55 protein-coding genes (2 of these 55 cut by a window edge) are annotated in these 57,671 nt (G+C 38.3%); 46 read left to right on the top strand and 9 right to left on the bottom strand.

The genetic code is table 11. The features are described 5' to 3' along the window. The 11 genes from BMSHG_RS07480 to BMSHG_RS07430 all read left to right on the top strand — a co-directional run. On the top strand, positions 1 to 271 hold the end of the coding sequence (locus tag BMSHG_RS07480; protein WP_019153818.1) for an acyl-CoA reductase. 920 nt of this gene lie to the left of the window's left edge; 271 of the gene's 1,191 nt are visible here — the last part of the coding sequence; its start codon lies beyond the left edge, outside the window; it ends in the stop codon at positions 269 to 271. Next, complete coding sequence (locus tag BMSHG_RS07475) at positions 268 to 990, top strand: cytidylyltransferase domain-containing protein (RefSeq protein WP_019153817.1); 723 nt, start codon at positions 268 to 270, stop codon at positions 988 to 990. The genes BMSHG_RS07480 and BMSHG_RS07475 overlap by 4 nt, the downstream gene beginning before the upstream one ends. Beyond that, positions 990 to 1,973, top strand: coding sequence for a UDP-2,4-diacetamido-2,4,6-trideoxy-beta-L-altropyranose hydrolase (pseG, locus tag BMSHG_RS07470; RefSeq protein WP_019153816.1), 984 nt, complete (start codon positions 990 to 992; stop codon positions 1,971 to 1,973). The genes BMSHG_RS07475 and pseG overlap by 1 nt, the downstream gene beginning before the upstream one ends. Then, positions 1,970 to 3,016 (top strand): pseudaminic acid synthase, encoded by a 1,047-nt coding sequence (gene pseI / locus BMSHG_RS07465; RefSeq protein WP_019153815.1) that lies wholly within the window; start codon positions 1,970 to 1,972, stop codon positions 3,014 to 3,016. Before pseG ends, pseI begins: the two co-directional genes overlap by 4 nt. Further along, positions 3,013 to 4,359 (top strand): DUF4910 domain-containing protein, encoded by a 1,347-nt coding sequence (locus BMSHG_RS07460; protein ID WP_019153814.1) that lies wholly within the window; start codon positions 3,013 to 3,015, stop codon positions 4,357 to 4,359. Before pseI ends, BMSHG_RS07460 begins: the two co-directional genes overlap by 4 nt. Next, positions 4,356 to 5,159 (top strand): formyltransferase family protein, encoded by an 804-nt coding sequence (locus BMSHG_RS07455; protein ID WP_019153813.1) that lies wholly within the window; start codon positions 4,356 to 4,358, stop codon positions 5,157 to 5,159. The genes BMSHG_RS07460 and BMSHG_RS07455 overlap by 4 nt, the downstream gene beginning before the upstream one ends. 6 nt (positions 5,160 to 5,165) lie before the next feature. After that, positions 5,166 to 6,311: a UDP-4-amino-4,6-dideoxy-N-acetyl-beta-L-altrosamine transaminase gene (gene pseC, locus BMSHG_RS07450; RefSeq protein WP_019153812.1), complete on the top strand. Its 1,146-nt coding sequence runs from the start codon at positions 5,166 to 5,168 to the stop codon at positions 6,309 to 6,311. A 129-nt stretch (positions 6,312 to 6,440) separates the two neighbouring features. Further along, positions 6,441 to 6,830 carry a flagellar protein FlaG gene (locus BMSHG_RS07445; RefSeq protein ID WP_019153811.1) on the top strand — a complete coding sequence of 130 codons (390 nt, stop codon included), beginning with the start codon at positions 6,441 to 6,443 and terminating at the stop codon, positions 6,828 to 6,830. A 14-nt stretch (positions 6,831 to 6,844) separates the two neighbouring features. Continuing rightward, entirely contained in the window at positions 6,845 to 8,380 is a 1,536-nt protein-coding gene (locus BMSHG_RS07440) for a flagellar hook-associated protein 2 (RefSeq protein ID WP_019153810.1), read from the top strand. A 33-nt stretch (positions 8,381 to 8,413) separates the two neighbouring features. Then, positions 8,414 to 8,812 (top strand): flagellar export chaperone FliS, encoded by a 399-nt coding sequence (gene fliS / locus BMSHG_RS07435; RefSeq protein WP_019153809.1) that lies wholly within the window; start codon positions 8,414 to 8,416, stop codon positions 8,810 to 8,812. Next, the gene (locus BMSHG_RS07430) at positions 8,812 to 9,165 is read left to right on the top strand and encodes a hypothetical protein (RefSeq protein WP_019153808.1); all 354 of its coding nucleotides are present in this window, start codon (positions 8,812 to 8,814) and stop codon (positions 9,163 to 9,165) included. The genes fliS and BMSHG_RS07430 overlap by 1 nt, the downstream gene beginning before the upstream one ends. A 43-nt stretch (positions 9,166 to 9,208) precedes the next feature. On the opposite strand, the gene BMSHG_RS07425 is transcribed toward BMSHG_RS07430, so the two are convergent. Continuing rightward, on the bottom strand, positions 9,209 to 10,021 hold the full coding sequence (locus BMSHG_RS07425) for a flagellin (protein WP_019153807.1): 813 nt from the start codon (positions 10,019 to 10,021) through the stop codon (positions 9,209 to 9,211). Between the two features lie 139 nt (positions 10,022 to 10,160). Between BMSHG_RS07425 and BMSHG_RS07420 the strand changes: the two genes are divergently transcribed. Further along, a complete protein-coding gene (locus BMSHG_RS07420; protein WP_148346888.1) occupies positions 10,161 to 10,514 on the top strand; it encodes a flagellar export chaperone FliS in 354 nt (117 codons plus the stop codon). Between the two features lie 23 nt (positions 10,515 to 10,537). Here the strand turns inward: BMSHG_RS07420 and BMSHG_RS07415 are convergent, their stop codons facing one another. Next, the gene (locus BMSHG_RS07415; protein ID WP_019153805.1) at positions 10,538 to 10,723 is read right to left on the bottom strand and encodes a hypothetical protein; all 186 of its coding nucleotides are present in this window, start codon (positions 10,721 to 10,723) and stop codon (positions 10,538 to 10,540) included. 271 nt (positions 10,724 to 10,994) lie between these two features. On the opposite strand from BMSHG_RS07415, the gene BMSHG_RS07410 reads away from it, so the two are divergent. From BMSHG_RS07410 to BMSHG_RS07375, 8 genes are all read left to right on the top strand, one after another. Then, on the top strand, positions 10,995 to 11,195 hold the full coding sequence (locus BMSHG_RS07410) for a YjfB family protein (RefSeq protein ID WP_019153804.1): 201 nt from the start codon (positions 10,995 to 10,997) through the stop codon (positions 11,193 to 11,195). Between the two features lie 183 nt (positions 11,196 to 11,378). After that, positions 11,379 to 13,352, top strand: coding sequence for a hypothetical protein (locus tag BMSHG_RS07405; RefSeq protein WP_148346886.1), 1,974 nt, complete (start codon positions 11,379 to 11,381; stop codon positions 13,350 to 13,352). Beyond that, a complete protein-coding gene (locus tag BMSHG_RS07400; RefSeq protein ID WP_019153802.1) occupies positions 13,349 to 13,642 on the top strand; it encodes an EscU/YscU/HrcU family type III secretion system export apparatus switch protein in 294 nt (97 codons plus the stop codon). Before BMSHG_RS07405 ends, BMSHG_RS07400 begins: the two co-directional genes overlap by 4 nt. Positions 13,643 to 13,806: 164 nt before the next feature. Continuing rightward, complete coding sequence (locus BMSHG_RS07395) at positions 13,807 to 14,244, top strand: YaaR family protein (protein WP_019153801.1); 438 nt, start codon at positions 13,807 to 13,809, stop codon at positions 14,242 to 14,244. A gap of 251 nt (positions 14,245 to 14,495) precedes the next feature. Continuing rightward, complete coding sequence (gene hpf, locus BMSHG_RS07390; protein WP_019153800.1) at positions 14,496 to 15,050, top strand: ribosome hibernation-promoting factor, HPF/YfiA family; 555 nt, start codon at positions 14,496 to 14,498, stop codon at positions 15,048 to 15,050. A 725-nt stretch (positions 15,051 to 15,775) separates the two neighbouring features. Beyond that, a complete protein-coding gene (locus tag BMSHG_RS07385; protein ID WP_019153799.1) occupies positions 15,776 to 17,386 on the top strand; it encodes a gamma-glutamyltransferase family protein in 1,611 nt (536 codons plus the stop codon). A 65-nt stretch (positions 17,387 to 17,451) separates the two neighbouring features. Beyond that, on the top strand, positions 17,452 to 18,030 hold the full coding sequence (locus BMSHG_RS07380) for a chromate transporter (protein WP_019153798.1): 579 nt from the start codon (positions 17,452 to 17,454) through the stop codon (positions 18,028 to 18,030). Then, positions 18,027 to 18,557, top strand: coding sequence for a chromate transporter (locus BMSHG_RS07375; protein ID WP_019153797.1), 531 nt, complete (start codon positions 18,027 to 18,029; stop codon positions 18,555 to 18,557). The genes BMSHG_RS07380 and BMSHG_RS07375 overlap by 4 nt, the downstream gene beginning before the upstream one ends. A gap of 431 nt (positions 18,558 to 18,988) precedes the next feature. Here BMSHG_RS07375 and BMSHG_RS07370 read toward each other — a convergent pair whose 3' ends face one another. The 3 genes from BMSHG_RS07370 to BMSHG_RS07355 all read right to left on the bottom strand — a co-directional run bounded on the left by BMSHG_RS07370 (position 18,989) and on the right by BMSHG_RS07355 (position 22,633). Next, complete coding sequence (locus BMSHG_RS07370) at positions 18,989 to 19,228, bottom strand: hypothetical protein (protein WP_019153796.1); 240 nt, start codon at positions 19,226 to 19,228, stop codon at positions 18,989 to 18,991. 762 nt (positions 19,229 to 19,990) lie between these two features. Then, positions 19,991 to 21,652, bottom strand: coding sequence for a methyl-accepting chemotaxis protein (locus BMSHG_RS07360; RefSeq protein ID WP_019153794.1), 1,662 nt, complete (start codon positions 21,650 to 21,652; stop codon positions 19,991 to 19,993). 12 nt (positions 21,653 to 21,664) lie between these two features. Next, positions 21,665 to 22,633, bottom strand: a complete 969-nt coding sequence (locus BMSHG_RS07355; protein ID WP_019153793.1) for a BMP family lipoprotein — start codon at positions 22,631 to 22,633, stop codon at positions 21,665 to 21,667. Positions 22,634 to 22,759: 126 nt separating this feature from the next. Here BMSHG_RS07355 and BMSHG_RS07350 point away from each other — a divergent pair, with 126 nt between their 5' ends. From BMSHG_RS07350 to BMSHG_RS07300, 10 genes are all read left to right on the top strand, one after another. Continuing rightward, positions 22,760 to 23,848, top strand: coding sequence for a YecA family protein (locus tag BMSHG_RS07350; RefSeq protein ID WP_019153792.1), 1,089 nt, complete (start codon positions 22,760 to 22,762; stop codon positions 23,846 to 23,848). 372 nt (positions 23,849 to 24,220) lie between these two features. Next, positions 24,221 to 26,734: a preprotein translocase subunit SecA gene (gene secA, locus BMSHG_RS07340; RefSeq protein ID WP_019153790.1), complete on the top strand. Its 2,514-nt coding sequence runs from the start codon at positions 24,221 to 24,223 to the stop codon at positions 26,732 to 26,734. A 187-nt stretch (positions 26,735 to 26,921) separates the two neighbouring features. Continuing rightward, positions 26,922 to 28,026 (top strand): peptide chain release factor 2 gene (gene prfB / locus BMSHG_RS07335; protein WP_148346884.1). Its coding sequence is split into 2 segments (ribosomal slippage): positions 26,922 to 26,993 and positions 26,995 to 28,026, totalling 1,104 coding nucleotides; the frame shifts between segments, so codons are not numbered across the junction. Between the two features lie 598 nt (positions 28,027 to 28,624). Further along, positions 28,625 to 29,485: a YitT family protein gene (locus BMSHG_RS07330; protein ID WP_019153788.1), complete on the top strand. Its 861-nt coding sequence runs from the start codon at positions 28,625 to 28,627 to the stop codon at positions 29,483 to 29,485. Positions 29,486 to 29,536: 51 nt separating this feature from the next. Further along, a complete protein-coding gene (gene cccB / locus BMSHG_RS07325) occupies positions 29,537 to 29,866 on the top strand; it encodes a cytochrome c551 (RefSeq protein WP_019153787.1) in 330 nt (109 codons plus the stop codon). 180 nt (positions 29,867 to 30,046) lie between these two features. Next, on the top strand, positions 30,047 to 30,472 hold the full coding sequence (locus tag BMSHG_RS07320) for a c-type cytochrome (protein WP_019153786.1): 426 nt from the start codon (positions 30,047 to 30,049) through the stop codon (positions 30,470 to 30,472). Positions 30,473 to 30,775: 303 nt separating this feature from the next. After that, positions 30,776 to 31,462, top strand: coding sequence for a cell division ATP-binding protein FtsE (gene ftsE / locus BMSHG_RS07315; protein ID WP_019153785.1), 687 nt, complete (start codon positions 30,776 to 30,778; stop codon positions 31,460 to 31,462). Further along, positions 31,452 to 32,345: a permease-like cell division protein FtsX gene (gene ftsX, locus BMSHG_RS07310; RefSeq protein ID WP_019153784.1), complete on the top strand. Its 894-nt coding sequence runs from the start codon at positions 31,452 to 31,454 to the stop codon at positions 32,343 to 32,345. Before ftsE ends, ftsX begins: the two co-directional genes overlap by 11 nt. A gap of 186 nt (positions 32,346 to 32,531) precedes the next feature. Beyond that, positions 32,532 to 33,806 carry a murein hydrolase activator EnvC family protein gene (locus BMSHG_RS07305; protein ID WP_019153783.1) on the top strand — a complete coding sequence of 425 codons (1,275 nt, stop codon included), beginning with the start codon at positions 32,532 to 32,534 and terminating at the stop codon, positions 33,804 to 33,806. A 476-nt stretch (positions 33,807 to 34,282) separates the two neighbouring features. After that, positions 34,283 to 35,719, top strand: a complete 1,437-nt coding sequence (locus BMSHG_RS07300; RefSeq protein ID WP_019153782.1) for a S41 family peptidase — start codon at positions 34,283 to 34,285, stop codon at positions 35,717 to 35,719. 464 nt (positions 35,720 to 36,183) lie between these two features. Here the strand turns inward: BMSHG_RS07300 and BMSHG_RS07290 are convergent, their stop codons facing one another. Then, the gene (locus BMSHG_RS07290; protein ID WP_019153780.1) at positions 36,184 to 38,268 is read right to left on the bottom strand and encodes a transglycosylase domain-containing protein; all 2,085 of its coding nucleotides are present in this window, start codon (positions 38,266 to 38,268) and stop codon (positions 36,184 to 36,186) included. A gap of 650 nt (positions 38,269 to 38,918) precedes the next feature. Between BMSHG_RS07290 and BMSHG_RS07285 the strand changes: the two genes are divergently transcribed. The 7 genes from BMSHG_RS07285 (at position 38,919) to BMSHG_RS07250 (ending at position 46,069) form a co-directional block, all read left to right on the top strand. Then, positions 38,919 to 39,212, top strand: coding sequence for a hypothetical protein (locus tag BMSHG_RS07285; protein WP_019153779.1), 294 nt, complete (start codon positions 38,919 to 38,921; stop codon positions 39,210 to 39,212). 70 nt (positions 39,213 to 39,282) lie between these two features. Continuing rightward, the gene (locus BMSHG_RS07280) at positions 39,283 to 39,576 is read left to right on the top strand and encodes a hypothetical protein (RefSeq protein WP_019153778.1); all 294 of its coding nucleotides are present in this window, start codon (positions 39,283 to 39,285) and stop codon (positions 39,574 to 39,576) included. Positions 39,577 to 39,681: 105 nt separating this feature from the next. Continuing rightward, on the top strand, positions 39,682 to 41,370 hold the full coding sequence (locus tag BMSHG_RS07275) for a transglutaminase domain-containing protein (protein ID WP_019153777.1): 1,689 nt from the start codon (positions 39,682 to 39,684) through the stop codon (positions 41,368 to 41,370). 444 nt (positions 41,371 to 41,814) lie between these two features. Then, on the top strand, positions 41,815 to 43,008 hold the full coding sequence (locus tag BMSHG_RS07265) for a PDZ domain-containing protein (protein ID WP_019153776.1): 1,194 nt from the start codon (positions 41,815 to 41,817) through the stop codon (positions 43,006 to 43,008). 257 nt (positions 43,009 to 43,265) lie between these two features. After that, the gene (locus BMSHG_RS07260; RefSeq protein ID WP_019153775.1) at positions 43,266 to 44,261 is read left to right on the top strand and encodes an ROK family transcriptional regulator; all 996 of its coding nucleotides are present in this window, start codon (positions 43,266 to 43,268) and stop codon (positions 44,259 to 44,261) included. A gap of 25 nt (positions 44,262 to 44,286) precedes the next feature. Further along, complete coding sequence (locus BMSHG_RS07255) at positions 44,287 to 45,495, top strand: MFS transporter (protein ID WP_019153774.1); 1,209 nt, start codon at positions 44,287 to 44,289, stop codon at positions 45,493 to 45,495. Positions 45,496 to 45,688: 193 nt separating this feature from the next. Beyond that, a complete protein-coding gene (locus tag BMSHG_RS07250) occupies positions 45,689 to 46,069 on the top strand; it encodes a VOC family protein (RefSeq protein WP_019153773.1) in 381 nt (126 codons plus the stop codon). A 36-nt stretch (positions 46,070 to 46,105) separates the two neighbouring features. On the opposite strand, the gene BMSHG_RS25885 is transcribed toward BMSHG_RS07250, so the two are convergent. Continuing rightward, on the bottom strand, positions 46,106 to 46,675 hold the full coding sequence (locus BMSHG_RS25885; RefSeq protein WP_019153772.1) for a Fic/DOC family protein: 570 nt from the start codon (positions 46,673 to 46,675) through the stop codon (positions 46,106 to 46,108). After that, positions 46,662 to 46,835, bottom strand: a complete 174-nt coding sequence (locus BMSHG_RS07240; RefSeq protein WP_019153771.1) for a hypothetical protein — start codon at positions 46,833 to 46,835, stop codon at positions 46,662 to 46,664. Before BMSHG_RS07240 ends, BMSHG_RS25885 begins: the two co-directional genes overlap by 14 nt. A 739-nt stretch (positions 46,836 to 47,574) precedes the next feature. On the opposite strand from BMSHG_RS07240, the gene BMSHG_RS07235 reads away from it, so the two are divergent. From BMSHG_RS07235 to BMSHG_RS07215, 5 genes are all read left to right on the top strand, one after another. Continuing rightward, positions 47,575 to 48,261 carry a response regulator transcription factor gene (locus BMSHG_RS07235; RefSeq protein WP_019153770.1) on the top strand — a complete coding sequence of 229 codons (687 nt, stop codon included), beginning with the start codon at positions 47,575 to 47,577 and terminating at the stop codon, positions 48,259 to 48,261. Continuing rightward, positions 48,258 to 50,114, top strand: a complete 1,857-nt coding sequence (locus BMSHG_RS07230; RefSeq protein ID WP_019153769.1) for a sensor histidine kinase — start codon at positions 48,258 to 48,260, stop codon at positions 50,112 to 50,114. Before BMSHG_RS07235 ends, BMSHG_RS07230 begins: the two co-directional genes overlap by 4 nt. 338 nt (positions 50,115 to 50,452) lie before the next feature. After that, positions 50,453 to 51,298, top strand: coding sequence for a polysaccharide deacetylase family protein (locus BMSHG_RS07225; protein WP_019153768.1), 846 nt, complete (start codon positions 50,453 to 50,455; stop codon positions 51,296 to 51,298). Between the two features lie 36 nt (positions 51,299 to 51,334). Continuing rightward, positions 51,335 to 52,003 (top strand): N-acetylmuramoyl-L-alanine amidase family protein, encoded by a 669-nt coding sequence (locus tag BMSHG_RS07220; RefSeq protein WP_019153767.1) that lies wholly within the window; start codon positions 51,335 to 51,337, stop codon positions 52,001 to 52,003. An 86-nt stretch (positions 52,004 to 52,089) separates the two neighbouring features. Further along, on the top strand, positions 52,090 to 52,311 hold the full coding sequence (locus tag BMSHG_RS07215; protein WP_019153766.1) for a heavy-metal-associated domain-containing protein: 222 nt from the start codon (positions 52,090 to 52,092) through the stop codon (positions 52,309 to 52,311). A gap of 54 nt (positions 52,312 to 52,365) precedes the next feature. Here the strand turns inward: BMSHG_RS07215 and BMSHG_RS07210 are convergent, their stop codons facing one another. Beyond that, the gene (locus BMSHG_RS07210; RefSeq protein ID WP_019153765.1) at positions 52,366 to 52,770 is read right to left on the bottom strand and encodes a MarR family winged helix-turn-helix transcriptional regulator; all 405 of its coding nucleotides are present in this window, start codon (positions 52,768 to 52,770) and stop codon (positions 52,366 to 52,368) included. 427 nt (positions 52,771 to 53,197) lie between these two features. On the opposite strand from BMSHG_RS07210, the gene BMSHG_RS07200 reads away from it, so the two are divergent. From BMSHG_RS07200 to nikA, 4 genes are all read left to right on the top strand, one after another. Beyond that, positions 53,198 to 53,659, top strand: coding sequence for a flavodoxin (locus BMSHG_RS07200; protein ID WP_019153763.1), 462 nt, complete (start codon positions 53,198 to 53,200; stop codon positions 53,657 to 53,659). After that, the gene (locus BMSHG_RS07195; RefSeq protein WP_019153762.1) at positions 53,656 to 55,575 is read left to right on the top strand and encodes a heavy metal translocating P-type ATPase; all 1,920 of its coding nucleotides are present in this window, start codon (positions 53,656 to 53,658) and stop codon (positions 55,573 to 55,575) included. Before BMSHG_RS07200 ends, BMSHG_RS07195 begins: the two co-directional genes overlap by 4 nt. A gap of 54 nt (positions 55,576 to 55,629) precedes the next feature. Continuing rightward, complete coding sequence (locus BMSHG_RS07190) at positions 55,630 to 56,313, top strand: Crp/Fnr family transcriptional regulator (RefSeq protein ID WP_019153761.1); 684 nt, start codon at positions 55,630 to 55,632, stop codon at positions 56,311 to 56,313. A gap of 237 nt (positions 56,314 to 56,550) precedes the next feature. After that, positions 56,551 to 57,671: the 5' portion of a nickel ABC transporter substrate-binding protein gene (gene nikA / locus BMSHG_RS07185; RefSeq protein ID WP_019153760.1), read on the top strand. It continues 493 nt past the right edge of the window; only the first 1,121 of its 1,614 coding nucleotides appear in the window; its start codon is at positions 56,551 to 56,553; its stop codon lies off the right edge, out of view.

Here is a 57,671-nt window from a genome sequence, read left to right as displayed (position 1 = left end):
TGATGATGCTCGAGAGCGACATTGTGGGGGAGGTTTGTTCTTTGAAATTGAAGTCGAAGAAATAAATCAGCTTGCAAAAATCATAATAGATAAAGATCAAACACTTTCTTACTTTGGGTATGATAGAAATGTATTGAAGACTTTGATTGATGATATCCCGACAAGAGGCTTGGACCGTATGGTGCCCATAGGTCAGGCGTTAAACTTTGACGGTGTCTGGGATGGGCAGAACTTTCTAAAGTCATTTACGAGAGAAGTGGTGGTTCTATGAAAACAATCGCAATAATCCAAGCGCGTATGGGGTCCACTCGTCTACCAGAAAAAATCTTAAAGCCTGTTGGCAATACGGACAATTTAACATATGTAACAGAACGGTGTAAGAGAATTCAAGGCGTCTCCGAAGTTATTGTGGCTACCTCGACATTATCACAAGATGATGCAGTTGAGCAGTGGTGTATAGAACATCAAATAGCTTATTATCGTGGATCAGAAGTAGACGTACTTGATCGCTTTGTTCAGTGTGCCAAACCATATTCTCCAGACTATATCCTTCGCGTAACAGCAGATTGTCCATTTGTAGATTATGAAATGGCATCTGAAGTCGTTGCATGTATGCAAGAAAAACAAGTAGACATTGTTGATTTAAGCGATGGACTTCCTCGAGGGTTAGCTGTCGAAATGGTTTCCTATCAAGCGTTAACATATATTCATGAGCATGGACATGAAACGCGTCATCGTGAACACGTGACATACTATGCCTATGAATTTAAAGAAGAATTTTCAAGAACAACATATCAAGTACCGTATAATCGACAATATCCTGATCTCCGCATCACTTTAGATACAGAAGAAGACTATGCACTCATCTCTAAGATTGGGCAACACTTTAACGATGTCCGTGTTTCAAGTGTGGATGTTATCAACTATTTAATTGAACATCCTGAAGTGGCGAAAATCAATGCCCATATTGAACAAAAGCCGGTGGTTTAATGGATATTTTGATTCGTGCAGATGCTTCCGTTGAAATAGGGAGTGGTCACGTGATGCGGTGTCTTACAATTGCAGAAGCCATGAAAAAAAAGGGCCATCAAGTGACTTTTTTTATGGAAGTATTACCTGGTGATTTAACTAGTGTTGTTGAAGGAAAAGGATACCCAGTTGTCCGCAATATGCAATCAACAGATATCTGTATTATTGATCATTATCAAATAGATGAAGAGTGGGAAAAGTATATCTGCCCCCATGTAAAAAAAATAGTGGTCATTGATGATTTAGCGAATCGGAGACATGAATGTGATGTTTTGATTGATCAAAATGTCGTCCCTAATTTTGAATCACGATATGATTTGTTAGTTCCAAACGATTGCAAGAAATTGTTAGGGCCAAACTATTTAATTATGCGTGATGAATTTATTGCTGTACGTGTCAAACAGCGCGAAAGAACGGGTGAAATTAAAAACCTTTTAGTCTTCATGGGTGGGACGGATCCGACAAACGAGACGATGAAAGTTTTAAAGGCTCTAAAAAAAACGAACCATTCATTTGAAGTCATCCATGTAGTTGTTGGAAATGGTAATGTTCATAAAGAGGAAATTCGCACTATTTGTGCTATACAACATTACGAATATCATTGCCAAATTGATTACATGGCAAAGCTAATGAATGAAGTCGATTTTTCCATTGGAGCAGGAGGCTCTACGACATGGGAAAGATGTTATGTCGGGCTACCATCTTCTAGTACAATCGTTGCGGATAATCAAATTACGGCAACTGAAACAGCAGCAAAGCTTGGTGCTGTTATCAATCTAGGCTGGCATGAAGATGTTTCTGTGGAATCATACATGAATTTATTACATAGTCTTCCAAAGCGAAAAGAAGAATTGCTATCAATTAGCCAAAAAGGTTTAAGTTTAACAGAAAGCCAAGGAGAACCAAATGCTTGGATTAGCTATATATTGGAGTTGAGATCATGATTAAAATTGGAAATCGTGCCATCGGTCGAAATGAGAAACCATTCATCATTGCAGAAATGTCGGGTAATCACAATCAATCACTTGAAAGAGCGCTACATTTAGTAGAATTAGCTGCGGATGCTGGAGTAGATGCGTTGAAATTACAAACCTATACACCAGATACGATTACTCTCGATGTTCATACTGGTGAGTTTTTCATTTCATCAGATACAAATCTGTGGAAGGGACAGTCGCTCTATAATTTATACAAAGAAGCATATACACCTTGGGAGTGGCACAAAGAAATTTTTGATAAGTGCAAGGAGCTTGGCTTACTTGCCTTTAGTTCACCATTTGATGAAACAGCAGTCGATTTTTTAGAAACGTTAAATGTACCAGCCTATAAGATTGCTTCCTTTGAAAATGTTGATATACCTTTAATTAAGAAAGTGGCCAGAACAGGTAAGCCCATTATTATCTCAACAGGTATGGCTACAGCTGCAGAGCTTGATGAAGCAGTGCGAGCGGTAAGAGAAGAAGGAAATGAACAAATTGTTCTATTAAAATGTACAAGCACTTACCCATCGACACCAGAAAATTCCAATTTGGCAACAATCCCGCATATGCGTGAGTTATTTGGAACTGAGATAGGATTATCTGACCACACGATGGGAGTGGGGGTGTCTGTTGCGGCAGTAACACTTGGTGCTACGGTAATTGAAAAGCATTTCACTACTTCGCGAGCAGAAGGAGGCGTCGATTCGGCCTTTTCTTTAGAACCACAGGAATTGAAGATGTTAGTTGAAGAAACAGAACGTGCTTGGCAAAGTATTGGGCATATTCAATATGGACCAACAGATGTAGAAAAGCCATCTTTAGAACATCGCCGTTCCTTATATATTGGAGAAGACATGAAAGCAGGGGAAGTTTTTACCGAGAAAAATCTCCGAAACGTCCGTCCTGGCTTAGGGCTAGAACCCAAGTATTATGATTTGATCCTAGGGAAAAAAATTAACAAGGACGCTTTAAAAGGTACGCCACTAAGTTGGGAGTTATTATTGTGAGTAATGAATTAAATCAGATGGATGAGTTATTCGATCGTCTGTTCCCAATCTTACGTAGTATTACAGGCGAAGGTGTCCGTCAAACGATTCGTATTTTACAAGAATACATTCCTGTTAAAATGGAAGCTGTTCCGACTGGTACACAAGTGTTTGATTGGGAGATCCCGAGAGAATGGATCATTCGAGAGGCTTGGATAAAAGATTCTAAAGGTAATGAGATTATCAATATTTCTAATAGTAATTTACATGTAGTTAATTATAGTGAAGCGATAGATGCTAAGATTCCATTAGAAGAGTTAAAACAACATGTCTATACGGTTCCACATCTTCCGAATGCGATACCATATGTAATTTCTTATTACAAAGAGCGTTGGGGATTTTGTATGTCTCAAGCTCAGCTAGATAGTTTGGAAGAGGATGAATATCACGTCTATATTGATAGTGAAAAAATAGATGGTGAATTAAATTTTGCCCAGGTCGTTCTACCTGGTAAATCGAAGAAGGAAGTATTGATCTCTTCATATATTTGCCATCCATCGATGGCTAATAACGAATTGAGCGGTCCAATTGTTGCAACTTTTCTCTACAATCGGCTAAAAAAATGGGAAAATCGTGAATTTACATATCGTTTTGTCTTTCATCCAGAAACAATTGGTTCAATTGCGTACTTAGCTCAATATGGTCAATACTTAAAAGACAATATTCATTCTGGTATAGTGCTGACTTGTTTAGGTGGAGTAGATCAACCGCTAAGCTATAAAATGTCTCGTAATCAACAAGCACCATTGAATCACCTTATCGAACATTTAGTAAATAGGGAAAAGCGAAACATGACTGTACGTCCTTTTACTCCGCTATATGGTTCAGATGAGAGACAATATTGTTCACCAGGCTTTAATTTGCCAGTAGGTCAGTTCTCGAGAATGATTTATGGTCAATATCCAGGCTATCACAATTCCCTGGATACAAAAGACTCAATGACCATTGAAGCATTGCTAAAAAGTGTAGATGAAATAGAAGAGATCTTAAAATTGCAGGAGTTGAACGGATATTATCGTAATTTAAAACCATTTGGTGAACCTAAATTGAGTAAATATGATTTATATCCTGATTTGAATGCTCCAGGTGTATGGGGAAAATCGAATAATACAATAATCGATAATCGCCAACATTTAAATCAAGTATTAATGCTATTGAATTATTCGGATGGTGAGCAAACTCTAGTGGATATAGCTTCAAACCTTCAATACCCATTAGTGGATTTTGAGGCATCTATTGTAAAATTGAAAGAAGTCGGTTTGTTAGAAGGACCATTTTTTGATAAAAGGAGCTTGTCACAATGAAAGTTGTTTTGTTAACAGGATCACATCCTCGCCATTTCTATGTAGTAAATCAATTGGCAAAATTGGGAATAGTAGCAGGGCATGTGATTGAGCAAAGAGAATCTTTTGTACCAGAACCGCCGCAAGGATTAGAACCAATTGATCATTGGAATTTTATCCGTCACTTTCAAGATCGTGATGAAGCTGAACACCGTTTTTTTGCTGGGAACGAAAAAGTCGTTGAGGGAATATCGAGTCTAAATGTAACGATAGAAACTTTAAACAGTCAAGAGACAATCAATTTTATAAAAGAAATTTCTCCAGATATCGTGATTAGCTATGGAGTGCATAAGTTAGATGCAAACTTGCTGCAGGCATTACCAGAGCATTCATGGAACATACACGGTGGTCTTTCACCATGGTATAAAGGAAATATTACACTTTTTTGGCCGTTCTATATGCTTCGGCCGAATTGGGCTGGTATGACCATACATAAATTATCAGTAAGACTCGATGGGGGAGATATCATCCACCACTCAGTTCCCGAATTATCTTATGGCGATGGAGTACATGATGTAGCGTGTAAAGGAGTTCAGCAGGTTGCACATGATTTAATAAAGATTTTAACTGAGCTCAAATTAGAACAAATTCGTTATACCCCACAAAAAGGGAATGGAAAATTATATGTGGGTACTGATTGGACACCACAGCATTTAAGACTCATTTACCAAACATATAATAATGATATAGTCGATCACTTTCTTGATGGCAAGCTGAGCAAAATCGAACCTAAATTAGTAAATGCTTTTCAAAAGGAATAACAAGATATGAAGAGACGAGAGCAATTTTTATCTTATGGTAGTCAATGGATTGATGAAGAAGACATAGAGGCCGTGATTGAGATTTTGAAGTCTCCTTTTTTAACACAAGGGCCGAAAATTGAGCAATTTGAGTCGGCTGTGGCTGACTATGTTGGAGCCAAATTTGCGGTTGCTTTTACTAACGGAACAGCAGCATTACATGGTGCGTGTCATGTAGCGGGAATTGGTCAGGAAGATGAAGTAATTACGACCCCAATTACTTTTGCAGCTACTTCAAATGCAGTTCTTTATTGCAAGGGGACTCCTGTGTTTGCAGATATTGATCCCCGAACATATAATATCGACCCGCATGAAATTAGAAAAAAAATCACAGCTAATACGAAAGCTATTATGCCTGTTGATTTTTCAGGTCAGCCAGCAGATCTAGATGAGATTATGTCCATTGCTGAAGAATATAATTTGATTGTTATAGAGGATGGCGCCCATTCTTTAGGAGCTTATTATAAAGGTGAAAAAGTGGGTGCACAAGCTCACATGACGATGTTCAGCTTCCATCCAGTTAAGCCGATTACAACTGCAGAAGGGGGCATCATTACAACCAACTCAAGAGACTTTTACGAGAAGTTAAAGCAATTTAGGAGCCATGGCATTGAAAAAACCCCTTATTCAATCGCACAAGGGGATTGGTATTATGAGATGACTGACCTTGGCTATAATTATCGCATGACCGATATGCAGGCGGCATTAGGATTATCACAATTAATGAAACTAGATGATTTTTTACACAAACGGCGTAAGATTGTCCAAAAATATAATGAAGCTTTGTTTGAAATCCCTGGTTTAATACTTCCAATGCAACTTGCAGAAACAGAATCAGGCTGGCATTTGTATATGATTCAGCTTGATCATAAGATTATCCGCAAACCTCGAAAGCAAATATTTGAGGAAATGCGTGCCTTAAATATTGGTGTTCATGTCCACTACATACCAGTATATTGGCATCCATATTATCAAAAAATGGGTTACAAGAAAGGTGCCTGTCCAATTGCGGAAAATTTCTATCAACAAGCATTGACTCTTCCTATGTTTCCTAAGATGACAGACAGAGATGTACAGGATGTAATAGAAGCTTTAAAGAATGTAATAAGCTAGTAAAAAATACATCTCCAGATTAGGAGATGTATTTTTTTGTTGGAAATTATTTTTAGGTAAAGGTATTCAAAATTTTGCAGATTAGCCGATAAATATAGTAAGATCTTTTGTTTGAAAGGATGCGAAGTTATGAAAATTTCTTCATCATCCCACGGTCATGTTGTGTTCTCAGATACGAAGGCTGAGCAACACAATAAATCTGTTCAAAGCTCAAGGACTGTTACTGAACTTTCCAGCATATTGATTCAACAAAGAAAACAGTCGGATATAACAGAAGAAGAGAGAACATCTTTTGATACAAAACAACTAAAACATGTCGTGGATTCTTTAAATGAATTTATAGAAGTTCAACATCGGAATTCCAAGTTTGTTTTACATGAAAATTTAGATCAGTACTATGTACAAGTTGTAGATGCAAACACAGACAAGATAATTAGGGAAATCCCTCCCAAAAAACTTTTAGATGCATTTTATTCAATGCAAGAATTTCTCGGAATGGTAGTCGATGAAAAAATATAGAGAGTGGTGAGTAAATGGCTAATATGAGAATTGGTGGTTTGGCCAGTGGTATGGATATTGATACCATTGTTGGAGATTTAATGAAAGCGGAAAGAATTCCTCTAGATAAATTGGTTCAAAACAAACAAACTTTTGAGTGGCAAAGGGATTCTTATCGAGATATTAATAAAAAACTAGCGGATTTTGATAAATATTTGGTTGATAATTTTGTAATCTCAAGTAATTTTAATAAAAAAATAGTCACTTCTTCTAATAGTGCAGTTGCCACTGCTACAGCAAAAAGTAATGCTTTAGATGGGACGATGACACTCCACAGTGTTTCTAACATAGCTAAATCTGCGGCAGGTGCATCAGATACGGCATTGGGGCAGGATATTACTTCTTCTAGCACTCTAGCGGAGCTTGGTATGACAACTAATGCAGAGGGGAAGGTAGAATTATCACTGGATGTTTATGATGAAACATCAGATACCAAATATAAGACACATACCTTTACATTTGATTCTTCTGAAAAGCTTAGTGATGTGATCAAGAAAATTAATAGTTCCTCAGCAGGGGTTACGATGTTTTTTGATGAACAATCAAAAAAGGTTTCGATTGCAACAACGAAAACGGGCGGGAGTCCTGATGATTTTGAAATCAAGGAAAATGATACTGACTTTTTTGCAAAGTTAGGATTTTCTAGTAAGAACCTCGCAGATGGGGGAGAGAACGCCATATTTAATATGAATGGTCTAGAAATGGAACGTTCAGGTAATACATTTGAAATCAATGGATTGACTTTTACGTTAAAGGCCGAGTCTACAACTCCTGTAACCTTTACTTCTACAACAGATGTAGATAGTATGGTAACAAAAGTTGAGGAATTCGTTAATAAATATAATGATCTCATCAGTTCTCTTAATGACACCATAAAGGAAAAACGTTATCGTGATTACCCTCCGTTAACAGAAGAACAAAAAAAGGACATGTCTGAAAAGGAAATTGAATTATGGGAAGAGAAGGCGAAAAGCGGCCTTTTGCGAAGTGATTCAATAATTTCAAATGGTCTCTCAGAAATGCGTCGAGGTTTATATAGTAGAGTGGATGGTATTGGAGAGGATGTCATTGATACATTATCAGAATTTGGTATTACAACCTCTAATGTTATTTCTGAGAATGGAAAACTTGTAATTGACACGGATAAATTACGTACTGCTCTAGAAAGCGATCCTGAAAAGGTAGTCCAGACTTTAACACAATCTGGAAATATAACGAAGGATGCCAATGGTCAAGTTACATCCGATACACGTGGAATTGTCCAAAGACTTCGAAACACTATGACAGATATGACAAAAAATATTGAAACAAAAGCAGGAAAAGCAACACATACAAATAATCAATTCTCACTCGGTCGACAATTAGATGATGTAGAAAATAGAATTACAGATTTTCAACGTCGTTTAGAAGATATTGAAGCTCGATACTGGCGTCAGTTTACAGCCATGGAGCAAGCGATTCAAAAAGCAAATCAACAATCTGCATTTATAATGGAACAATTTGGAGGATAAATGCACTATATTGAATGAGGAGATGTTTAAACATTGGTAACTCAACAGGTTCAAAATGCTTATAAGCAGAACAGCGTAAACACAGCCTCACCGGGTGAATTAACATTAATGCTATATAATGGTTGTTTGAAATTTTTACAAAAAGGCAAGCAAGCAATGAAAGATAAAAATATTGAAGAAAAAAATAAAAACTTGCAAAAGGCACAGAAAATTATTCAAGAGCTGATGATTACGTTGAATCAAGACTATGGTATTGCTAAAGAGATGATGCAAATGTATGAATACATGAATCGTAGGCTAATTGATGCAAACGTACAAAATAGCGTTGAAATTCTTGAAGAAGTAGAAGGCTATGTCAACGAGTTTCGTGATACTTGGAAAGAAGTTATTCGATTAAATCGTCAGAAGCTGTATCAAGGAAATCAAGTGTGATGGAATTAGTTCAAAAGCTTATTTCATGTTCAAGAGAGTTAGTGGCTGTTCTTGAAAATCAAAAACTTGAACGTGATGAGAAAATTAAGAAAACTGAGGAGACACTCATTCAAAGAGAAGAGATTATTAGTGAATTAAAGCAGCGAGGAAGTTTCATTACAAGTACTCCTTCTGAGGACTCGAAAATAATAGAAATGGAACAAAGGCTTGAGAAGGGTTTAAATGCTCTTTTCGCTACTATTAAGAGTGATCTGAAGGAAGTTAAACAAAGAAAACGCTCCCGTCAGCCTTATACAAATCCATATTCAAATCTTGCCACATATGATGGTAGTTATTATGATAAGCGAAAGTAAAAAAGGAAGCCTTTCTATTAGAAAGGCTTCCTTCTTCGGTTTATTATACGTTTAAGATTTTTAGTACATCATGGGCGTTTTGATTGACATGCTTGATCAGCATTTCGTCACCCTTCTGTCTAATATTAGCAACTGAGAAGTTTAAATATTCTTTGGCCATATCAGCATCCGTCAACATCGAAAATGATTTCGTTAAGTTGTTTGCATATACTTCTGCATTATCTAGATGGTGTTCAATAGATTTTTGATGTGCCCCAATTGTTGTTAGATGATCCGCAATCTTTGTTATTGCATCATCAATTTTGCTAATTAAGGTATTCGCATCTTCTTGAGTTTTTAAGCTTGCACTATCTAGTCCAAGTTCAGTAGTACTTGTTCGGACTAAGTCAATTTTAATATGTTGACCTGGATTTGCTCCTACCATGATTAAAAGGGGAATTCTTTCACCTAAAATGGCTTTTGTATTAAACTCCATCTTGTTAGCTGTATCATTAATACCTTGTAATAGTTCATCCAATTCAACTTGTGCTTTTTCTCTGTCTTCATTGTTTAATGTATCGTTGGCTGAAAGGACGCTTAACTCTTTTGCTCGTTGAAGTAAACTATTAACGTGGTTTAAGCCTGAATCAGCAACTTCAAGGGCTGAGTAACCATCTTGCATGTTCCGTTGAGCTTGTTCAATTCCACGAATTTGTGCACGCATCTTTTCGGATACAGCTACACCGCTTGCATTAGCATTTGCTTTTCCAATGCTTAATCCTGTCGAAAGATGATCCAAAGATTTTTGGATCTTTGTTTCGTTTTTTTGGTAGCGATTAACTGAAAATGATACCATGGATTGATTATTAATCTTCAAACTTTTTCACCTCACATTCTAGTGATGTCTTTTTCATATAGTATATCGGTTAAATTTCCCTGTTTTATAGTCATAAAGATTTAAAAAAGTAATCGAGATTGCCGATATTAATATAGAAGGTTAAAAGGGTGTGGGAAAAATGAATCATCACAAGGTTCACGATCGATATAAAATAATTAGTTTGATAACAGCATCTTCAGAAGATATCGTGAAGCTTTTGCTACGTGAAACGATAAATAGCTTAGAAACAGCGATCCGGTCTATAGACGATGATAATATTCAAAAGCGAAATGAATCTTTGACAAAGGCACAGCAATTGATTCTTGAAATGATGGTATATGTTGCAAGAGACACAGAATCTGGACAAAACCTTATTATATTGCTAGATTATATTAACCATTCTTTAATTTTGGCTAATCTAAAAAAAGATAAAGTGCTTATCCTTGAAGGAAAAAGCCATCTTAATGTGTTACTTGAAAACTGGGAGAACTAATAAAAAACACCTAAAAAAGGTGTTTATATTTTAATATCCAGAAATTGTGAAAGTGGTGAAGGCTGTTGAATCTCTCTAATGGTTTTTTCGGGATTCTGAAGAGCTTCTCTAATTTTACTTTCAATTGCTTGCTCTGCTCTCTCTTTATTCGATATGACAAACTGTGAAACTGGGCCTTGTCCTTGTCCTACTCCGCCAACAGCAACCATCTTCAATCCTCCTTTAATATTTGATTTTGATCACAATAGTGTGAAGGTAGACTAAAACGATAGGCTACATGATCTTCGTCATCACGTTAGCCACAATGTTAATTAGATTATATATTTATAATAGAAGTTTCATTTTGAAAAATAAAGTGAAATTTCCGATATTTAGTAAATTTTTTGTTGGCTTAAGACTTAAACGGTATAGATCGTACAAACTCAAATAAGATTAATCTTTAGTAGAGTTGTCCGATATAAAGAATGTGGAGGTGTTTATATGGATATTGCAGCATTATCAATGGCCATGAGTCAAGGACAGATGCAGCAGCAAGCTTCTCTATCCGTAATGAAAAAAACAATGGATCAAGCAGAAGGTCAGGGGGATTTTGTTGCAAAAATGATGAGTAGTGCGGATGTTCAAGCACTTCAACATGCTGCCGAACCACATTTAGGTGGAAATATTGATTTAAAAGGGTAGTAAAAGGCTGACCAAAATTATTTTGGTCAGTTTTCCATTTTTAAGAGCAAAACAGAGGTTGAAGTTTTTAAACAATCCCCCCCTTTACTTTCCACATTCAAAATTCTTCATTCTTGTCGATAAATTAAGTAAGAATATTAGAACGGAGTGCGTCTAATGCAAATTCAACTTCCGGGCAGTGTTATGTCCAATAATATTTCGTCCAATGTAAACTTCATTATAGGAGATCAATTACAGGTTAATATTAGAAGTAGATTGGATAATCAAAAAGCAATTGTCTCAGTTAAAGGTCATGATTCAATGGTGAAGTTTGAAGGGACTGTACCGAAAGAAGGTGTGGTCACGATCGAGATAACAGGCAAGTCTGCTGATGGGGTTATTACAGCAAAAGTTACTGAACGAAATTCTATCGATGATTTAGGTAAAAAGATGGGCGTCGAAGGATCTGTAGAAGAAGCTATTCGTGCTTTCGCTGCTAAAGGGATGCCTGTGTCAAAAGAAAATATTGCTTTAGTTAGAGAATACTTAACGAATGGTCAAGGAAACTTCGAACAAAGACAGAAAACCTTACAGACCATGCTTCATAAACAAATACCGTTATCTGCAGCAACGATTAAATCAGTACATGAAGCTTTACATGGTAATACATTCTCGTCGTTATTGGAAGAAATCATTTCTACTTTGAAAGCCTCTTCTAATTTGGGAGGAGATAAAAATTTCAAAGTAGAGCTTGCAGAGGTTAATCATATTGCAAAAGAATTATCGAATGAAAATGAGTTGGACGATTCAACAAAAAATATGATCATAAGAGCTTTTACTGAGGCTTCTAAGTATGGAATGGAAGTTGACTTTGCCTCGTTAACTGAGAATATAAAGCAAATGATCCCTCAAGATAGTGAAAATGTAGATCAAAATCAAGATGGGATTTTGATTAAGAATAGATTTGCAACTAATACACCAAATCAGGCAATGAGTGATTTAGCTAAAGTAGAAAATAATTATATAAATGAATCCTTGTTAGTGCAAAAACCAGAATCAATCAATGTAATCGTTACGGAAATCACAAAGAATTTGTCTCAAATGACTCTCGATTTTAAAGCATTAAAACAAGATGTAACTAGAAATTTAGAGAATACTTTGAGAATACTGGAAAATAGAACCCCAATCAATCAAACAAATGTTAAACAAGTTTTAGAGTCAACGATTCATAAACTTGATAAAGCAATATTAAAAGGTGATTTTCTCCTTTACACAGATATGGTAACAGAAAAAAAATTGCTAGTAGCAAGTTCGCAATTAGCTGATGCTAAAAAGCTTTTAGCAAAAGGTGATGTGACAGAGGCTAGTAAAGCTGTAAGAGAAGTAAAAGGTATGGTTGAAAAGCTTTTATTTAAGCCATCAGAAGTAAAAATGAAACATTTTATTTCGAATAAATATTCTACAGAGGAGCATTTGCTAAGACAATTAGGGAATACAGTGGAGAAAGTTGTTAAGCCTTTTCCAAATGGAGAACCTTCTCCAAGACTAATGTATGAAGCTATTAATAAAATAGGTTTATCAAATGAACGGGAAGTCGGTTACTCTCTAATATCAAAGACGGGTACTCCAGCGAATGAACAACAAGCTGAGAATTTGAAATCCATTTTACTAAAAATGATGAAAGATGAGACTACCAAAGCAAATCAAAAACAATCAATTGAACAGGTAGTGAACAGTATTTCAGGACAACAATTATTAAGTAAGCAAACTTCCACAGGAGAACAAAGTTTGTTTTTCCAATTACCATATATGATGGATAAGCAAGTTGAAGACATTAAAATATATGTAAACTCTAGAAACGAGGAAGATAAGCTGGATTGGGAAAACTGTACAATTTATTTTGTTTTACACACTAAAAAGCTAGGTGACGTTGGTGTCTTAATGTCTGCATCTGAGAAAAATGTTTCCCTTACTTTTAAAAGTAATAAAGATAATCTCAGTGAAAAGATAGCGGAGTTTACAGAGATCACACAAGAACGTTTTGGACAAATTGGCTACAATTTAAACCATATGAAGGTCAAACCGCTAGAACAACAGAACGGCTCCACGGTACAGGAAAAAGCTTTAGTAAAAAACCAACTCGAAAATGAAAGTAAAGGGTATGATATAACAATATGATGAAATCAAAAAACTTCCTTCCAAAAAATGGCGAAAAAATAAGTAGTTCATCTAAGGCATTAATTCGATATAATCAAGGTACAAGGGCTAGCGAGGGAATCAAGGTTTCTAGTAAGGTTGCCAAAAAAATAGTGAATCTAGCCAAGGAAAATAAGATTGAGCTACAAGAAGATGAAGTTTTAATGAATATGTTGTTAAGTGTAGATATGGGAGAGTCGGTTCCACCGCAGATTTATGCAATGATTGCACAAACCTTATTATTATTGGATGAACTTGAGCGTAGTTATTAGCTAATGCTCTCTCCTGATACTGTCTTAGTTTTATAAAAGGATTAATTGTGACGAAAGCTTCCTGTTACAATAATCTATACTTCACTTGCAATTGAGGAATTTGGAAAAGAGAAAATAATGTTTGCAAAAACTGTATTATATATTTATGAATTAGGTGATAGGGAATGGAAGTCAGTCGTATAAAAAGTACATTATCCGGACAGGTAAAATCTCAAGAGCCATTTTCGAAGGAATCTATTCAATTTCAATCTGTGATGAACCGTGAACGAAGTGTGATTACTTATGATCGCTTGACAAAAAAGGTAAATGAGATCGAGAAGCAGGGGAAGATGCTTACTGAAAACCAAACTGTCGATAATTTGCGTAAGTATAAGAAAATGGTTCGTGATTTTTTAAAAGAGGTTGTAGATAATGGTTTAGAATTATCAGAGAATTTCAGCTTTAATCATCGTGGTTCAACAAGGACTCACAGAATTGTAAAAGAAGTAGATAAAAAACTAATTGACTTAACAAATGAGGTTTTAGAAAAAGAAAAAGTGGGACTTAATATTGCCGATCTTGTTGGGGAAATTAAAGGAATTCTGATTAATATTTACACTTAGGTACAATTTGATGATGGTTTAATCAAGTAAGATGTTATAGAATATCCATTGAGCGTCCATTCACCAATTCGACAAACTTTTTAAACCTTTTTTACCGTTTTAGCAGGAGTTTGTTGGGTTAAAATAGAAATGTACTATATAGTCTTTTTTAAAGAGGCTATAGTGTTAAGTCTTTTGTTTCTGGTGCCGTGATGGTGACCAGTAGACAAGGATTGATAGGTGAAGGATAATCGAAAAGGAGGAGTTCACTTATGAATTTTAACGTACGTGGAGAAAACATTGAGGTAACTCCAGCAATTAGAGAGTATGTTGAAAAGAAAATTGCTAAACTCGAAAGGTATTTTACTGAAACTCCTGATGCGAATGTTAATGTTAACTTAAAGACCTACAATGACAAGAGATCCAAGGTAGAAGTGACCATTCCAATGCCAAATCTTGTATTACGGGCAGAGGAAATTCATGATGATATGTATGCAGCGATTGATTTAATTACAGATAAATTAGAGCGACAAATTCGTAAACATAAAACAAAAGTAAACCGTAAGTTCCGTGAAAAAGGCGGCGTCAATAATTTCTTCGCAAACTTTGAAGAGCCTGGCGCTGTTGCGACGGAAGAAGAGCAAGAAGATCTTGAAGTCGTTCGTCAAAAAAGCTTTGACCTAAAGCCAATGGATAGCGAAGAAGCGATTCTTCAAATGAATATGTTAGGTCATAACTTCTACGTTTTCACCAATGCGGAAACAAACCTCACTAATGTGGTGTACAAACGTAAGGACGGCCGTTATGGTTTAATTGAAGCACAATAATCGAAGATAGTTGACCGCATTCCCAAGTACAGTACGGGGAATGCGGTTTTTTGTTCCTATCTAGCAATATATAAATTCCCTCGACTTAATGTTCGTATACGAGGAATATCGGGATGAAAAAATAACAGGAAGAATTCCGCTTAATGAGCTAGCATCATGAAAAATAGCCGACATAACAGGAAAATTTCCTGCTATTCTCTCAAAAAATGCCAAAATAAACGATTTTGTTCTCCATAAGCGGAAAATCTTCCGTTATTTCACCTAAAAGGGACTCCCGTTGAGGAGATAACAGGAAAAACTCCGCTTAAGGGTGATAGATGTTTGGAGCGAACAAGACAAACCAGAGCTTCCTACATTTTGTAGGAATTTTTTTCTCTAGATTGTCTTCCCATTAGAAACTACGAAATCCGCAATGAACTTGGATTTACCCGCAATTATCACCAATGTACCCGCAATCTTTTCCAAAAAGCCCGCAATTATGGCCCAAACCCCCGCAATAACTCTGAAAACCCCCGCAATCCACCATTTCCCATAACTGTATTTCCAAAAAAATCCTCTAATTGTACTTCTCCCCCTAGTCTATTACAATATAAATATGCGGATTTTTCGTATTTTTCTTAATAATAAGGAAGGTCTTGGTGCTCATTTAGGCAATCGTACGCATTTCGAAACAATTTGCGTCATAGTCTGAGAACAGGGCCTACGATAAAGGGGGAGCTATACATATGAAGTTTGATTTTTTAAATTATCCATACCAGTCGCAACGAACGTCCGTGATCGCGAATCGAGGAATGGTCGCCACTTCACAACCATTAGCGGCACAAGCGGGCCTTGATATTTTGAAAAAAGGTGGCAATGCCATTGATGCAGCCATCGCTACAGCGGCGACGTTAACTGTAGTTGAGCCAACTTCTAATGGAATCGGAAGTGATGCATTTGCCCTTGTTTGGACGAAGGGGGAGCTTCACGGTTTAAATGGAAGTGGTCCATCTCCAAAATCGATTAGCATTGAAGCGGTGAAAGAGAGAGGCCATGAAAAAATGCCGACTCATGGTTTAATTCCGGTCACTGTTCCTGGCGCACCTTCAGCTTGGGCTGAATTATCGAAACGCTTTGGGAAACTTTCACTCAAAGAGGTGTTAGCTCCAGCCATTGATTATGCGGAAAATGGCTATCCGTTAACGCCAATTCTCGGTAAATATTGGGCTGTTGCATATCGAAATTATAAGCAAAAACTAACAGAAGAAGAATTTCAACATTGGTTTGAGACCTTTGCTCCAGATGGAAGAGCACCACAAGTTGGTGAGATTTGGAAGTCTCCGGGTCATGCATCCACTCTTCGCTCCATCGCTGAAACGGACGGGGAAAGTTTCTATCGTGGAGAGCTAGCCGAGAAAATCGATCAATTTTCCAAAAAATATCATGGTTTTCTTTCTAAAGAAGACCTCGCTGACTATAAGGCTGAGTGGGTGCAACCAATCAAGGTCAACTATCGTGGCTATGATGTGTGGGAGATTCCGCCAAATGGGCAAGGGTTAGTAGCGCTTTTAGCTTTAAATATTGCTAGAGGGTTTGATTTCGCAGGAAAAGATACGCTTGAGACGTACCATAAGCAAATCGAAGCGATGAAGCTCGCTTATACAGATGGAAAAGCATTTATCACCGATCCACGAGATATGCCTGTGAGAGTAGAAGAACTATTATCTGATGAATATGGTCAATCACGACGTGCGCAAATTGGCGATCAAGCCATTGATCCAACGCCATATGCTCCACCTCGAGGCGGAACAGTGTATTTAGCAACTGCAGATGGAGAAGGCAATATGGTTTCCTTCATTCAAAGTAATTATATGGGCTTTGGTTCTGGCCTTGTTGTACCGGGAACAGGGATTTCCCTGCAGAATCGTGGACATGATTTTTCCCTTAATCCAGAGCACCCGAACGCATTGAAGCCTGGGAAGAAGACGTATCACACGATTATTCCAGGTTTCTTGACGAAGGACGATCAAGCTGTCGGTCCATTCGGTGTGATGGGTGGTTATATGCAACCACAGGGCCATATGCAAGTGATCATGAATACGATTGATTTTGACTTGAATCCACAGGCTGCGTTAGATGCACCGCGTTGGCAGTGGGTAGGGGATAAAAAGGTTCAAGTGGAGCCTGGTTTTCCAAATCATTTAGCGCAGGGCTTGGTGCGAAAAGGTCACCAAATTGAAACGACAGTTGACACAGGCGGCTTTGGCCGCGGACAAATCATTTGGCGCAATCCGGAAACAGGTGTGTTGATGGGTGGTACGGAATCAAGGACAGACGGATCGATTGCGGCGTGGTAAACTGGTATGGGAAGGTTTGTGGTCGCAAGTAGATCACAAGCCTTTTGAAAGGTGGTATTTTTAAAATGATGAAACAGCAGCTACATATTTTTATTGCCTTTTTCCGTTCTGGAATTCTAGGATTTGGAGGAGGTCCTTCCGCTATTCCACTCGTGCATAAGGAGGTTGTGGATACGTTTAAATGGATGGATTCCGATGAGTTTGGAGATATCCTAGCTTTAGCCAACGCCCTTCCAGGTCCAATTAACACAAAAATGGCCGGTTATATCGGGTATCGTTTAGGTGGAATTTTTGGGATGGTGAACGCAATTCTCGCCTCGATCGTTCCGTCGATTATTATGATTATTGTTCTTTTGACGGCTCTAAATGCTTACAAGGATCAACCATGGGTGCATGGTATGTCAATGGCTGTTGTTCCGGTCGTGATGGTGATGCTCGGATCATTGACATGGGACTTTGTGAAAAAATCGACCGGCTCTAAGCTTGGCTTGAAGTGGTCCATTGTTTTTATTATTGTGAGCTTAATTGTATTGGAATTTCTACATATTCATCCTGCTATTATTATTGTGATTTTATTAATTGCGGCACTATGGAAAAAAGATTCTATGACTAAGGAAAAGAAGAAGGAGGCAGAAGGAGCATGATTTATTGGCAGATCTTTTTAGCCTTCTTTATTCCTGGAATACTTGGGTATGGGGGAGGACCTTCCTCCATTCCATTGATTGAAAATGAAGTAGTTGACCGTTATGAATGGTTCACTGTAAATGAATTTAGTGAAATGCTTGCACTGGGGAATGCGTTACCAGGCCCCATTGCGACGAAAATGGCTGGTTATATTGGCTTCCAGCAAGGTGGCATTCTCGGTTCAGTTGTGGCGATTTTTGCGACAGTTGGCCCATCACTGATTCTTATGATTACGCTTCTTGGGCTATTAATGAAATTTAAGGAATCGCCAAAGGTAAAATGGATGACGATTTACATTCGTCCTGTCATCGCTGTTTTGCTCGGAATCATGACGTATGATTTCTTCTTTTCTGCCTACGAAGGAGTAGGGATTTGGCAAACGCTATTTATTGGTGGACTGAGCTTTGTTTTAATGGAAAAAATGAAGGTTCACCCCGCTTATGTCATTGCTGGGGCACTCGCATATGGCGCCCTTGTGTTAGGCTAGTGGGAAAGGTGTTTAATTTGTCAGTTTGTTGGCAGGTTGAGCACTTTTTTTGTATGAAGTTTTGGGTAAGTGCTGTAGGCTTGGGCTGTTCAACCTCCCCTGACAGCATTGATTGCGGGTCTTTTCGGCATCATTGCGGGTGTTTTGCGGATAATTGCGTACGATTTCAAGGTCATTGCGGGTCTTTTCGTAATAATTGCGCACGATTCCAGGCTGATTGCGCATTTCTAAGGTTCAGCCGGCTCACGGTCTTCTCAGAACACTAACGTATAATTAATATCTAAAGCGTACGAATCATGTATCGGTTAATATCCAAATGAATCCGAATCCCGAGTTTGAATCAATAAATAAGGCTTTACAGACAAGAGCCTTTGTGAAATCTTGTCTGTAAAGCCTTACCGATTTTATGAAATTCATCCGGACGTATTAAGTTAAGTTTTAGTCAATGTCTCCATGGAGACGCTAACCTTTTCATAAGCTTTCGAAAGGTTTTCTAGTAAATCTTTCTTGGTTGTTTCGCTGCATATAAAAACATTTGCTAACTCATCTTTTATCCATTCGTAGGAAGCTTCTAACTGTTTACTAGCAGATAGATGACGATAGGGATCGTTAGACATGTGTTGGACGATTTCTTTTTCAAAATATTCGATTGAACCAAATAAAACGGTCAAGATAAATCACCCTTTCTATGTGAAAATAACGATTTGATGAACTTGGCAAGCTGTTTACTTATGATGACAGGTCATTCAAAGACATCGATTTTCTTCTTTCTCTTTATTCAGTAATACTTCTAGTGACTTTTTTCTATGGTATCTATCTTTACGACATTCTGAACAATTCATAAAGCGATTTCCTTTTTCATAAAAGTCATCAACAGGCTTGTGTTGTTTACATTTAAAACAAACCTGTTTGTTATTAAGAGCTTTCATTTAATGTCAACTTCCTTTTCGTATTATCCTTAATCCAATTTTTCAAACACATGATTTGAAGACATAATTGGATAAGAATCTTTTTGTTACGTGTGTCACAAATGAAACAAGAACATTCATCGTTCTTTTAATATCTATTAATCTATGGACTCTTACTTTTATACAAAAACCAGCAAAAGGATTTGATAATTGGGATGCCAGGCTCTTCGGCTTTATCATGGTACTTCGCTACCTTTTCGACAAATTTACCCAAAGTTCTTGTCAATGGTTTTAATGAACTATCTAAATCATAAAACTCAAGTAGCTGTTTTTCAACAAATATTGTAAATCAACTCCAAAAATAGATAATTATACCTAATGATTATGTGGAAATTTGTCGTTTTATGTCATTTTATAAAAATTGCTATTTTATCTTCATGTGCTAATATGCCTAAATACAGTATCAATTTTCACACTAAAAAACCGCATCCCCAGAACTTGGGAATGCGGTTATCCAATCTTACTTTACAATTTAAACTTACTCAATTCTTCTTGCATTGTTTCTGTCATTCCTTGTAACTTTTCAACCATTACGCTAACTTGTTGGAAGGCGTCGAGCTGGTCTTCGGTGGAAGCGGAAATTTCTTCTGTTCCAGCTGCTGTTTCTTCTGTTATCGCCGAAATATTTTCAACGGCAACGGTTACTTGATTGCTCATTTCGTTCGAGCTTTCGATACTGCGGACAAGCTCATCAAGCTTTTCTTGGATCGATGTTACGTCTGTTGCGATCGTTTCAAAGGCATGCTCGGTTTCAATCTTGGCTTGTTCTTGTTGTTCTGATAATTCGGTGCCAAGATCGGTGGCTTTCGAGATGCTTTGCAGACCATTCGTGATATTGGTCACCATCGTTGTAATTAGTTGAGTTGCTTTTGTTGAATCGTCTGCGAGCTTACGAACTTCATCAGCTACGACGGCAAAGCCTTTTCCAGCTTCTCCAGCACGGGCTGCTTCAATCGCTGCGTTCAACGCAAGGAGATTCGTTTGTTCCGCAATTTCACGTACCGATTGGGCGGCTGCGTTAATTTCACCAGTGAACTTGGTGAAATCTTTAACAGAGCGAGTAATATCTTCTGTTGAATGGGAAAGCTGCTTGGCAATTTCACCTTGCTTTTCAAGAGAGTTTCGTCCTTGCTGCACAGATTGGTAGGCGCTGATACTTGCTTCAGATGCGAGCTTGCTCTCGTCTTGAACGTGTAAGAAGTCTTGACTCATATTGGACATCAGCGTAGCTGTTGATTGGATATCCTCAGAAATCGATTCACTTCCCTTTGCTAGCTCTTCTGTAGAGGATGCAACTTGAGTACTTACTTCTTGAAGCTTTCTCATTTGATCTGAAACATCCTTTGTGAAGGCTGTTACTTCATCGCCGATTTGATCAATCGATTGAACTGTTCCTCTTAAATGGTTAATCATATAGGAAAAGGCAACGTTTAGCTGATCCATTTCAAAGCGGCTATTTGCTTTTTTATCGGTGATTGCGATTTCTTGTGTTAAATCACCAGCGGCAATATTATTCGCCATTTGTACGACATCATTAAGTGGTTTCGTAATTCGTCTTGCCAATATCCATGAAGCTAGAACTGACAATACAATCATGACGACAATACTGATAACAGTAAAGACGACAATAAAATCAATATTTCTCTGAGTTTGCTTGAGCATTTCTTGATACCATGTGCTAGTTTCCCGATCAAGAAGATACATATCGTTTAATATTCCAGAAATACGGATCGATTCTCGTTTAATCGCTGCTGTATCCCCTTTTTCAAAAGCGTCAGTTGTTTTTGCGAATAGATCTTCATATTTAAAGGAGGCTTTATTTAAAATCTCTTGATGTTCATTTTCTTGTAAAATAGAGCTCAAATCCTGAAAGTAAGTTTCGATTTTATTTAATGTACCTAATGCCTCTACTTTGTTCGCCTCAGATGAGTTGAACGTGTAATTAGAGAGTGACTGCTTAGCCACCACTAGTTGTCCATTTAATTGCTCTACTTCTAGTAAAATTTCAACATCCTGTTCACCTGAACTTTGGATATTAATTAATTGCACAATAATAATAGAAATCACAATTGCCGCTAAAACCAAAGGAATGATAGCGATCGTTAGTAAACGTTCTCGTAGTCTCATTTTCTATCTCCTCTACTCCGCATTAACGGTTAATTGACCTGAAGTTATTTTTCCAGTAGCGTCTTCGATCATTTTTTCTTGTTCTGGTGTTAATGATTTCACACGAATTTCAGCTAGGCCAACGCCATCTTCAGCCAAACCAAGCTCGAAGGATGTAGCATCAATTTTCCCATTTTCGTAGAGCATTTTTGCAATATCATAAACGGCTTGGTCGACCTTTTTGATCATGGATGTTACGACGGCCTTTTCCGCTACGAAAAATTGGTCTGTATCCACACCGGCAGCTAAAATATTTTGTTCCTGTGCTGTTTGGAGCGCACCAAATCCGGTGAACCCAGCCGCGTGGTAGATGAAATCTGCCCCTTGTTGAATTTGCTTCGTCGCTAATTGTTTCCCTAAATCTGCATCGTCAAAAGTACCAGCAAAATCAATGAATACTTCTGCATCTGGTTTGACATAATGAACTCCTTGCTCAAAACCAGCTCTAAAATGATGAATGAGGGGAACATCAACCCCACCGATAAATCCTACTTTGTTCGATTCGCTCATCATCGCTGAAATCATGCCGACGAGGAAACTTCCCTCTTGTTCCTTGAACGTGATCGTAATGACATTTTCCAATTCAGATGTTTCATCAATTAATAGGAAGAGTTGATCAGGATGATCCGTTGCAACTTTTTCGACGGCTTCTTTAACCGAGAAACCAAGACCGATAACGATGTCGTTATCATCCTCGACAAGTTCCGTTAAGGCGCCTTCTAAATCTCCATCTGTTGCTTCACGATAATCAAAAAGGATTCCAAATTCATCCCGAGCATTTTCTAACCCACGGAAAGCAGAATCATTAAAAGATTCATCTCCTAGTCCAGCATCAGATAGGAGAATTCCAATTTTATGTTCAGTGTCTTTTTCCACGGTGGCTGATTGGGAACAGCCAGTAATGAAAAAGGCGAGTAATAGAAAAATAGTAAGTTTTTTCAAGTTGAAGTACCTCCAAGTTTGTATTCACCATTGTTATATCGGAATAACTTATTCATTTTAAAGGAAAAATGTCGAAAAATGTTATAATAGGAATAATTATTACAAATGAATGGACTGAGGAGAAGTATGAATATAAAGATAAGCCGTAACGAGCCTTGCCCATGTGGAAGTGGAAAAAAATATAAGAAATGCTGTGGCATGCAGAAAACTGTTTCGATTACTTCAATAATTGAAAAAGAAGTGATTGATCTACAGGTGCAACTGATCCAATATGCGATTCGAGAGTACGAGTTTGAAATTGAGCAAGATTTCGAGTACAAGGCGGAGGAGTTGTTGATTGAGGATGAGGAGGAAATGGAGTATTACCTATTCATCCATACCGTTTGGTTTGCCTTATTTGAGCATGTTGATAATGGTGGTACGATTCTACAACGATTTATCGAGGAGAAAAGTAGAATGATTCAGCGTCCAAAGGTGAAGGAAATCCTTCAATCTTGGACCAATCCACGTCCACTTGCTGGCCGCCTGCTTTCCATTGATGAGAGCAATATGACCGTGCTCGATACGTTGACGGAAGAGGCGCTTTCCATCAAGATTTTGGAACCAATTGAATCGGCAGAGAACTCCTTTGTGTTTGGATTTTTAGTTCCTTTTGGAAATGAGTGGACCTTTTTCCCGACTGCTTTTGATTTAGAGGGAGAAACGGATGATAAGGATGAACAGTTTATCAAAGACCGATTTTCTGCTTCCGATTATGATGAACCAATCGATTTTTTAGCAGATGAAATGATTTATATGATGAATGAGTTGCCTTACGCATCTCTTGAATATGGTGCGAGTGATTTCAAGTGGAGCAATGAATCCCATCGGGCAGTCGCCGAGCTTTATGAAAGTGAAATGAAAAACCTCGATGCCTCACCAATGGTGATTGCAGGCGGGAACATCCTTTGGTATAAATATTGCGAAAAAGTAGCGCAGTTAACGAAAAAGCCGGCTACCTATGCCGCTGCTGTTCAATATCTTATTTTGACACTTAATCCTCTCATGAAAATAACAAAAAAAGAGGTAGCGCATCAATACGGCATTTCTCCAGCTACCCTAAGCGTAGCCGTGACGGATATGGAATCTGTTGTAGATGAAGAACTTACGGATATGCGTGCAATGTATGCGGAGGATATTAACGGCGAATTTGAGAATCGGGATATGCCTTTTTAACAAGTATTATGGCAAGAGACTGGCTGCTATCGGCTGGTCTCTTGTCTTAATATTAGCGAAATCATCGAGGGTATTGAGTTTTTGAGGAAAAACAAACCAAGAAGATCCGTCTATTTTACAGATATCGGTCTAATTTTGATTTTATCGGTCCAAATTGAAATATATCGGTCCAAATTGAAATATATCGGTCTAATTTGAATTATATCGGTCAAAAAACCCCATATATCGGTCAAACCCCAAATCACCTCCACACTCACCAAAGTTGTCACTCCAAAGTGGAAATGGTAATATTAATAAGAATATAGTACGAGTTATCCATGATTTTTATTGAAATAGAGCCGATTTTACATATGAATTAAAGGAGCGTATTCAATGCTTGGAATGTTAAATAAAGTATTTGATCCGAATAAGCGAGAGATTAAGAAATTAACGAAGATGAGTGAGGAAATCGAGGCTCTTGCGTCAAAAACTGCTGCTTTAAGTGATGAAGGACTTCGTCAAAAAACAGAAGAATTCAAAGCCCGCTACCAAAAGGGTGAAACATTAGATGACCTTTTAACAGAGGCGTTTGCCGTTGTTCGTGAAGCGGCGAAACGTGTTCTTGGATTACACCCATATCCTGTTCAGCTCATGGGGGGGATTTCCCTTCATGAAGGAAACATCGCTGAGATGAAAACAGGGGAAGGTAAAACATTAACGGCTACGATGCCCGTTTATCTTAACGCCCTTTCTGGAAAAGGTGTACATGTCGTCACGGTCAACGAATACTTGGCTAGTCGTGACGCCACTGAAATGGGTGAGCTTTATCAATTTTTAGGGCTCACAGTAGGTTTGAACACAAATAGCCTCACAAAAGAAGAAAAGCAAGAAGCGTATGCATGTGATATCACATATAGCACGAATAATGAACTTGGCTTCGATTACCTTCGTGATAATATGGTCCTTTATAAGGAGCAAAAAGTTCAGCGTCCATTGAACTTTGCCGTTATCGATGAGGTTGACTCGATTTTAATCGATGAAGCGAGAACACCATTAATTATTTCAGGATCTGCGCAAAAGTCGACTGCATTATATATTCAAGCCAATGCCTTCGTTCGTACGTTGAAAAAGGACGAAGATTATACTTATGATGAGAAAACAAAAGGCGTTCAGCTCACTGAAGATGGGATCTCGAAAGCGGAAAAGGCTTTTGGCATTGAGAACCTTTTTGATATTCGTCATGTTGCCTTAAATCATCATATCGGACAATCGTTAAAGGCCCATGCGAGCATGCATTTAGATGTTGACTATGTTGTTCAAGACGGTGAAATCGTCATCGTTGACCAATTTACAGGTCGTTTAATGAAAGGTCGTCGCTACAGTGATGGACTCCACCAAGCAATTGAAGCAAAAGAAGGCTTGGAAATCCAAAATGAAAGTATGACCCTTGCATCGATCACGTTCCAGAACTTTTTCCGTATGTACGAAAAACTTTCGGGTATGACGGGTACGGCAAAGACAGAGGAAGAGGAATTCCGTAACATTTATAATATGAACGTTGTGGCAATACCAACGAATCAACCGATTGCTCGTGACGACCGTCCAGATTTAATTTATGCGACAATGGAAGGGAAGTTCCGTGCCGTATGTGAGGATATCGCTGAGCGTAATAAAAAGGGACAACCTGTCCTCGTTGGTACGGTTGCGATTGAAACATCTGAGCTTATTTCCAAATATTTAACAAAAAAAGGGATTCATCATAATGTATTAAATGCGAAGAACCATGGCCGTGAAGCGGAAATTATCGCTAACGCTGGTGAAAAGGGTGCCGTGACGATTGCCACAAACATGGCTGGTCGTGGTACCGACATCAAGCTTGGTGAAGGGGTAAAAGAACTTGGTGGTTTAGCTGTTATCGGTACGGAACGCCATGAAAGCCGCCGTATTGATAATCAGCTTCGCGGACGTTCTGGTCGTCAAGGGGACCCTGGTGTCACTCAGTTCTACCTTTCTATGGAAGATGAATTGATGCGCCGCTTCGGTTCTGACAATATGAAAGCGATGATGTCTCGTCTTGGAATGGATGATTCCCAGCCAATTCAAAGTAAAATGGTTTCTAAAGCGGTTGAATCAGCGCAAAAACGTGTGGAAGGGAATAACTTTGATGCACGTAAGCAGCTCTTGTCATATGATGATGTTCTACGTCAGCAACGTGAAATCATTTACAAGCAGCGTAATGAGGTTCTTGAATCTGAGAATTTACGAAGCATCCTTGAAAATATGATTCTAAGCTCATTAACTCGTCATGTAGAGGCCTTTACACCGGGGCATGAGGAGCGAGATAGTTGGAATCTTCAAGGAATCATCGATTACGTCAACGGAAACCTTTTACAAGAAGGTGATTTGACGATTGATGATATTCGTAATAAGGATACTGAGGAAATCATCGACGTTATTTTTGCCAAGGTAAAAGAGCGTTATGATGAAAAAGAAAGTCAGCTTTCTGAGGAGCAAATCCGTGAGTTTGAGAAGGTTGTTCTTCTTCGTGCAGTGGATTCGAAGTGGATCGACCATATCGACCAAATGGATCAGCTCCGTCAAGGAATTCATCTTCGTGCCTACGGTCAAATTGATCCGCTTCGTGAATATAATAAAGAAGGCTTCGCCATGTTTGAAGAAATGGTCTTGGCCATTGAGGATGACGCAGCGAAATATGTCATGAAAGCGGAAATTCGCAATAACCTTGAGCGTGAAGAAGTAGCAAAAGGTCAAGCGGTTAATCCGAAGGAAGACGGAGAAAAAGTAAAGAAGAAGCCAGTCGTTAAAGCACTAGATGTGGGACGTAATGACCCATGTATTTGCGGCAGCGGTAAGAAATATAAGAACTGTTGTGGAAAAATGTCTTAAGATCGAAAACCTCTGGAGAGGAATTGCCGGATTCTGGACATTTCCAAAAATGATTTTGCAAGCAGAGAGGGTCGGTGAACCGGCTCTCTTTTTCTGAAAAATGGGTCATAGGGACAGGTTCCTCGTCCCACTGTTTGGGACGAGGAACCTGTCCCCGCGACCCGAAAAAAAATATGAGGTGACAGAAATGGAATTAGCAGATATTCGTCATGAGTTAGAAAATACAGCTAAGAAATTAGCGGACTTTAGGGGGTCTCTTTGACTTAGAGAACAAAGAGGCGCGCATTGCCGAGCTTGAGGATGAAATGCTTCAGCCGGAATTTTGGAATGATCAGCAAAGTGCACAAGCGGTCATTAGTGAATCAAATGGGTTGAAGGATCAAGTTCATGAATTTCATGATTTAAACGAGACGTTTGAAAATTTAGAGTTAACGTATGAGCTTGTAAAGGAAGAAAGTGATGAGGAGCTATTGGCAGAGTTAGTGTCTGAAATGCAGGAATTAGTGAAGCGCATGAATGCTTACGAGCTCCAACTTCTTTTGAGCGAGCCGTATGATAAAAATAATGCCATTTTGGAACTGCATCCCGGTGCAGGTGGAACAGAGTCTCAAGACTGGGGCTCGATGCTTCTTCGTATGTACACACGTTGGGCGGAGAAAAAAGGCTTTAAAGTGGAAACATTGGATTATTTGCCAGGGGATGAAGCAGGAATTAAAAGTGTCACTCTCGGGATTAAAGGTCATAATGCTTACGGCTACTTGAAAGCGGAAAAAGGAGTTCACCGCTTGGTTCGTATTTCTCCGTTCGATTCTTCTGGTCGTCGCCATACTTCATTCGTTTCATGTGAAGTAATGCCGGAGATGAATGATGAAATTGAAATTGACATTCGCACAGAGGATTTGAAGGTTGATACGTACCGTGCGACTGGTGCTGGTGGTCAGCATATTAACACAACCGATTCAGCGGTTCGTATTACTCACTTGCCAACTGGTGTCGTCGTTCAATGTCAAAATGAACGCTCCCAAATTAAAAACCGTGAAGCAGCGATGAAAATGCTTCAAGCGAAGCTCTATCAGAAAAAGATTGAAGAGCAGGAAGCAGAACTTGCAGAAATTCGCGGTGAGCAAAAGGATATCGGCTGGGGAAGCCAAATTCGTTCTTATGTTTTCCATCCTTATTCCATGGTTAAAGACCACCGCACGAACACCGAAAGCGGAAACGTACAAGGGGTTATGGACGGGGACTTAGATCCGTTCATCAATGCCTACTTGCGTTCGAAATTGAGTTTATAATTATATGTTAGTTGGACCCTCACACGTGGCGTGAGGGTCTTTTTAGTGTGTTGGGCGTTTACGTTTAGCTGCGTAAGACCGATAAATGGTGCGTTTTGACCGATATAATTCGATTTAGACCGATAGATTTTGAATTAGACCGATAAAATCAAATTTAGACCGATATCCGCCAAAATGCGGGATGCTGCATGTGTTTGAATTCTGAAAAATAGGTAACTTTCAGGCGGGAAACAGCATTTTTCATACACATGAAGCGTTGAAAAACCAATTACTTGGATTTTTTAGAGGGTTAGAGCGTTTCGCCGATATATTGCTAAAAACGCCGATATATTCGATTTTTCGCCGATATATTGCTAAAAACGCCGATATATCCGTTTTTTCGCCGATATATCGCCAAAACCGCCGATATAGACAAAATTGGGGGAACCAGAGGACCTTCCCAAGAGTATATCTTCTTCGAAAGCCGCAATTCCCACCGAGTTTTACTCCGTTAAAACGTTACTACACTAACATTTACAGTATTTTTTCCACATGATATACTCACTGACGGCATGATAATCCACATCTGAGATATCCTAAGCAAAAGGAGAATTATTTTATGCGTAAGAGAACGAATACATACCATCCTAGATGGAGTAAAGCACTAGAGTACATATATATTTTAATCGGGTCTGCCGCTGTGGCGCTTGCCTTTAATGTCTTCCTTCTTCCCAATCGAGTTGCTTCAGGTGGGGTAAGTGGGATTAGTACAATAACTGATGCCATTCTAGGTTGGGAGCCGGCTTATGTTCAATGGGCCTTTAATATCCCTTTATTTATTGCAGGCGTTATTTTTTTAGGAAGGCAATACGGTCTGAAAACATTGATTGGAACCATATTTCTTCCGTTTATCGTGTTCGTAACGAAGGATTTGGAGCCGTGGACGACTGATCCTCTTTTAGCTTCTCTATTTGGGGGTATTGGCGTCGGGTTAGGACTCGGAATCGTTTTTCGCGGAAAAGGTTCTACAGGGGGAACGGATTTAGCGGCGCAAATCATTAATAAATTTACTGGACTCTCACTGGGAACATGTGTGGCGCTCATTGACGGACTGATTGTCTTGACTGCTGCAACTGTTTTTGATATTGAAAGAGGTTTGTATGCTTTAATTGGTCTGTATGTAACAAGTAAAACGATCGATTTGGTGCAAATTGGCTGGGGACGCTCGAAAATGGTCATGGTCATTACAAACCAGCAACATGAAGTTCGTGAAGGAATTTTGAATAAAATTGATAGAGGTGTGACAAAACTATCAGCATATGGTGGTTATACCGATCAAGAGAGACCAATCCTCATGTGTGTCGTGGATCAGACTGAGTTCACAAAATTGAAACAATTGGTAAAAAGTATTGATCCAACTGCATTTGTTGTCGTTATGGATGCGGCAGAGGTACTCGGCGAGGGTTTCAAACGAGTATAGAATTGGTATAATTATCACGTATATGTATTATTTACCTGAGGAGGGTTTCAATTGAAGAAGAAGCTTCTTGCACTATTAATGGGTACTTCACTCGTCTTGGCTGCTTGTGGTGGCGGAGATGACGGAGCAACAGAAGATACGGGTGGGGGAGAAACAGCAAGTGCTGATGCAGAGCAAATTTATAATGATAAAGGCTGTGTTGCCTGTCACGGAGGAGATTTAACCGGAGGAGTTGGACCAGACCTTTCCGTAGCTGGTGGACATCTATCTGCTGATGAAATTAAGGATGTCATTGTCAACGGAAGAGGAGCAATGGTAGCACAAAATGTTTCCGACGAAGAAGCAGATGCTCTAGCAGAATGGCTTGCCGCTAAAAAATAATCGTAAAGTAAACGTTCTGCCTCAAAAAGACAGGGCGTTTTTTTATGTTTCAATTTAGAAATATTATAAAAAAAGAATAAGTTCACTAAATTGATACAAATTAAACGGCTATTGTGAAATGGCTTTTTTATAATAAAGGAAGAATCATGTCATTTTCACAGAATTTAGGGGGAGTTTTAATTGAAGAAACAGCATCTTGCCGTTTTAGCAGCACTTATAATTGCCTTAATAGCATTAGTATTTTTCACTTTGCAAAGTGAGAATCAAAAATCTTCAGGATCAGAAACAACATCTGAAACAGCCACAGATGGCGGAACAGAAACGGACACTCAGACAGAAACTGATACAGAAGCAGACACTGATTCCAGCGGTGGAGAATCTGTTGCTACTGTTGACTATGAAAAATCTTATGCGCAAAAATGTTCTACTTGTCATGCTGCCGATTTAACAGGTGGAGTTGGACCAGATATATCGAAAATTGGTTCACAAATGACAAAAGAAGAAATTGAGAAAATCATTCTTGATGGTGTCGGCATCATGCCTCCTGGCCAATTAAAAGGTGAAGAAGCAACTGCAGTCGCAGAATGGTTAGCGGGTATGAAATAAATAGCACTCCAAAAAGCGGTCCTAGCTGGATCGTTTTTTTTGATCCTCATCCAAAATTCGCCAAAATTCTCCTTTTATTTCACCGATTTAGGAATTTAAGACGATAACTACGATCCTGATTTAGGAAGAATTTCCTCTCTTTTTGTAAAATATTAGGTTTTTTTCCACATTGAAAAGAAAATGTAATATTTTTTAAAGGTAAATCGACAAAATATGATGTTATAATGGTTTTGGCTGCAAAAAAGAACAAAAATAATGATATTGTCAATATTGAATATAGAAAATACCTAAAGGGTGATATAAATGATCGAAATGGAAGACGTATATAAGAAGTACCCGAATGGTGTCGTCGCTGCTAATGGGATTAGCGTACGCATCAATCAAGGTGAGTTTGTATATATAGTTGGTCCAAGTGGAGCCGGAAAATCTACTTTTATCAAAATGATGTTCCGTGAAGAAAAACCGAGTAAAGGTACGATTATGATCAACGGAGTCAATCTTGGAAAGTTAAAGGAAAGTAAAATTCCGCATTTCCGTCGCCAATTAGGTGTCGTATTCCAAGACTTTAAATTATTACCAAGATTAACTGTCTACGAAAATGTCGCATTTGCACTTGAAGTTATTGAAGAGCAACCTAAATATATTAAAAAACGTGTGATGGAAACATTGGATCTCGTTAATTTAAAGCATAAAGCGAGAATGTTACCAACTGAACTTTCTGGTGGAGAGCAACAAAGGGTGTCGATTGCTCGTTCGATCGTTAATTCTCCAAAGGTGATGATTGCCGATGAACCTACAGGAAACCTCGATCCGGACACATCATGGGAAATCATGAAAATTTTCGAAGAGATAAATACAAGAGGAACTACGATCTTGATGGCAACTCATAATAAAGAAATTGTTAATACAATCAGACATCGCGTAATTGCTATTGAAAATGGTCAAATTATCCGTGATGAACAGCGAGGTGATTACGGATATGAAAGCTAGAACCATTCGCCGACATATGAAGGAGAGCTTAAGGAACCTTGCACGTAACGGCTGGATGACTTTTGCGTCCATAAGTGCGGTAACAGTGACACTGCTATTAGTCGGTGTATTCTTCGTCATTATGATGAACTTAAATAAAGTGGCAACTGATATAGAAGAAGACGTGAGTATCCGTGTTCATATTGATATTGCTGCAACTAAAGAAGATCAAGATGCATTAAAAGGTCAAATTGAAAAATTACCTGAAGTCGAGTCTGTCGTTTTTTCAGCTAAGGAAGAGGAACTCGATAACTTAATTTCGAGTTTAGGTGAAGAAGGGGAAGCTTTTAAATTATTTGAACAAGATAATCCCCTCTATGATGTCTATGTCGTCAAAACGAAAAAACCTGAGCAGTTAGAAACTGCTGCTAAGAAAATTGAAGAGTTTGATTTTACTTCTAAGGTAAGATATGGACAAGATGATGTTGAAAAGCTTTTCTCTTTTATTAAAACGAGTAGAAATGTCGGTCTTGTTTTAATTATCGGGCTTTTATTTACAGCCATGTTTTTAATTTCAAATACGATTAAAATTACGATTGTTGCGAGAAGAAAAGAGATTGAGATTATGAGACTTGTCGGTGCAACGAACTCGTTTATCCGCTGGCCGTTCTTCTTAGAAGGACTTATGCTCGGTGTTTTAGGTTCAATCATTCCGATTACCATCATTAGCTTAATATATAGCTACTCTTATGATTATATTTCTTCAAAACTGCAAGGTCATTTTATCCATTTGTTAGAGTTTAATCCATTTATGTTCCAAGTAGGTGGCTTGCTAGTTCTGATCGGGGCATTTATTGGAATTTGGGGAAGCGTCATGTCAGTACGAAAGTTTTTAAAAATTTAATGTGCTCGAAGTTAAATTGAAAAAAGAGTAATTCTAGCATTATTTATTCAAAGTCACTCTAAAATCCTAGTACGTTTATTGTTTAGAACTAGAGAAGCACAATTCTGATTCAAATAAAAAAGTCTTGGATCCCTAAGGTCCGTCCTTGGGATCCTTCTTACATAAAAGAGGGAGGAGAAATCTGCATTGAAGAAAAAGCTCTTAACCGTCTCAGTAGTTGCAGCAATTGGTTTGGCTACTTTAGCAACAGGTTATCCTTTAGAAAAAGCATCTGCAAACACAAAAATTGATGAATTAAGTAAACAACAAAAGAGTATTCAAGAAAAGCAGTCTGAGCTTAATTCAAAGTTAAATGAACATAATGAAAAATTAAATGACGTCAAGAATGAACAGGCGACTGTAGATCAAGACATCAAGAGAATCGATACAGCAGTTGGGGATACAGAAGCGAAAATTAAAGAAAAAGAACTACAAATTGATGAAGCTGAAGCGAATATTAAGAAATTGGAAGAAGAAATCAAAGTTCTCGAGGAGCGTATTGCCAATCGCAATGAACTTTTGAAAAATCGAGCTCGCACGATTCAAGAAAATGGACAAGTCACCTATTTTGATGTCCTTCTCGGTGCTAAGAGCTTTAGCGACTTTATCGATCGCCTTGGGGCGGTAGCTGTATTCGTTCAAGCCGATCAAAACATTTTGAAGGAACATAATGCTGATAAAGCCGAACTTGAAAGTAAGCAAAAGGAAGTCAAAGATACACTCTCTGAGCTTCAAAAGATGAAGCAAGAGTTAGAAGCGATGAAGAAATCCTTGAATGCTCAAAAGTCTGAGAAGGAAAAAGTAATGGCTTCTTTGAAACATGAAGAGGAACATATGCATGATGAACTGGTAGAGATGGAAGAAGAAAAGGCCATCCTTGCCTCCCAGAAAAAAGCGATGCAAAAAGCGATAGAGTTAGAGAATCAAAGAATAGCAGAAGAGAAACGAAAAGCAGAAGAAGCGGCAAAAGCAGCTAAGGCTTCTAATGGATCAACTTCAACAACAGCACCAGTGGTATCAAGCGGAGTTTGGACAAAACCGGCAGCTGCTGGCTATTTATCTTCTGGATTTGGAAGTCGTTCACTAGGTGATCATAAAGGTGTGGACATCGCTGCGAGTGGTACGGTGCCGATTTACGCAGCTGCTTCTGGAGTCGTAATTCGTTCCTATTATTCTAGCAGCTATGGAAATGCCGTTTTCATTGCTCATTATATAAATGGACAAACATATACGACGGTATATGCTCATATGAGTAGCCGTGCCGTAAGCGAAGGACAGACTGTCTCAAAAGGGCAGCAAATTGGTCTAATGGGCAACACGGGTCGTTCATATGGTCAGCATTTGCATTTTGAACTTCATAGAGGCGAATGGAATCTATCAAAAAGCAATGCAATCAATCCAGTTGGAATCGTTCCATTATAAATTCGAATTAATCGATACAAGAAGAAGCTGTGTCAAAAGGTCGTTAAAGGCGACTCTTTGATTTCAGCTTTTTCTTTTCTATGAAGTATGTACATATATACGTCATTTTCTTTTTTTTAAGCTTTTGAGCGGATAAATAACAGGAAAATTTTCGCTTAATTAGCAAATACCATAAAAATCAGCTTAAATAGCAGGAGAAATTCCGCCTATTGACTAAAATAATTTGAAAATAGGCGATTTTGCTCTGCATAAGCGGAAAATCTTCCCTTATATCCCCTAAAAAACAGCCCTACCTAGCAGATAACGGAAAAATCTCCGCTTATCCGACCTGCCATTCGGATCGAAAAGAACATAGGGTTAGATTCATAACTCGTCCGACTTCATCATATAGTGAAGAGACAAACTTACTTTTTATAAAAGGCCCTGAGAAATGGCCTTCTATAAGGGCTTACCATTGGACAGACAGGAGGTAGACAATGAAACGTACATGGACTGCTCTGATCATCGCTTGCTCCTTAGGCCTAGGTGCATTAGGTACATATGCTGTGTTTGAGTGGACTGGTGAGGAAGTACAGCAGCCACAGGAGGAGAGCGAGAATCAAGAAGCAGAACTCGAACTAGCAAGCTTAGAAAAAGTCGGAAAAGCCTATGAATTGATTAAGAACAGTTATGTGGAAGAGATTAAAGAGGAAGAATTGGTAGAGGGAGCTATACAGGGAATGCTGAGCAAGCTCGATGATCCATATTCAGTCTATATGGACAAGGAGACGGTCAAGCAATTTAATGAAACGTTGGAGTCTTCCTTTGAAGGAATTGGTGCTGAAGTAAGCATGGTTGATGGAAAGGTCATCATTGTCGCACCATTTAAAGATTCACCGGCAGAGAAAGCTGGTTTAAAGCCTAATGATCGCATTCTCTCTGTAGATGGCGAAAGTGTTGAGGGGCTTGATTTATATGAAGCAACGTTGAAAATTCGTGGCGAAAAAGGTTCGACGGTTGAGCTTGAAATTGAGAGGCAAGGCTTGCGTGATCCACTCGTCGTGGAAGTAAAGCGCGATGAGATTCCGCAAATTACCGTATATGGAGATGTAAAAAAGCAAGGTGGTAAAAATGTTGGTTACCTTGAAATTACCTCTTTTTCAGAGGATACAGCAAATGAATTTAAAGAAGAGCTTACAAAAATGGAGAAGCAGGGGATCGAAGGACTGATCATCGATGTTCGCGGAAATCCAGGTGGACTTTTAACAAGTGTGGAAGAAATCCTTAAGGAGTTTGTGACAAAGGAAAAACCATATGTCCAAATTGAACAACGAACTGGAGAAAAACTCCGTTACTTTTCAAGTTTGGAAAAAGAAAAGTCTTATCCTGTCGTCGTTCTTGTTGATAAAGGAAGTGCCTCTGCTTCCGAAATTTTGGCGGGTGCCCTAAAAGAAGCAAATGGCTATAAACTGATTGGCGAAAACACCTTTGGAAAAGGGACGGTTCAACAACCCGTACCAATGGGGGACGGTAGTAACATAAAGCTGACCATCTTTAAGTGGCTAACTCCAGATGGAAATTGGATTCATAAGCAGGGAATTGAACCAGATATAAAAGTCGATCAACCAGAAATTTATCATACGCATCCACTACAAATTGATGCAGCCTTAATGAAGGATATGAACAATGAACAAGTACAAAATGCCCAGCAAATGCTAAATGGACTTGGTTTTGCACCAGGTCGTGAGGACGGCTACTTTGATGAAAACACGGAAAAAGCAGTCATGGCCTTCCAAAATCACAAAAATCTATCTGCCAGTGGCCGAATTGATAAACAAACTGCCTCAGCCCTAGAAACAGCTATCATCGAAGCAATGAAAAAAGAACAAAATGACTTACAATTACAGACGGCACTACGCTATATTGTAAGATAAAATAAGAGAAACAGCCGAAGTTGAGGGGAACTTCGGCTGTTTTTTTGGTGTGTCGGTAAATTAGATTGGGAATTGCAAGGGATTGCGGCAGTTTTGAGTTGATTGCGTGGAAATCGATGAAGATTGCGTGTGGTTAGCTGTTCGTTGCGTAGGTTATGGTCGTGATTGCGCAAGAATCCCGGCTGATTGCGGTAGTTTTGGTCGTAATTGCGTATGAATCCCGGCAGATTGCGGTAGTTTTGGTCGTGATTGCGCACGAATCCCGGCTGATTGCGGTAGTTTTGGTCGTAATTGCGTATGAATCCCAGGTAATTGCGCAGGTTTCAACAATAATTGCGCATCTCCCCAAACCCCGGTAGCAGAATTCTCCGGCAAACAAGATAGTAGAATGAAAAATACCCTATTTTTGGAAAAACATAAAACCGCTTCTCCAAAAATAGGGTAATTGGGTGTTGCCGCTTAGGCTAGTTACCAATCTTTTCTTTCACATAGTCTTTAAGCCAGATGGCGTCTTCTTTGATTTCTTGAAGGACTTGCTTCCATTTTGGGCTTTCCTCTTTGATGACTTCTTTTAGTGCTTCTGTTTTTTCCTTAATGGTTTCTGTAATTTCCTTACTTTCTTTCTCCTCTTTTTCGCTTACACCAGCGAGTCTGGAATTGACGGATACGACGTCAAATTCGCCAGGTTCCAGATGTGGCAGCGACTGCTCCATAATCGCTCGGAAGATCGGTACGACATTTTCGGAACTACTATTTGATAAGTAATGCTCTCTATCTGTTTGGTCATAACCGAGCCAAACGGCGCCAACAACATTTGGGGTGTAGCCGACAAACCATTGGTCTTTAGAGCCGTTGATATCTTCGTAAGGAAGCTGGGTAGATCCTGTTTTACCAGCGATTTCAACACCGGAAATTTTCGCCGCCGTACCTGTTCCAGATTCGACAACATTCAATAGCATCGAGTTCATTTCGCGAACGACTGCTTTTGATGTGACCCGTGTTGATTTCCCTTTATGCTCGGCAATGATGTTCCCGGTCGGTCCAACAATTTTCGTAATTAAATGACCATCATGACGCTTTCCTTCATTAGCATAGGCAGAATAGGCTTCAGCTAATCGTAATGGAGAAATTCCCTTGTGCATCCCGCCGAGGGCAATTCCTAAATATTTATCTTCCTCGGTTAACGGAATTCCAAATCGTTTCAAGGAATCAAGCCCTTTTGCCAAGCCAATCTCATTTAACAACCAAACGGTCGGTGCGTTCAGTGACTCTTCAAGCGCTTCATACATTGGGACATCCCCTTTGTAGACGCCGTTAGGGTTTGTTGGAGCATATTTGCCATATGTTTTCTTCTCATCCTGCAAAATTGAGGTGACGAGATAACCTTCCTCGATTGCCGGAGTATAAACAGCTAACGGTTTAAGAGTGGAACCAGGCTGTGCTTGTAAGTGGGTAGCCCGGTTAAAGCCTCGGAAGACATAATCTCCGCGGCCGCCGACAAGGCCAAGGACTCCACCAGTGTGTGGGTCGAGCATGACTGCGCCACTTTGCACGATTTCTCCGCCTTTTCCTCTCGGGAAGACGGAATCCTTTGCATAGACTTGCTCCATCGCTGTTTGGATATTTTGGTCCATATTAGTATAGATTTGATAGCCTCTTGTTAAAATTTCTTCTTGAGTTAACCCGTATTTTCCAGTTGCTTCATCTAAAACAGCATCGACATAAAATGGGTAGTCGCGCTTAATGAAGCTTCCGCCACCATCCTCTAAATGGACGTCCGCGGTTTTCGCTACCTCATACTCGTCCTTGGTAATCATGTTATTTTCCAACATACGCGAAAGAACCACATTTCTCCGTTCAATCGCCCGATCTAAATGCTTATAAGGATCCCGAGCGGAAGGGGACTGCAGAAGTCCTGCTAAAAGAGCAGCCTCGCTGATGGTCAAATCCTTTAACTCTTTATTGAAATACTTTTTTGAAGCTTGGCCAATTCCCCAAGCACCACTACCAAAATAACTTTGATTTAAATACATTTGCAGGATTTCGTCTTTTTTATATGTCTTTTCAAGCTCGACTGCTAAAAATAACTCCTCTGCTTTACGACGATACGTTTGTTCAGGTGAAAGGAGAGCGTTTTTGGCGAGCTGCTGTGTAATCGTACTGCCGCCACCGGTGATTCTTCCAGCTAATAAATTCTTGAAGAATACACGTACAATCCCTTTTACATCAAAACCATTATGCTCATAAAAGCGGTGATCTTCAATTGCGACCACTGCGTTTCTGACATGTTCGGGTAGTTCGTCAGCGTCTACACCGGATGTTCGATTGGTCGCGATTTCTGTAGCGACCTCTTCATTTTTATCATAAATGACGGTTGATTGATTCAAACCGGCCTTTAAAGATTCCACATTTGCTTGGCTTGCTAAAACAGCAAAATAAATAATTGTAAATAGAATTAACGATAAACCTAGTAATAATAGGATTTGGGTAAAATGCATCCTTTTCCAAAAACGCTTGACCTTTTCCCAAACCGGAAGTAATCTTTCCATAGAAATCTCCTCGTTCTAATTGTAAAGGTGAATTGAAAATGGTCGCCAATTGCCTAAGTCAGAATCTCCATCTTCATTATATATCATCAACAACGTAGACGCTCACATCTTCCCAACATGAAGACGTTCTTACACATTACGTTTGTTTCATAGTAAGAATCGCTCTGTTATGAATATAGACGCAAAAAGTAAGTAGTTTGATACATAAAAAGGTAGAAAAGACCTATGAATTTTAACATTTGTCATATTTCTTCTCCATAAATTTTATCCTTTTAGGTTGTGATAATCTCCATCTTATTCTTTTTTCCTATACACTACTAGTACTTTAGAACTTTTAATTATTTCGATTTCAAAATATTGGTAGTATAATTCTATTATTTTCCTAAGTTGGTATAAATTTGACGAATATGTGAACGGATGGTAGTTATTATATAGACTTTAGGAGAATTTTAACCTTAATCTTTTTCATTTTTAACGCAAGAACCGAGAGGAAATCAGGAGCCAAGTACTACTCCTGGATCAACAGAAACCCTAGACCCAACTAGTATACAAAATTCAATGAATCCAAGAGTACCAGGTGGAAATACGACAATAAATCCTGGTGGAGGAATATATCCTCAACCACAATCGTAAGTAAATGAGGTGAGATTTTGAATAAGAAAAAGTTTATGCTTATAACCTACACGTATATCTTTATAGTCGTGAGTTTATTTGCCCTCTATCTTTATCGTGCCTCTGGTGGACAATGGCAATTTGAGCTAGATGGACATAGAGGAAATTTGTCTATCTTTCTTGGCTTGATATTTATAGGCATCATTCTTGCCTCAATAGATTTTGCAGGAATTAGAGAAAAAAGTAATACTGTAACGAAAGGTATGATATTTGGTGGCCTAACGGTTGCGGTGTTTTTCCTAGTTTGGAGAGCAATGATGGCCCTTGTTTAACGAAATGAAAAAAGATTAGCACCACCACTTTGTTGGAGCTAATCTTTTTTTTGTGAGAGATGAGCATTTGATGAAGAAAAAGACTTTTCGGAATATGACAATCGTCTATTTAATCATATTTGTAGTTTTATTTACTGTTTACGTTTTTCAAGTAGCTGATGAAAATTGGAAAATCCAGCTCGATGGACAAAGAGGAAATCTAGCCACATTTGGAGGCATGGCGTTTATTTTAACGATCCTTGCCGCCATTAATTTCGCAGGAATTAATGAAAAAGGTAATAGGGTGACAAAAAATATGATTTACGGCGGTTTATCTGTAGCAGCCTTTTTCTTAATATGGAGAGCGATGAGCGCACTTGTGTAATAGTTCTTTTCGCCTAGAGAAAATAGGTCTATAAGTCTTAGAAACTATCCTCTTTATCATACGTAAAACTTATAAAATAGCACAGCTTTGCTAAAGGAGGAAAATATGAACCGAAAATCGCTACGTTTTATCCTGATTTCTTTGTTATCATTTGTTTTCTTTATGACGGCCTGCAGCAACACGGAAAAAAGTGAGACGAAAGAAGAGGAAGAACAGGATCAATATGAACAATTAGTAGAAGAAAAAAACGGAGAGATGGAGCTTGTTCCACTTGAATTAAGTTCATATGCAGAGGAAATCGGCGCAACAATGAGCAAACCAGATTATGAAAAGTTTGCCGTAAATGGCAAGGTGTCGATTGAGGGTACGATCGAGCAGTTTGATCAGTTGAAGTCAGATTATGCATGGATTAAAATTCGTTCCAATGAAGAGGGAGTAGCAGGATTAGAGCATGAGTATTACACGCCGATTGAAGAAGGTTCCTTCAAACAAACGATACACTTTTTTAACGGAGAGGGTGAATATCGGGTAACGGTCCAGCTCCCAAGTAAAGATCAGGAGAATTATTACTATGATACGGCGAGTTTTGAAGTTATCAATGTAAATCCTGAGCAAAAACGTGATCTTACTTACACACCATACGGATTTGACGCAGGATTGGATCTAGACTTAGATGCAAGTTATGTGAAAGAAAATGAGACTTTCTCTCTTCAAGGAAAAGTAGGGGAATCGGTCCACGGCGATACGCTCATGCTCACCTTAAGGAAAGATGCGGAACAATGGAAGCATGTCCTTCCGATTCAAGAAGGGAAATTTGAGTATGAGGTCCCACTTTTTTATGGAAAAGGTTTACATGAGTTAGAGATATTGGTCCCAGATGAAGAACGAGAAAATTATTACCAGGTAGGCACGAAAATATTAATCGATAACGAGTCAGAGCAGGTAATGAAACCAATTGATTATTCCAATGTCTATATGGAACGTGGTGTTACCTTAGAGTATCCGACTTTTGGTGGAGAAGTATCAGATGGTGAGTACCACATTAAAGGTACGATTGATCCAGATGCTGAATTTGCTCAAGACACGACCCATATTTATGTGGCATCGAAAAAGGGAGAAGATGAAGCGTTAGATGTCATTCCAGTGGAAAATTTCACGTTTGACGATTCTTTTTATTTACGTTTCGGACCTGGAACGTATGAAATCACCGTCAGTGTCCCGGAAATTAAAGAGGAAAACAGTGATTATTTCCGTTTCTTCGGTTTTGCTCAGTTTGAGGTCGAATCAACTGCCGAGGATAAAAGAGATCTCCTACCTTCTCGGGGGGTGGAATCAGACGCACCTGAAATTATTGAATTGGCTCAAGAAATGACAGCAGGGATTACGACTGACCGTGAAAAGGCAAAAGCGGTTTATGACTATGTCACAAAGAATGTGAGCTACGATGTTGGGAAACTAAGAAATAAAGAATTTGAGTGGGATGATAGCGCATTGAAAACACTTGATTTAAAAACAGGTGTATGTCAAGATTACTCCTACTTAGCGATTGCTTTATTTCGCGCAGTTGATATGGAAGCAAGATTTATAGAGGGAACATCACTTGGTGGTTTTTGGCCAGCGAACCACGCCTGGGTTGAAGTGATGGTTGATGGTGAGTGGCTAACGATGGATCCGACATGGGGTTCAGGCTATATCGAAAAGGATCAATTTGTCGCTTCCTATACAGATGAGTATTTTGACCCCGATATGACAGAGTTTGAGAAAACCCATATCCGTAAAGGTGTGAAATATTAATAGATTTGCAAAAAAAGGGTAGGGGATGAGACGTTCCCTACCCTGAATATTGACGTCTCAAACTGGCGTCTTTGTATCACAAATCCGCAATAACCTCGAAAACTCCCGCAATTAAGGCCGATTCACCCGCAATAAACGAAAAACCACCCGCAATCATTGGCAAATCCCCCGCAATAAACTCAGAAACCCCCGCAATCCCACGGGAAAATCCAATTCAAGGGAAAAGCACCCCCGCCACCACTTCACTACAAAATGAAAACCCACAACAGCAAAATGTGATTAAAAGTCAAAAAAGACCTTCCACAAGATAGAAAATCGGCATGTCGTTGAATATTTCAGGTGCCTAACCTAGCAAACATTTGGTAAAATAGAAATTGAAACCATTTTACATAGAGTGATGAATGCATCATTTTAATAGATTTCGAATTAAAGGGAGGTGGCAGTATGGGAATCGATTGGCTCATAGAATTTTTAAAGGGGACACTTAAACTTTTTCTTCATCCTATTTTTTACTATAGCTTCTTTTTAGCAGCAGTATTAGGTGTGTCACGCGTGAAAAGAGAACGGAAAAATTTCAGCGTACGAGCTGAGAATGCCTATTTTGAGCTAAGACAGCTCCTGCCATTAGGAATTGTTGTTGGAATTGGAATTTCAGTTGTCACGATCGGAGCAGGATTGACGATTCCGTTTGCTACTATTCTATTTGTGGCAATTTTGACGTTGCTTTTAAGCCTTACAACGAGTCCACGTTTATTATCGCCAGTCTTTACCGTTGGTTTTGCCTTCTTCTTAACGATTTTTGCTGGTGGAGAAAATTGGCAAGTTCCATTGTTTCAAAATGCATTTGCCCAATTAGAGGGAAAAATATTCCCTTCAATCGCAGCATTATTAGCATTACTCGTGATTGCTGAAGGCATCCTTATCCTCGTGAATGGAAAGAAAGGGACATCGCCAAAACTTACGACGAGTAAAAGAGGTCAGCGTGTCGGGATTCATGAAGTTAAACGCTTGTGGATCATTCCTGCCTTTTTACTTGTACCAGGTTCAGCCTTACAAGCCCCATTTGAATGGTGGCCTGTATTTTCCATTGGAGCAGAGAGCTATTCGTTACTGCTCGTTCCGTTTACGATTGGATTTCATCAACGAATTCAAGGGATGTTGCCAAAAGAAGCAGTACAAGCTGTCGGAAAAAAAGTCATCGCCTTAGGTGTCCTAATAGTGCCTATCATAGTCGGAAGCTACTGGATTCCAATTCTATCAATTGTTGCGGTTTCACTAGCGATACTAGGGAGAGAAATCATTGCTTTAAGACAACGAATGGCCGATGAGAATCTACCATTTTATTTTTCCAAGCGAAACAATGGTTTAATGATTTTGGGCATTCTTCCCGAATCACCTGCTAACAAAATGGCCCTTCAGGTAGGGGAGCTCGTCATGAAAGTGAATGGAACGGCGATTCATGACGAAACTGGTTTTTATACGGCTTTGCAACGAAACAGAGCCCATTGTAAACTAGAGGTACTCGATGTAAACGGGCAAATCCGCTTTGTCCAACGAGCACTATATGAGGGCGACCATCACGAACTAGGGATCCTCTTTGTCCAAGAAGAGAAAAAATGGGGGACAGAGGTTGGGTGATGTAAATTTTCATAGACTTTTCCAGAATGATATTTTGAGTGCAGAAAAGTAGAGGAGCGACATAGTCGTCTCTCTCTTTTTTTTTGCGTGAATATGAAAGTTGAAAAAGTAATTTGTTTACAAAATCTATTTGTGTGATACAGTAATAATAAACTTATTAAATTGTTTTAATAAGTTTATTATTTCGACACTTATTAAAGATGTTTAATAAGTGTCTTTCAAAGGCGGTGTTCTGTATAAAAACAAATCCTAAACCGATGAAAACGGAGATTCTTAAAAGGATACGGAAATCACTATTAGAGCTTGAAAGCATCACAAAAGTTGAACTTAGCGAAAAATTAGGGATTAGTTTTCCTACTATTAGCAAGTTTTTATCACAGATGGAAGAGGATGGAGAGCTTATTTCAGTCGGTTTTGATCGTTCAAGTGGTGGAAGAAGGGCGAAAAGATACGCTTATAATCCGGAGTTTAAATTAGGGTTAGCGATATTTTTAGAGAGATCAGAGACCTATTATCATGTTTTTAATGGTTTTGGAGAGATAAAAGAGGCAGGGAAAGCACAAAGTGTATTAACAGACGATAAATTAGAAATATTTACGAGGATGGTAGAAGAGTTAATCGGGAAGTATCCGAAAATTTCCTCTTTAGCTATTGGTGTACCTGGGTCTGTAGATCATGGACGTATTATTTATATACCAGGATATGAGTATCTACAAGGCTTTCATTTAAAGGAATATTTAGAGGAGCGATTCTCGATACCTGTTGTGATCGAAAATGATATGAATGCCGCAGTGCTCGGCTACCAAGAGCGTAAAACCATTGAAAAAAATCATTCTATAATCTATTTGTATTTTGGTCAAAATGGCCCTGGTGCAGGAATATTGGTAAATGGGACTGTCGTACGAGGGAAATCCAATTTTTCAGGTGAGGTTTCTTTTGTTCCGCAATATGATGACTGTAATTTTGGACAATCCTTGGAAAATGCAAAGTGGACTGAAAAAATGATGGATAGAAAAATCGATGCCATTGCAAGATTAGTAGCTTCATTTGTCGCAATCATGAACCCTTATGCCATCATATTTTGCGATGATGAAGTGGATCACTTGGTAAAAGAGCAAATTTTAAAGAGAAGCTCAGCGTATATTCCCGCAGAACATCTCCCTACGATCATCATGAGTAATTTAAAGGAAGATTATTTATTCGGCTTACAATATCTAGGTTTTGAGCTTATGATCAATGAATTAAGTAGGTAAAGTAAAAACAGAAGGTGGGAGTTGTATGTCTACATTCCTTTTACTCATTATTTATCTGGCTTTTATAAGTCTAGGTTTACCTGATTCTCTGTTAGGGGCAGCATGGCCGAAGATGCAAACGGACATCGGTGCTCCACTCGAGACTGCTGGCTTCCTTTTTATGATGATTGCTGGTGGTACGATTATTTCTAGTTTGTTTAGTGGAAAAGTATTAAAACGATTTGGCACAGGAAGAGTAACATTTGTAAGTGTACTAATGACTGCAGGTGCTCTATTAGGATTTTATTTTGCTCCTTCGGTGTTGTGGTTAGCTATTTGCGCGATTCCACTTGGATTAGGAGCGGGTGCTGTTGATGCAGGCTTGAATGATTATGTTGCAACAAACTACAAATCCCATCATATGAGTTGGTTACATTGTTTTTGGGGTGTAGGGGCAACTCTTGGTCCTGTAATGATGTCCTGGTTTATTTTAGAAGAGAATTCGTGGAGAAATGGATATTTTCTTATATCTGGAATTCAATTTTTGTTAGTTATCATCCTTTTCATCACATTGCCTTTATGGAGTAGAGTGGCAACTAACCGTGGTAAGGCAGTAAATAAGATGGAAGATTCAAATAATGTATTGAACCAAGCTCTTGAACATGTAAATCCTTTACAAATTAAAGGAGTAAAACTGTCTCTGGGAAGCTTCTTATTTTATTGTGGGATCGAAGCCATGATTGGACTTTGGGGGAGTAGCTATTTAGTTACGATCAAAGAAGTAAGTGCCTCAACAGCTGCCGCCTGGATTTCCTTTTATTACGCGGGAATAACAATAGGTAGATTTTTAACCGGCTTTATTACTTTTAAATTTAGTAATCGTACGATCATTCGTACAGGGCAAATAATCGCGTTGACTGGAGCGATTATTCTATTGTTACCGTTACCAGCGACTTTCGCACTTGTAGGTTTTATGATTGTTGGGTTTGGATTAGCACCGATATTTCCGTGCATGTTGCACGAAACGCCTACCCGTTTTGGAAAACGACATTCTCAAACCATAATGGGCTATCAAATGGCAGTTGCGTACACTGGCACTACATTTATGCCACCTCTACTTGGTTTTGTTGCTTCATACTCGACAATAGGAATTTTCCCTTTTTGGGTCGTTATCTTGGTCGGATTCATGCTTTTGGTTTCTGAAAGACTAAATCACGTACTGAAAAGCAATGCTTCTGGTACGACTGCCATATAACTCATAAATTGATATTAAATGCGGTTTTTTCGTAAATGTCTGCCTCAAATGAGGTTTTAGAACACACATTAATTTTGCTTACTTGATCCTCATTTAACGAGTAATAATAGGGCTTTATTCTCCTATCTATGACTAAATAGCAACAATGTATGCGAAAGAGCCTTATTAAAAAAAGAATAAGGAGCTAAAAGAGATGAAAATAGAACACGTAGCCATCTGGGTGAACGATATCGAGCGGATGAAAACATTTTATGAAACATTTTTTAATGCGAAAGCAAACGGAAAATACCACAATCAAGATAAAGAGTTTGAGTCTTATTTTTTAACCTTTGAAGAAGGGGCTCGTGTAGAGATTATGCGTAAGACAGGTGTCAATAAGCCGCAGCAAGAAGATCGAATTGGCTGGGCTCATATGGCTGTTTCATTAGGAAGTATGGAGTCTGTCAATCATATGACAGCGCGATTACAAGCTGCGGGTTACCGTCTTGTAAATGGTCCTCGTGTGACTGGAGATGGCTATTATGAGAGTGTTATAGAAGACCCAGAAGGGAATCTTTTAGAATTGACAGTATGATGTTGATGGATAAACTTATTTTTTATTCTTAGGAAACTAATCCATAAATCGAATGGTTTCCTTAAAAAGTTGACGTAATGCTTCCAAGTCAGTAACAGATTGAATTACGGCTTGCATATACTTCTCCCGATTTATTGTTTCGTATGCCCACTCTACGTTGCGGCTGAATGCGTAAGCATACAAATACATTCTAACAGTTCTTCCATTTCCTTCTCGGAAGGGATGGAGCATATTGAGCTCCGATTTAAAATAAGCTAATCGCGCTGCTGCTTGATCTAGTCCTTCCCAGGCAGGCTCTTCGTTTAGCTCTCGAAATAAATCCATTGCATAGGAATCTAAAAATTGAGCTTGGCAAAAACGAGTGTTGCCCTTCATTAATTGAACATCTCGAAATGTTCCTGCAAATGAATAGACATCTTGAAACAAATAATAATGCAAATCTTGAAATCCTTTCATCGTCATGGATATGGAATGAACCCCTGCTTGTTCCAATTTCGTTGCCCGAAGCGAAAAGGCCAGTACCTCGGCTTTTTCTAACTCCTCGGGGGATGTGATTTCTAATAAATTATGCTTTAATAAATAATCATCATTCCTATAATTTTCCATGATTTAGTAAATCCTTTATAAGAGTGGGAGTAATAGACATGTTCGCATTCACCAGTTGCAGTACTTCTTTCTGCATGGCAGGAGTAAGACTTAGATTTTCCAAATGAAGATTGTGAAGAACTCGTTTAAATTCTTTCGATTCCATCTTTATTTCTTTCATGAATCTCAACCTCTTTTCACCAACGGTATGTCTATTTATTATACAATTTCTCATTGAAGCTTTCTACAAAGGGAGGGCGTATAAATAGATAAACTTCCATTCCTATGTTTAGGAAAATTGCGTTCTTCCCTCTTCTATTTATACAGCGATTCGTCACCATTTTAATCTCGTGTTTTGCCAGCAGAAGTATTTTTATAATCTGAAGCTTCCCCCTTTATCTCATCTTTACATCACTGTGATATTCTTTTAAGAAGATGGACCTTTTTTAGACAACGCTGTTTTCGTAATGATTTTGTCTTTTGTAAATGTCTAAAAAAAATTACAACCTGACATTCACGTCTCATACTTGGTGCAGAGCTACACACAATTTTTCGTTATTCTTAGGGGAGAATAGCGCATGACTATACCAAATTACCAAACAATAATGTATGCGAAAAGAGCCTTGTAACCGTCAGATAACTTTGAACACATTTTGCTAAATTGAAGTGAACACTTTACTGGAAATTAGAACGTACCCATTGTCACTTTACATGGAGCCTCTGCGGGCAAGATTGTGAGCCACGAAGCCAGATGTACCAAAGTATCTGGCTCAGCCGAAGTAGGCTATCATGCCCGCCTCTCCAAATAAAGTGCACGTCTCTACTGGAAAATAGTGTTCAGTCTTATTTAGCATTTTTGGGTAAGAAAGTGTTCATTTCTACTTAGCGGTTACAAGCCTTAGATGTTGAGAGGGATATAAATGAAAAAAACAATCTTAATTGTAGAAGATGAAGACATTTTACGTGAAATAGTGAAGGATTATTTATTAAATGGCGGCTATGAAGTGCTAGAAGCAGCAGATGGAAATGAAGCATTATCATTATTTGAAGAACATGAAGTACATTTAGTCATTTTAGATATCATGTTGCCGGAGGTAGATGGTTGGTCAGTATGTAGACGGATTCGTAAATCTTCTAATGTACCAATTATTATGTTGACGGCTCGTTCAGATGAAGATGATACCCTTCTGGGCTTCGAATTAGGTGCGGATGATTATGTGACAAAACCATACAGTCCACAAATTTTATTAGCGAGGGTAAAACGGTTGATTGAAAGTAGATATTCTACAAAACATAGGAAAGCTGCTGAAGATGCTTTAGCGAGTTGTGGAATCGATGTCCATTTCCCTTCGCGTACAGTGAGACTAGATGGGGAGATGATTCGTCTAACACATACTGAATTTGAAATATTAACCTATTTAATGCAAAATCCTGGAATTATTATTACGAGGGAACAATTAATTATGAAAGTTTGGGGTTATGAATTTACGGGTGATGATCGGACTGTTAATAGTCATATTCGTAATTTACGCCATAAATTAGGAATGAAAGCAAATCTTATTGTAACCGTTATACGCTCTGGCTATAAATTTGAGGCAAAACGATGAAAAAAGGGATCGTTACAAAACTATTTTTACTAACAACATCATTATGTATGCTCATTTTGGCTATTGTGTTTTTTGGCATTATCCTATTTTTCAAACAATATTATGCCAACCAAAAGATAAGTGATATAAATACGAACATACAATCCTTTGAGCAAGAGTTGTTAAAGGCTGGAGAAGATGCCCAATCGATTCAAAGATTAGAGCATGAATTTTACGAGGAAAATCAGACGTGGATTACGATACTAGACAGCGTTGGAAATATTAAATATGCAAATGATTTTTCGGTAAAAATTCAATTAGACACTTCTCGAAATCCGATTTTCTCTAATCGTGAAATGAGCATTCCTTTGTATAGCTTCATGGGATTAGAAGAGATTGAAAGGGTGCAGTTTTATTTAAAACAGGGAAATCGAATAATGATTGACGGGACAAATAAAGATGAAGTCATAATTCCTGCTATTTTAACAGTAGCAGATGGAAACTATGTGTTAGAGAATAGGCAGCTTTCAGAAAAGTTATATGGTCAAAGAACGATCGTTGAACCTACACCTAGTGACATACAGCTACCTGAAGAACAAAACGGTCAAAGAGCTGAAATAGCTCCTGCTCCTAGTGAAAACCCGTCGCTCTTTTTATGGGGAGTCATTGAGGAATTGCAATTACCCGTTGGGACAATAAGATCAAATATTTACTCAAATCGCGTGTTTGTGGAAAGGATAAAACAATTTCAAGTAAGGTTGCTGTTACATGAAAAGTCTAGTAGTAATGCCGAACCCGTTGACTATGAAGAAAATAATATAAAGTACAAACTATTCATGAAACCCGTAACCGATTCGAGTGGTGAAACGAATTATATATTTGCTATGACATCATTACAACCCGTTGATGAAGCTGTCCAAATGCTAACAGACTATTATGTGTACTTAATTATATTTGTACTTTTTCTTACAGTGCTGGCAACATTTTATTATTCAAAAAAGATTGCGAAACCATTGATCAAAATGAATAATACGACAAACAAGATGGCAAACTTGGATTTTTCAGAGACGATTCCTGTCACATCCAATGATGAAATTGGTGCTTTATCAGACAATATTAATCGGCTTTCGCATACTTTGCACTCGTATATTAACCAATTGCAGCAGGATATAGAAAAAGAAAAACAATTAGAAGCGACTCGAAAAGAATTTATTGCTGGTGTTTCACATGAATTAAAAACACCTTTAAGCATTATGAAAAGCTGCATCTCAATTTTAGAAGATGATGTCGCAAGTCATAAAAGAGATTATTATTTTCAAGCAATGACTAAAGAAGTAGATAAAATGGATAGGCTCATTGTTGATATGCTCGAGCTAGCAAAATTTGAGTCTGGTACGTATAAGATGGAGATGGAAGTCTTTTATATCGATCAGGTTATTGAGTATATTTGTGAGCAATTAGCTTTAGATATGAAGAACAAGCAATTACATATTCACAAACAACTTTCCCATATAGAGGTCGTGGCAAATCCACTTCGAATTGAACAAGTGTTAACGAATTTTATTACCAACGCTATTTCATACACGCCAGAAAATGAAACAATCATGATTTCTATGAGTGAAGAAAATGAGAGAGTAAAGATATGTGTGGAAAATAAGGGGGCTCATATCGAGGAAAAACAACTAGAAAAGATATGGGATCGTTTTTATCGTGGGGATATGTCCCGCCGGCGTTCAAAGGGTGGAACAGGATTAGGGCTTGCCATTTCAAAGAATATATTAGAGCTTCATGGTGTGCCATATGGTGTTTTGAATACAGAAGATGGAGTCCTGTTTTACTTTTATTTGAGTCGATTTCAAAATGTACGAAGGTAACGTAAAAAACGAATATTTTTAGCGTTTTTCATTCAAAGCCCACTTAAAATTTTAATATTTATCTTGTTTTCAGTTAACTTCAAAAGCTTGAGAAACGTAATTATAAAATTAAAATAGTCATTTCATGTTTTTTATAGTTAAGTCATTCGTTTTGTACGGATGGCTTTTTTTGTCTTTCACTAAGTCATTGACTTCTTAAACGAAATTTTTCCGTCTATGCTTCACCTAATCTCCAACCTGTAAACGATATTCTTTAAACCATTTCGATAGAATCTTTATCTCATCTTTATCTCCCTCTATTAATCTTTAAACAGTAAAAGATGTTTGAAGAGAGAGGAATGAGTCATTATTTCATTATGGCGGAAAATGGAGAGCAAGCAACCAAAAAGAGAAGAATCGGTAGTAAATTCGTAATGACTTTTCTAATACTATGTCTTATTAGCACGTTTTCTTTCCCTTCTTTAATGAAGGACGAAGTTGTAAACAGTGAGGTAGCAAATAAGCAGAAAAAGGAGATAGAATTACCGCAGACTAGTTCAAATAGTATAAACGAGAAAGTTGTGTATTTAACATTTGATGATGGTCCAACTATCGCAACAGACGATATTCTTGACATGTTACAAGAACATCAAGCAAATGCAACTTTTTTTATGCTTTCTCCTCAAATGGAAGAGCGTCCTGATTTAGTAAAACGGATAGTTGAGGATGGACATGCTGTAGGGTTACATGCTGTAACACATGATATTAATCATTTCTATCAATCTCAACAAACGGCTCTTGCCGAAATGAATCAAACCCAGGAAGTACTGAAAAAAATTACGGGAATAGAGTCCACGCTTATTCGGACTCCGTACGGAAGTGTCCCTTATTTAACAGATCCTTTCAGAAAGGTTCTGAAAGAGGCAGGCTATGAATTATGGGATTGGAATATCGATAGCCGGGACTGGGAATTGCCAGAAGGTAAATACGTGGAAAATGTGGTTTCTTCGATGGAGTCGATGGAAAAAGATAGTGTCACACCTCTAGTAGTGCTATTGCATGACCAAGCTAAAACCGCGAAATATTTACCGCAACTCTTGACCTATTTAACAACAAACGGCTATCAAATGAAAAAATTCGATGCTTCGGTAGCACCTATGCAATTTAAATGCTATGACCGTTGCTATCGTCTCGACATTCCATAACAGTCCAAATCAAAATAATAGAAAGAAGGAAAAAAATTGCGGAAAAATAGATGGGTATTTACGTTAATCGTATTTTCACTACTACTATTAGCAGCATGTGGCGAGTCTAATGATAGTAGTCATAAAGAAAATGCTGATCATGATAAAAGTAATGACACCCCTTTAAAGGTTGTTATTGATCCGGGCCACGGTGGTGTAGATGTTGGAGCAACAGGTGTCAGTGGCCAGCATGAAAAAGATTTTACTTTAAATGTGTCGAAAAAAGTGGAAAAATTACTGGAACAGGAACCTAATATACAAGTATTTATGACAAGAGTGGATGATCAATTTATTTCTCAAGAAAGTAGGCACAGACCGAACTATGCGAATGAAATAGAAGCAGATTTATTTATATCGATTCATGGTAATACGTTTTCAGATCCCAATGTTTCGGGCACAGAAACTTTTTACTATCATAAACATTCCCAACATTTTGCGGAGATTATGCAAAAACATGTGGTAGATGCCACTGGATTTAGGGATAGAGGGGCATTGAAAAAGGATTTGTTTGTTGTAAAGGATACGAAAATGCCAGCAGCTTTGATAGAAATAGGCTATTTGACCAATCCTCAAGATGAGTCTGATATGTGGGATGAAGATTTCCAAAATCGTGTGGCCGATGCGATCGTTGAAGGAATTAAAGAATATCAAGATCGTGCATTATAAATATTGTCCCATTCTTGATCTTCCTCAATTTATTCATTTTCAAATTCTCTTACAATCAAGGTATAACATTCGAGGAGGTTAACAAAATGGCAAAAATCATATTCCAATTAGAGCCACTAACTTGTCCATCTTGCATTAAGAAAATTGAAACGGTCCTTCAGAGAACGGCAGGTGTAGAATCTGCCAAAGTGATGTTTAATTCAAGCAAAGTAAAAGTAGAGTGGAATGAGGCTGAATTGAAGGCTGAACAACTAAAAGAAACATTGAAAAAGTTAGGGTATCCTGTCTTATCTTTGAAAATTTCATAATTTTTTTGGAAGCTTCTGCGGGGATGCAGAGGCTTCTTTTTTTCAAATCCTTCTTTAATCCGTCTCATCCTGTTTTACTCGTAAAAATCCTATTCTTGCAATTTCCTCTAAATGAATTTCAGACAAACGCTGCAAAATTTCTTCGCCTTGTAAAGTCAATTTAATTAGAACACTGCGTCCATCATCCGGATTGTTTATTCTTGTGACAAGACCGAGTTGTGAACAGCGGTCAATCAGCCCTACACAAGCATTGTGTGTAATGAAGAGGCGCTCAGCAAGTTCACGTGGTGTCGCTGTGTCTCGTCCGGGAAACCCTTTAATCGCCAGTAAGAGCTGGTGTTGCTGAGGGGTCACTCCGACTTTTCGTGCTTCAGAATCACTAAAATGAAGGAATTTCTTCAATTGATATCTAAATTCAGCCAGTGATTCGTACGTTTCTTTCGTTAATTCATGTGTCATAAAAATCCACCTTTGATATTGATAATTATATCTTAACACGATATAATTTAAATACAATAAATATATCGTATTAGGATATAAAGGGAGGGATTAAAATGGATTTTATTGAGTTCTTAGCTCCAACCACCATATCTGGCATTGTATTTTTTGTCGTTTCTTTTATCGGGATCTTTATTTTGAACAAAAAGGTTTATAAATTTAATGATTAAATTTTGAAGGCTTCTGCAATTGTGCAGTAGTCTTTTTTCTGGAGTAAATTTCTAGACTAAAATGATCTAGAGCAAATTCATTCATTTCCGAATTAAATTGATGTGCATCAATTTAATTAATTTCCGAATTAAATTGATGTGCATCAATTCAATAACAAATGAATTCGACTATGATTAACTCGTAATGATAGTGAAGTCTTTAAGTAGGAAGTGAGTCTGTGAATACGCTCATTGTTTTTACAAGTATGACCGGAACTACAGAAATGATGGCTTATGCTTTAGCGGAAGCAATTGAAAAGACTGGTGATGAAGTCGTTGTAAAAGATGCTTTCGATTCTTTTGCTGAGGAGTTGACAGCATTTGAACGAATTTTGGTCGGTTGTCCAACTTGGGGAGACGGAGATTTGTCTGATGAATTCATCGATTTTTACGAAGAAATGGTCCAGGTGGATTTAACAGGTAAAAAAGCAGCCGCATTTGGTTCTGGGGATTCATCTTATGAACATTTTGCCAGAGCTGTTGACATTTTGGAAGAGGGTTTAAAAACTTGCGGATGTGACATCATCACAAACGGCTTAAAAGTAGATAGTAGAAGCTGCGATGAAGAAGAAATACAAGCTAAATGCAAATGGTTTGTTGAGAAATTGATGATAGAAAAACAGGGGTGTGTGAAGCTATGAATAAATTTAAAAATTACTTGACCAGTATGTCATTTCTCTTTATCATAAGTGGTTTGCTCGCTGGCGGTTTTGATAATGAGGGAATGAAGAATATCGCCTTTATTTTGGCTACCTTTGTTGCCGGTGTCCCTATTGCTATAAAAGCCTATCAATCAATAAGAATGAGAGCTTTTAGTATTGAATTATTAGTCACCATTGCTGTGATTGGTGCTATTTTTATTCAAGAATATATCGAGGCAGCAGTTGTGACGTTTTTATTCTTATTTGGGGATTTTTTAGAAGTACGTACATTGGCAAAAACGCGTTCATCTTTAAAAGAATTGGTGGACATGGCTCCTCAAGAGGCAATTGTGATTCGGAATGGAGCGCAAATAACAGTTTCAGTTGAGGAAGTTGAAATTGGAGAGCGAGTAGTGATTCAATCAGGTGCGAAAATTCCCGTTGATGGAAGGATTGTATCAGGGCATGCGTTTATAAACGAGGCAGCTGTTACTGGTGAAGCCATTCCAGCAAGGAAAAATAAAAATGATCGTGTATTTAGTGGAACGATTGTGGACAATGGGTTTATTGAAATTACCGCTGAAAAAGTTGGTGAAGATACAACCTTTTCGAGAATTATTGAGTTAGTCGAAGAGGCACAAGAATCAAAAACAAAAACAGAAAAGTTTCTTAATACATTTTCTCATTACTACACACCAGCAGCTGTCGCTCTAGCCATCATCGTATTTGCGATGACAAGAGATCTCCATGTTGCGATAACATTTCTTGTCATCGCTTGCCCTGGTGCATTAGTAATTGGCGCGCCTGTTTCTACTGTTGCAGGGATTGGAAATGGTGCTAAGCATGGTGTCTTAGTTAAAGGTGGAGAAGTAATGGAAAACCTCTCGAAAGTAGACACATTGGTTTTTGATAAAACAGGGACATTAACAAAAGGGAGTCCAGAGGTTACTGATATTCGACTTTTTCAGACGTTCGAAGAAAATGAATTACTACGATTAGTCGCACAAGCTGAAGGGATCTCAGAGCATCATTTGGGGCAAGCCATGATCAAGGAAGCGAAGTCTCGCCATTTACCTGTAACAAAAGGACCTGAAGAAGGAGTGGTAGTGAAAGGACATGGGATTCGTGCGAAGGTAGATGGTCGAAGGCTTGTGATCGGTAACCGCAAATTAATGAAGAATGAAAAAGTAGAACTTGCAAATGAAATTTCCCAATATGCAGAAGAACGTGAGCTAGGTGGGAATACAGCGGTCTTTGTAGCAGTAGAGGATCAGATAATCGCTGTAATATCGATTGCCGATCAAATTCGTGAGGATGCAGCAATAGCTTTGAGCGAAATGAGAAAAAATGGGGTCGAAAATATTATTATGTTAACCGGAGATAACCGCTATACGGCTGAGTTAGTAGCTACTCAATTAGGAATTGACGAATTCTATGCAGAGTTACTACCAGAGCAAAAAGTGGAATATGTAAAAATGTTCAAAGATCAGGGCCGCATCGTTGCTATGGCTGGAGATGGGATTAACGATGCGCCGGCGATTGCTACAGCAGATGTTGGCTTAGCTATGGGGCAGAGTGGCACAGATATATCAATGGAAACAGCGGATGTGGTCTTAATGGCCGATAAGCTAATGCAATTTTCTCATGCATACGCCTTATCCAAGGCAACGATTCGTAATATGAAGCAAAATACCTTTTTGGCTGTGGTAACCGTATTTTTTCTACTAATAGGAGTACTGTTCGACTCTATTCATTTAGCATCCGGAATGTTTATCCATGAAGCGAGCGTGTTGATTGTGATTTTGAATGGAATGAGACTTATAGGGTTTAATCACAAATCTAAAATGATTGGAACAAAGCAACTAACGGGATATAAAAAACAGTGGGGAAGTTCACTTAGTAAATGCAGTAAATGAATTAAAATATAGTTGAGTACTGAAGTGTTAATCCAGTAAAGGAGTTGATTCAAAATGCAAGGAGAAAAAATATTCCTCCATCAAGCATGTGTTTCAAGGGTTCCAATTTTTAGCGGATTAGGGGAGGCCCATTTAAAGGAAATTATGAGAACAGCAAAAGCAGCTTCCTATAAAAATAAAGAGATCATTCATCATGCTGGGGATATTTCAGATGCCCTTTACATTGTGAAAGAAGGAAAAATAAAGATTTATCGACTTTCAGAATCAGGGAAAGAGCAATTAATTCGGATCTTATATCCAGGTGACTTTACTGATGTGCAACCTTTATTCAAGGATACGTTTCATCATTCATTTGCGGAAGCGTTGGAAGATACTGAAGTGTGCATTATCAAAAGAACGAGCTTGCAGGAACTTTTAATAAAATATCCTGTGATTTCATTGAAAATGTTAGCCGAGCTTTCGAATAGACTGGACCTGGCGGAGAGACAGACGATGAGGTTTACGACTGAGAAAGTAGAGACAAGGCTTGCCTTATTTTTAATCGAAAGTCTCGAGCAAGAAGAAAATGGCCATGAATTTGATTTGCCGATAAGCAAAAGGGATTTAGCTTCCTATCTCGGAACAACCCCTGAAACGATCAGCCGTAAGTTAACAGAATTTGCTGAAACAGGCTATATTGAACAGAAAGGTCAAAAAAGAATAAAAATTTTAGATTTAGAGCGATTGCTGGTTGTTTAATTAATCGAATTTACATTAAAAAAGTGTATAAAGAGGACTTTTACAACGTTGAAAATCTTGACTTTGTAGGAGTCCTCTTTTTTTCATAAAGGCAACTTGTTCAATAAGTTTTTACATATTGAAGAGTGTGGCGTCCTTTCTGAGTGATAAAATGAGTGTATTCATTATCCAATGAATTCCAACTAAAAAATGATTGCATCACTTTTTTAGGAAAGGACTGAAGGAGGAAGTCAACATATGAGAAGTTGGCAGACGAATGGTTTTTTATTGGTATTAATTCTCTTTATTTTGACTGCTTGCAGTGAAAAGAATGTTATGGAAGCTAAAGGGAGTATGGAAGCGAACGATTCTATAAATAGGTTGACGATCTCATGGAGTAAAGATATTGGTGAAATAAATCCACATATGTATGCGCCTAATGAAATCTTTGCGCAAGACATGGTGTATGAATCATTGGTTCGATATGGAAAAAGCGGCAAGATTGAACCTTGGTTAGCTGAAGACTGGGAGATTTCAGAGGATGGGAAAGAATATACCTTTTATTTAAGGGATAATGTGAGATTTTCCGATGGTACATATTTTACGGCAGAAAATGCGAAGAAAAATTTCGATGCGATTCTTAATAATGCTGAAAGACATAGCTGGCTAGAAGTTATAAATCAAATAGAAAGTACAAGTGTAATCAATGAGCGAACTTTTAAAATAGTACTAAAAAATCCCTATTATCCACTGTTGCAGGATTTAACATTGGTTCGGCCATTCCGTTTTTTAGGTGACAATGGCTTTCCCGAAAATGGGAAAACAGAAGAAGGAATCGTTAAAGCAATTGGGACGGGGGCTTGGGTGTTAAGTGAACATAAAAAAGATGAGTATGTGGTTTTTACACGAAATGAATATTATTGGGGAGAAAAGCCAAAAATTGATGAAATTGAAATCAAGATTATTCCCGACGGTGAAGCAAGGGTGATTGCCTTTGAAAACAAAGAGATTGACCTGATTTTGGGCAATGGGCTTATTAGTTTAGACTCCTTCAAATTCCTGCAAGAGACAGGTAACTATCAAACGGGAGTTTCAGAACCTTTGTCTACTAGAACAATAGCGATTAATTCAAATAAAGGGCCATCACAGGAATTAGAGGTGAGGCAGGCGATTGAATATAGTATTAATAAGCAAGCGATTATTGACCATTTGTTTTATGGAACAGAGATAAAAGCAGATACACTCTTTGCTTCAAATGTCCCTTACAGTGATGTAGGTTTGAAACCTTTTGAGTATGACGTGGACAAAGCCATTCATCTGCTAGAAAATGCAGGATGGACAAAGGGGAAAGGCACCGATATTAGACAAAAGAACGGGAG

This window comes from Robertmurraya massiliosenegalensis JC6 (assembly GCF_000311725.1).
Lineage (GTDB): Bacteria > Bacillota > Bacilli > Bacillales > Cytobacillaceae > Robertmurraya > Robertmurraya massiliosenegalensis.
Note: the sequence above shows the minus strand (reverse complement) of the source record. Positions and strands in the feature narration are given on the sequence as shown.

Coding starts and splice junctions, on each gene's coding strand:
- BMSHG_RS07195 (WP_019153762.1), top strand. CDS start 53,656: ATGAATAAATTTAAAAATTACTTGACCAGTATGTCATTTCTCTTTATC.
- BMSHG_RS07475 (WP_019153817.1), top strand. CDS start 268: ATGAAAACAATCGCAATAATCCAAGCGCGTATGGGGTCCACTCGTCTA.
- BMSHG_RS07385 (WP_019153799.1), top strand. CDS start 15,776: ATGAAGTTTGATTTTTTAAATTATCCATACCAGTCGCAACGAACGTCC.
- secA (WP_019153790.1), top strand. CDS start 24,221: ATGCTTGGAATGTTAAATAAAGTATTTGATCCGAATAAGCGAGAGATT.
- BMSHG_RS07225 (WP_019153768.1), top strand. CDS start 50,453: ATGAGTCATTATTTCATTATGGCGGAAAATGGAGAGCAAGCAACCAAA.
- BMSHG_RS07275 (WP_019153777.1), top strand. CDS start 39,682: ATGAACCGAAAATCGCTACGTTTTATCCTGATTTCTTTGTTATCATTT.
- pseG (WP_019153816.1), top strand. CDS start 990: ATGGATATTTTGATTCGTGCAGATGCTTCCGTTGAAATAGGGAGTGGT.
- BMSHG_RS07255 (WP_019153774.1), top strand. CDS start 44,287: ATGTCTACATTCCTTTTACTCATTATTTATCTGGCTTTTATAAGTCTA.
- BMSHG_RS07440 (WP_019153810.1), top strand. CDS start 6,845: ATGGCTAATATGAGAATTGGTGGTTTGGCCAGTGGTATGGATATTGAT.
- BMSHG_RS07235 (WP_019153770.1), top strand. CDS start 47,575: ATGAAAAAAACAATCTTAATTGTAGAAGATGAAGACATTTTACGTGAA.
- BMSHG_RS07415 (WP_019153805.1), bottom strand. CDS start 10,723: ATGGTTGCTGTTGGCGGAGTAGGACAAGGACAAGGCCCAGTTTCACAG.
- BMSHG_RS07405 (WP_148346886.1), top strand. CDS start 11,379: ATGTCCAATAATATTTCGTCCAATGTAAACTTCATTATAGGAGATCAA.
- BMSHG_RS07360 (WP_019153794.1), bottom strand. CDS start 21,652: ATGAGACTACGAGAACGTTTACTAACGATCGCTATCATTCCTTTGGTT.
- BMSHG_RS07330 (WP_019153788.1), top strand. CDS start 28,625: ATGCGTAAGAGAACGAATACATACCATCCTAGATGGAGTAAAGCACTA.
- BMSHG_RS07260 (WP_019153775.1), top strand. CDS start 43,266: ATGAAAACGGAGATTCTTAAAAGGATACGGAAATCACTATTAGAGCTT.
- BMSHG_RS25885 (WP_019153772.1), bottom strand. CDS start 46,675: ATGGAAAATTATAGGAATGATGATTATTTATTAAAGCATAATTTATTA.
- BMSHG_RS07400 (WP_019153802.1), top strand. CDS start 13,349: ATGATGAAATCAAAAAACTTCCTTCCAAAAAATGGCGAAAAAATAAGT.
- BMSHG_RS07445 (WP_019153811.1), top strand. CDS start 6,441: ATGAAAATTTCTTCATCATCCCACGGTCATGTTGTGTTCTCAGATACG.
- BMSHG_RS07410 (WP_019153804.1), top strand. CDS start 10,995: ATGGATATTGCAGCATTATCAATGGCCATGAGTCAAGGACAGATGCAG.
- ftsX (WP_019153784.1), top strand. CDS start 31,452: ATGAAAGCTAGAACCATTCGCCGACATATGAAGGAGAGCTTAAGGAAC.
- BMSHG_RS07210 (WP_019153765.1), bottom strand. CDS start 52,770: ATGACACATGAATTAACGAAAGAAACGTACGAATCACTGGCTGAATTT.
- BMSHG_RS07380 (WP_019153798.1), top strand. CDS start 17,452: ATGATGAAACAGCAGCTACATATTTTTATTGCCTTTTTCCGTTCTGGA.
- BMSHG_RS07455 (WP_019153813.1), top strand. CDS start 4,356: ATGAAAGTTGTTTTGTTAACAGGATCACATCCTCGCCATTTCTATGTA.
- BMSHG_RS07250 (WP_019153773.1), top strand. CDS start 45,689: ATGAAAATAGAACACGTAGCCATCTGGGTGAACGATATCGAGCGGATG.
- BMSHG_RS07215 (WP_019153766.1), top strand. CDS start 52,090: ATGGCAAAAATCATATTCCAATTAGAGCCACTAACTTGTCCATCTTGC.
- BMSHG_RS07350 (WP_019153792.1), top strand. CDS start 22,760: ATGAATATAAAGATAAGCCGTAACGAGCCTTGCCCATGTGGAAGTGGA.
- BMSHG_RS07395 (WP_019153801.1), top strand. CDS start 13,807: ATGGAAGTCAGTCGTATAAAAAGTACATTATCCGGACAGGTAAAATCT.
- BMSHG_RS07430 (WP_019153808.1), top strand. CDS start 8,812: ATGGAATTAGTTCAAAAGCTTATTTCATGTTCAAGAGAGTTAGTGGCT.
- BMSHG_RS07375 (WP_019153797.1), top strand. CDS start 18,027: ATGATTTATTGGCAGATCTTTTTAGCCTTCTTTATTCCTGGAATACTT.
- pseI (WP_019153815.1), top strand. CDS start 1,970: ATGATTAAAATTGGAAATCGTGCCATCGGTCGAAATGAGAAACCATTC.
- BMSHG_RS07265 (WP_019153776.1), top strand. CDS start 41,815: ATGGGAATCGATTGGCTCATAGAATTTTTAAAGGGGACACTTAAACTT.
- BMSHG_RS07190 (WP_019153761.1), top strand. CDS start 55,630: ATGCAAGGAGAAAAAATATTCCTCCATCAAGCATGTGTTTCAAGGGTT.
- BMSHG_RS07420 (WP_148346888.1), top strand. CDS start 10,161: ATGAATCATCACAAGGTTCACGATCGATATAAAATAATTAGTTTGATA.
- BMSHG_RS07300 (WP_019153782.1), top strand. CDS start 34,283: ATGAAACGTACATGGACTGCTCTGATCATCGCTTGCTCCTTAGGCCTA.
- BMSHG_RS07240 (WP_019153771.1), bottom strand. CDS start 46,835: ATGAAAGAAATAAAGATGGAATCGAAAGAATTTAAACGAGTTCTTCAC.
- BMSHG_RS07290 (WP_019153780.1), bottom strand. CDS start 38,268: ATGGAAAGATTACTTCCGGTTTGGGAAAAGGTCAAGCGTTTTTGGAAA.
- BMSHG_RS07280 (WP_019153778.1), top strand. CDS start 39,283: ATGAAGAAAAAGACTTTTCGGAATATGACAATCGTCTATTTAATCATA.
- hpf (WP_019153800.1), top strand. CDS start 14,496: ATGAATTTTAACGTACGTGGAGAAAACATTGAGGTAACTCCAGCAATT.
- BMSHG_RS07230 (WP_019153769.1), top strand. CDS start 48,258: ATGAAAAAAGGGATCGTTACAAAACTATTTTTACTAACAACATCATTA.
- pseC (WP_019153812.1), top strand. CDS start 5,166: ATGAAGAGACGAGAGCAATTTTTATCTTATGGTAGTCAATGGATTGAT.
- ftsE (WP_019153785.1), top strand. CDS start 30,776: ATGATCGAAATGGAAGACGTATATAAGAAGTACCCGAATGGTGTCGTC.